Below are 56,222 nucleotides of genomic sequence, written 5' to 3' on the forward strand. Positions count from 1 at the left end.
GGCCATATCATCAAAGGTGCAAACATAGCGGCCATCTTTGAAGACGGTGATCGCGTCGCTCAGGGCGAAAATCTCCTCCATGCGGTGCGACACATAGATAATGACGCGCCCTTCCTGGCGCAGTTCGCGGATGACGCGGAACAGATTGTCGATCTCACGGGCCGAAAGCGAACTGGTCGGTTCATCAAAGGCGATCACTTTGGCGTTGCGGGTGAGCGCTTTGGCAATTTCCACCATCTGCCACTGGCCGATGGAGAGATATTTCAGCGGCGTTTCCGGGTCGATATCTAACCCCAGATGCTCAAGCTGCAGACGGGCTTCGTAGTTCAGCAGCGAACGGTTCACCAGGCCGTATTTATGCGGGATCTGGCCGAGGTAGATATTCTCCGCGACGGTCATTTCCGGGATCAGGTGCAGCTCCTGATAGATGATCGCCACGCCGGCGTTAAGCGCTTCGGTGGTGTTGGTAAAGACCCGTGGCTGCCCGCCAATCTGCAGATCGCCCGAGGTCGGAATATAGTTGCCGCTGAGGATCTTCAGCAGCGTGGATTTCCCGGCGCCGTTTTCTCCCATCAATGCGTGTATCTGTCCGCTATAGCAGTCAAAGCTAATATCAGACAGCGCTTTAACGCCGGGAAAAGTCATGGTGATACCGCGAAATGAGAGATAAGGGGTAGACTGTTGCATAACGACTCCGCTCTTCTGGACTCAGCCTCCCGCGCGAGCAGGAGGCGTGGTAAGCCAGGCCTTACAGCCCTTTCTTCGCCAGCTCTTCTTTGAAATTGTCGCGAGTGATCAGCACCACATCGGTAACCGCGGTGAATTTTGGCGGCTCTGCGCCTTTGGTCACCCAGTTGTAGAGCATTTCACTGGTTTTATAACCGTGGATATCCGGGCTTGGCAGCAGAGAGCCGTAGAAGCCGGTCGCCTGGGCTTTCGACAGTTCGTTCACTGCATCGACACCATTAATACCGATGCCAATCACGTCTGGAGCTTTAAAGCCCTGCCCTTCGGTTGCGCGCACGCCGCCAAGGACGGTGTTGTCATTCATGCCCACGATCAGCCAGTGTTTCACCTGCGGATGCTGAACCAGCATTGAGTTACCGGCATCGAAAGCGCCGGGGATATCGTTAGATTTGGTTGGCACGCGGTAGATCTGTTTCTCCGGGAAGCCGGCCGCTTTCAGCGCATCCATCGAACCAGTTGTACGACGGCGGGCGGTATCGAGTTCATCCGCGGTAATGGCCATCACGCCGGTATCCTTGACGTCCCAGCCGCGTTTTTGCATCTCTTTATACAGTTCCTGGCCCTGACGCGCGCCGATTTCACTGGCGGCCATCATCACCAGCGGTACGCTGTCCATCGGCTTGCCTTTGGCATTGACGAACTGGTCATCGACGGTGATGACTTTCATATCGTAGCCGCGGGCTTTCGCCACAATGGCGGCACCCAGTTTCGGGTCTGGCGTACAGATAACAAAGCCTTTGGCACCGCTAGCCGCCAGGCTATCGATGGCGTTAAGGGTTTTCTCACCATCCGGCACCGCAATTTTAATGACTTCAAACCCTAAATCTTTGCCGGCCTTATCGGCAAATTTCCATTCGGTTTGAAACCAGGGTTCTTCCGGTTGTTTAACCAGAAAACCGAGCTTAAGGGATTCAGCCATAGCTGATTGTGACATAACCGCAGCGAGACCGATCGCCGCCAGCGCTTTAGTAAATTTGTGCATGGTAAACTCCAGCTTTATTTCGCTTTTCTGTAGGGAAGTATCGGACTTAATTATTTTATCGGACGTAAAACAAGGCATTAGACGAAACCGCAACCCATACTGCCGTTGTTCATTAAGTAATAACCGGAAATCAATTCTCCATACGAGAGCATTATCACATCGCGGAATTACAGTAATTGCGTGCATAGATACAGCGAAAAAAGACATAAAAAAAACGCCAATTGTCAGACAATTGACGTCATTAATAGCAATTTTGTCCATGCCGACAGCAGAGTTATCCTTGTGACGCTCATGTCCCTGCCAGGTCACTGCTGGCAGGCCTCGCGGGGCCAGAAGCCGCCTTCAGCCGTGAAAAAGTTGCCAGCCAGCTGTCCTGGAGCGCAACAACGCATCCGCGCCATTTATTTTGACATTTTTTTCGCAATATTGATTCGTTATGACCGAATTATTAACGTCAGGTTAAACTCTTATTTAAGATAATTATCGTAGCACTCATCCTTTTTCCTAAAAAATTAAAATGGCAATAAAATCAATAAAATGAAAACATAAAAAATGAGATTAAATCATATAATAATACACTTAGCAGGGATGTTGTAACGAAACGTAAATACCGATGTTTGAGAGTTTTCTTAACGCATTCTTGCGCGTATTCTATATTTGTCGGTAGTCGGAAATAAATTATCGACGGCACAGGGAAATACACATTAATTATTTTGCTAATAATGTGGCACGCAATGAGTCTTGCATGCGGATGCTTACGGATGAGGGCTCTCGACGTGCGAATGATACCTCCAGCTTAAATAAGGATATTTTTATGGTTGTTCCTGGAATGGCTCAAAAACTCAATCATCAGATGAACCTTGAGTTCCACGCGTCAAATCTATACCTGCATCTCAGCGAATGGTGTGAACAGCAGCGTCTGAGCGGCACCGCCACCTTTTTACGCTCCCGGGCGCAGTCCCGGGTGACGCAGATGATGCGGGTATTCGATTTTATGAAAACCGGCGGCAGCTGGCCGATTGTCAAAAGCAAAAACTGCTATCGTCACGACTGCGCTTCTCTCGAAGAGCTTTTTACCGCAACGCTTGCCGATCACCAACAGCGTAGCAGCACGCTCTCCGGGCTGGCCGAAGAGGCCAAAGCCCACAGCGACGACACCACCTGGCGTTTCCTGACCCAGTTAGAGAAAGAACAGCGCCAGGATGGCATCCTGCTGCAAAGCGTGCTGGAAAAGGTGCGTCACGCCGATAAAGCCGGCCTGTGTATGCAACAGACCGACCGACAGCTGCTGAGCCTGGTCACCCCTCGCCCGAACTAAGGCCGTAGCGGCGGGCACCACATTAACCGTTCCCTCAGCGAAAGGGATTCCTGCGGGAACGGTTTCGCTGGTCACGCCACCGCGCTGCGGCCACCTGCCGAGCACTCAACGCTTCCTGTCTCTGTTTCTCTGAAACATCATTTTCGGCGCTTCGGCGCCGTTTTTATTCCTGAAAAGCATTAAAAACTTTTAAGTAGATCTCATTACCGCCCAGCCGAAGATCGCAGACGGGAATTAGTGACGGCGATCACTTTTTAACATTTGCCATAAGAATATAAAAACAGCGTTTCAAAAATTTAAAACACGGAGTTTATATTAATGGCAAGAGATACGGCTTCAACCTCACAAGCGTTGCAGGGAAGACCGATTTTGTTACGCCATCAGCTAGCCTACGGCGGCGGTAACTTACTGGGAAGTGGCGCGCTGGCAATCAGCGGCGCCTGGCTATTGTATTTCTATACGACGTTCTGCGGCCTGACGCTGATCGAGGCGGCATTTATCTTTTCCGTCGCCAGCATTATTGACGCGATTAGTAACCCGCTGATGGGTTATCTTACCGATAATTTCGGTAAAACACGGCTTGGCAAACGCTTCGGACGGCGGCGTTTCTTCTTGTTGATTGGTATTCCACTGATGATGTTCTACCCGCTGCTGTGGGTTGAAGGCCTCAGCTTCTGGTACTACCTGTGTACTTACGTCATCTTCGAAATCATTTATACATCAGTTATGGTGCCTTACGAAACATTAGCCACAGAAATGACTGATGATTTCGCATTGCGCTCAAAACTTACCGGTTATAAGGCGATTTTCGGTAAGCTGGCCAACTTCCTGGCGGCCTTTATTCCGGGCCAGTTTATCCTTCTGTACGGCAAAGATTCAGCCACTCCATTCTTCCTTACCGGAGTGACCTATGGCCTGATTCTGATTATCGCCATCTCCTGCCTGTGGTTCTGCAGCTGGGAACGTCCGCGTGAAGAAGACCATGCGGTTAACAAGAAAAAAAGCCTGCTGGCGACGCTGTCGACGCTGGCGAAAGATATGATCTCGACCTTTTATTTGCGGGTTTTCCGTAAACACCTCGGCATGTATCTCTGTGGTTTCGGCGCAGAATGGCTGTTTGCCTCGATCTTTACCTACTTCGTGATCTTTGTGCTGCAGCACGATCCGGCGATGGTTGCCGGGCTGAACAGCCTGAACTCCATCCTGCAGCTGGTCTCCACCGCGTTGTTTATCGGCCTGTGTGTGAAAAAGGGGTTCAGCAAGCCCTACATCCTGGCGCTGAGCATCGTTATTTTCTCCGTGTTGCTCTACACCTCGCTGTGGTTCTTCCACCTGCCGTCCCACCTGGCAACCATCTTGATGTTCGGGATCACCGTGCTGTTTGGCCTGGGTACCGGCGGCGTGTACTACATTCCGTGGACCGTCTATACCTTCCTCGCCGATGTCGATGAGATCTATACCGGCCGTCGTCGCGAAGGGATTTATGCCGGTGCGATGACCTTCTCCGGTAAAATTTTGCGTTCGATTATCGTCTTCACCATGGGCGCGATTCTCAGCTACTACGGCTTCCAGTCAAAAGCGCATACGCAGCCTGAAAGCGCGGTGACCGCGATTGCGGTGGTCTTCTGTAGCGGCGTGATCCTGCTGGCGCTGGCGGCGATTGTCTTCAGTAAGCAGATGAAGCTGGATCGCAAAGCGCACTTGATAGTGCTGCAGGAAGTGGCGCGAATTAAGGCTGGCGGCAAGATTAGCGATATCCCGTCCGATGTGCGCATCGTAGTGGAAGGCTTAGTCGGCCATCGTTATGAAGAGTGCTGGGGTAACAGTAAGCTATTCAGGGATGAGCAAGCGACCCAGATCAGTCCCGTTGCTTCTCATTAATCGGTGTTCACGCCCCGCCAGGATTCTGGCGGGGCGTCTGCTTTTAGTGCGCTTCGCCCTGCGGCGTAAATTTCAGTTCTATCAGGGCAATGGCTTTTTGCACCGCACGCAGCGTTACCGGATCGGCGGAGGCTGGATGGCTGGCGAAATCGATGGCTTTCAGTTGCGTGGTCATCTTCTCGCGCACTTCAACAGGGGCGATAACATCAATGACGTCGAGGATCTGTTTGATAACTAGCTGGCAGGCGACAACGTCAGAGACCAGTTCGTCTTGTTCAGTGAGGTGTTGAGACATTTATTACTCCTATTTCGAGGAGCGTAATAGTAACCTAAATTCCGAGAGATAAAAAAACCTGCCGCAGCAGGTTTTTTTATCAGAACATACCGGCAGGCGGTACATCTTTGAAGGTTTTGCAATATTGTTCGAACATGCTCTTCAGGATTTTGCGCAACTTCATGGAGTGACTCCGTTATTTTGTTATGCAGGTGTTACTATCGATGGGGCTATAATATGACTTGCGTCACATAAATCAATAGAAATTTGCTACAAATCACATTTTTATTACAAGTATAATTTAAAAAATAAACAAAATGAGGAAGGTACGCGTAACGCGTCTGGGGCGTACTTCGCGGCTAACCTCACCTTGCTATGGCAGACACAATGAGTACAGATATCTCTTCCCGGGAAGACCGCGCCTTCTCGGCTCCGGCGTTGCTGGTCGCCGGGGCCTTTTTCATGGAGTTTCTCGACGGTACGGTGATCGCCACCGCGTTACCGGATATGGCGAAGGATTTTGGCGTCGCGGCGGTTGACCTCAATATCGGTATCAGCGCCTACCTGATTACGCTGGCGGTACTGATCCCGGCCAGCGGCTGGATTGCCGATCGCTTTGGCGCCCGAAAAATCTTCACCCTCGCGCTGGCAATATTTACGCTGGCCTCGGTCTTTTGCGGCTTCTCTACCAACGTCGACAGCTTTGTCGCCATGCGCGTTCTTCAGGGCATGGGCGGCGCGCTGATGGTTCCGGTTGGCCGACTGGCGGTGCTGCGCACCACGCCCAAGGATCAGCTGATCAAAGCGATTGCCACCCTGACCTGGCCCGCGCTGGTTGCCCCGATCATCGGCCCGCCGCTGGGCGGCTTTATCACCAGCTATGCCAGCTGGCACTGGATATTCTTTATCAATGTTCCCCTCGGATTGATCGCTATCGCGCTGTCGCTGCGCATTATCCCGAACATCCGGGAAGAGGAACGGCGTCCCTTCGACCTTCCCGGTTTCCTGGCGACCTCGGTAGCGATGGTCAGCCTGGTGAGCGCGATGGAGCTGCTCGGCGATACTCAGCCTCAAGGCTGGGCCACCCTCGCCCTGCTGGGATTGGGGATCGCCTGTATGCTGTTTTCACTGCGCCATTTTCGCCGCGCGGCCTGGCCGATGGTGCGCCTGGACGCGCTGCAGATCCCTACCTTCCGGGTTACGATGTATGGCGGGTCGCTGTTCCGCGCCTCAATCAGCGCCGTCCCCTTCCTGCTGCCGTTGCTGTTTCAGGTTGGTTTTGGCATGGATCCCTTCCACTCCGGGCTGCTGGTGCTGGCGGTGTTTGTCGGCAACTTCACGATTAAACCAGCCACTACGCCGCTGATTCGCTGGCTGGGCTTTCGTCGTTTGCTGCTGATCAACGGCGCGTTAAACGTGCTGTCGTTGCTGGCCTGCGCGTTCTTAACTCCAGAAACGCCGGTATGGTTGATTTGCCTGATTCTGTACCTCGGCGGCGTATTTCGTTCGATCCAGTTCACCGGCGTCAGTACGCTGGCCTTCGCCGATGTGCCGTCGCCACAGATGAGCTACGCCAACACCCTGTTCAGTACCGCTTCGCAGCTGGCCGTCGGTCTAGGGATCACCCTTGGCGCCATCGGGATCCGCATCGGGGAAAAAGCCAGCGAGTGGTTGAACCTGACCAGCGTGCCGGGAGTGAGCTTCCGCCTCTCTTTCGTGTTTATTGCGCTGATTTGTCTGGTGGGAATGGTGGATAGCCTGCGCCTGACCAAAGATGCCGGCAGCAGCGTGTCGAAGAAACAGAAGAGATAAAACAGAAAGGGCCAGCAGCAGCTGGCCCTCTTTATACTCGAGTAAACGCGATTAGCCGACGATCTGACGCACGAAGGCTTCGATCTCTTTGTCCTGGCAGTTTTCAAAGAAGCACTGCTGGAAGCGTGGGCCGGAAACCGCCGTTTTGACCAGTTCCGGGTCGATAGCGCGCAGGGTGTCCAGATAGTTCTCTTTAACCACGGCCGCTTTAACGGTGTTCAGAATGCCGGCGTTGCGAACCTGCGGCTCTTTACGCTCCGGCGGGTAGCCTTCGCCTTTACGGCCAGTGAAGGCTTTTTCAAAGATAAAGCGTACGTTCAGCTCCGCGCCCCAGCCAAAACCTTTGGCGAAAGGCAGAGACAGCGCATTACCGTTATTGATCTGAGCAAACAGGAAGGCATCAGCAGGATCAATACAGTAGCCGCAGACAACACCCGGGTGGATGTTCAGAGACATCAGCGCGCCCTGTCCGGTACCACAACCGGTGACAACGAAGTCCACCGCTTTCGAGTTCAACAGAATGCTGGCCATGATGCCCAGGTGGATATAGGTCAGATGATGGTCCTGCTCATCGCTCATCCCGACGTTGTATACCGGGAAACCTTTTTCATCAGCAACGGCGTTTAACTCGTTGAGGATGGTAGCGTTTTTGCTGGCCTGGCTGTTTTCCATCATCAATGCGATTTTCATGCTTTACTCTCCTGAATGCTGCGCGGGTACTCCCGCAGTAGTTCGTTAGCGTTGTGAAAGACTCTACTACTTAACAAACGCACTTTCAAATTTTATGAAAAGTTGTTTTATAAATTACGTAGTGCTTCACATTTTTGCCTTCTTGTTGCCGCTAACGCCCCGCGCTTCTACGAGGGCTCTCGCAGGATACAGAAGCGAATACACCCACACACTCTGGCGGTGAATGGCGTATCACTTGCACTTTATTATTGCTAATAGCAGGTAATTAAAATATTAAACCAAAACCATTCTCATTTATTATTAAATTGCCAATGCGTTTTATTCCCATTATCATTTTTAATAAATACATTTTTTAATTTACTTTTTGCAAATAAATTAATAACAAATTATAGTAACCCCACAATAATCTTTAGCCTTTATTTTCGGAGCACACGCTATGCTGAAAACAGAAATGATCGATAAACTGAATGAGCAGATGAACCTCGAGCTTTATTCTTCTCTGCTGTATCAGCAAATGAGCGCATGGTGCAGCTACCACAGCTTTGAAGGTGCGGCCGCCTTCCTACGTCGTCATGCCCAGGAAGAGATGACCCACATGCAGCGCCTGTTTGATTACCTGACCGACACCGGCAGCCTGCCTTGCATCAACACCATTGCTTCACCGTTTGCCGAGTACGCGTCGCTGGACGATCTGTTCCGTGTCACCTACGAACACGAGCAGCTGATTACGCAGAAAATTAATGAGCTGGCCCACGCGGCGATGACCAATCAGGATTATCCGACCTTTAATTTCCTGCAGTGGTATGTTGCTGAGCAGCACGAAGAAGAGAAATTATTTAAATCCGTTATTGATAAGCTTACCCTCGCCGGCAAAAGCGGCGAAGGTCTGTACTTTATTGATAAAGAACTGGCTACGCTCGACACCCAGAATTAATTATTACGGCGGCGAGGCAGTGCTTCGCCGCCCTGTTAATGACGGCAGATTTTACTTTCCCGGGTATTAAATCCCGACTCTTCAGCAATAAATTTCCCTTTTTTCTGCAGAAAAGCCACCAGCTCCGCCGCGCTTAAATTTTGTGCCGAACAGGTATGAAAACGGGCATCGGCGCCAAAACGCGCGCTAATTGCCGCTTCAAGACTGTCGGTAGTGTAATGCTCCCCTGAAGCAAGCATCATCTGCAGCACTTCATGACCATGAATCGATGACATAACGCCTCCTGTAAAACGCACAGCATAGCCGGGCCAACCGGTGAACATGTTGCGCCAGCGCAGTCTTCGGGCAATCAGCCGGTCGTGTAAACCTATAATTACAGGCACTGTAACCCTCATTTGACGAACGTGCCAATTTCACATACTCTGCGCGACATATTTTATTGCTTATTCCTTCATGGATAGAGAAAAACGTGAAGAACCGCACTCTTGGTAGTATTTTAATCGTCGCCGGAACCACCATCGGCGCAGGGATGTTGGCAATGCCGCTGGCTTCAGCGGGCGTGGGTTTTGGGGTCACATTCTGCCTGCTGATCGCGCTGTGGGCGTTGATGTGTTACACCGCGTTGCTGCTGCTGGAAGTCTATCAGCACGTACCGGCAGATATGGGGCTCGGGTCGCTGGCCGCGCGTTATCTCGGTCGTTACGGTCAGTGGGTGACCGGTCTGTGCATGTTGTTCCTGATGTATGCGCTCACCGCTGCCTATATTAGCGGCGCGGGCGAGCTGCTGGCATCCAGCCTCAACCAATGGCTGGGCTGGACGCTTCCTCCGGCGGGTGGCGTACTGCTGTTTACCGCCGTGGGTGGCGCGATTGTCTGCCTTGGCACCTCGTTGGTCGATCTGTTTAACCGCTTTCTGTTCAGCGCCAAGATTATTTTCCTCGCCATTATGCTGGCGCTGCTGTTACCGCATATTCACCAGATCAATCTGCTGACCTTACCGCTCCAGCAGGGCCTTGCGCTGTCAGCGATACCGGTGATTTTCACCTCTTTTGGTTTTCACGGCAGCGTGCCGAGCATCGTCAGCTATCTCAACGGCGATATTCGTAAGCTGCGCCGGGTCTTTATCATCGGTAGTTTTATCCCGCTGGTGGCCTATATTTTCTGGCAGCTGGCGACGCTCGGCAGCATTGATTCCCCTGCCTTTACGGCGCTGCTGGCGAAGAATGCCGGCCTGAACGGGCTGTTAGAAGCGGTGCGTGAAGTGGTTGCTTCGCCGCACGTCGAGCTGGCGGTACATCTGTTTGCTGATCTGGCCCTGGCGACGTCATTCCTCGGCGTGGCGCTCGGTCTGTTTGATTACCTGGCGGATCTGTTCCAGCGTAAAAACACCCCCGCCGGTCGTCTGCAAAGCGGCGCATTGACCTTCCTGCCGCCGTTGGCCTTTGCCTTGTTCTATCCGCGTGGGTTTGTGATGGCGTTAGGCTATGCCGGCGTCGCGCTGGCGGTGCTGGCGCTGATACTGCCGTCGCTGCTGGTGATGAAGAGCCGTCAGCAGCATCCGCAGGCCGCCTGGCGGGTCGCCGGAGGCGGGCTGGCGCTGTGGTTAGTGCTGTTTTGTGGTGTCGCGGTGATCGCGATTCAGTTCAGCATCGTCGCGGGGTTGCTCCCGGCGGTGGGATAAAAAAAGGGGCCAGATGGCCCCTTTTTTATTTAGCTAAGCAGCACTGCTTATATTTTTTACCGCTGCCGCACGGGCACGGGTCATTCCGCCCGATTTTTGCCTCATTTCTGATAGGCTGCGCCACCACTTCTGGCTCGGCATGTTCTGTCCAGTAGTGATACAGAGAGAGCGCTGCCGGGGTAATATTGTCAACGCTGGCAATAAACTCATCGACAGAGAGCCCTTCAACCGCCGTAAACTGCGCTTCTGTGCCGTGCAGGGCAATGCTGTCCAGCGCCGCCTGCTGCTCTTCTGGCAATGCAGACCAGTCACCAAGTCCCACGCCGCGCATATAACCGAAGCACCACTCCTCAACGATGGTCAGCTCCTGCCCTTCCTCTTCACGAGTACCGAACAGCGGTTCGAACTGGTCAGGATACTCTTCAAGGCGCTCGGCAATATCGCTCATATGCTGCAGAGTGAGGTTTACAAAATGGTCACGCTCGCGGTCGTTTGCCCAGCGCGGCACGTTGTCTGCGCCGCCCCAGATAGCCAGCAGCCACTGCGCCGGTTCAATCTCTTTCGGGCCGGAGAGAATGGCCGTCAGCAGGCCGTCAAGCTCTGAGACATCAAGGATGGCGCCATCGGTGGCGTATTTCGACAGGATATCGTCCAGCCATTCAAGTTCGCTTTCGTTCAGGGGTCCGGTTTTCATCAACAGGCTCGTCATGGTAGAAAATGGCGCATACAGTAGCGGAAATGCCGGGAGAAAACTACCCGGCAGCGGGTTCAGTCAGGGTGATTAAATGCCTTTCATGCTGCTGGCGCTATTTTAACGTCGTTTGCTAACGCGGGGCCGCAGATAATGGAGCATCACTCGCATGTTTTGTGGGGCAGCCGCGAGAAAAGGACAAAAACAAAAAAACCACCCGTAGGTGGTTTCACGACACTGCTTATCATTGATTTTATTCGTTTTATCCCAATGGTACCCGGAACGAGACTTGAACTCGTACAGCCTATGGCCGAGGGATTTTAAATCCCTTGTGTCTACCGATTCCACCATCCGGGCTCGGGATGTAAATTGGAGGCGCGTTCCGGAGTCGAACCGGACTAGACGGATTTGCAATCCGCTACATAACCGCTTTGCTAACGCGCCTTTAAATCTGAACACCCGCAATTGCCGATGTTTTAAACCTGGAGCGGGAAACGAGACTCGAACTCGCGACCCCGACCTTGGCAAGGTCGTGCTCTACCAACTGAGCTATTCCCGCAATATCAAGCTAATTTGCTAATCACTTGATTTTGTTATCGTCTGGCAAGCTGTGCTGCCGTTCGATGCGATGCATTCTACTTACCTGGCGAAATGAGTCAACGATATTTTTTAAATCATTGTGTCGTTTGCTGAAAATTACGCCGAAACGATCACTGATCAAGCAAATCTCCGCGCGCAGCGTTTAAATACTGCAGCATAGACCACAGCGTCAGCACCGCCGCCACCAGAAACAGCCCAATACCGGCCCACTCTACCCACATATTTGGCCGCCACAGCATCCACACCAATGCCGTCATCTGCGCGGTGGTTTTCACTTTGCCGATCCAGGAAACGGCCACGCTGCTGCGTTTGCCCAGTTCCGCCATCCACTCACGCAGTGCAGAAATAATAATTTCCCGCGCGATCATCGTGGCCGCCGGCAAGGTCACCCACCAGGTGTGGTAATGCTCAACCACCAGCACCATCGCAATCGCCACCATCACTTTGTCAGCAACCGGATCGAGGAAAGCGCCGAAACGCGTACTCTGATTCCAACGACGCGCCAGGAAACCGTCAAACCAGTCGGTCACTGCCGCCACGAAAAAGATCAGTGCGCAGGCAAACGGCGCCCAGGCAAAGGGGAGATAAAACGCCAGCACGAAGAACGGAATCAGGACGACGCGAAACAGAGTCAGCAATGTAGGGATATTAAATTGCATAGTAACGGGTAACTATTTGTTAGAAGTAAAAATTAGCCCTATGTTGCTACAGAGCCCCTAATGTTTCAACGAGTAGAAGATCTTTTCTGCCAGACCGTGAGATATACCCGGTACTTTAGCAATTTCCTCAACGCTTGCTTGCTGCAACCCCTGCAGACCCCCCATGTACTTCAGTAGCATCTGGCGGCGTTTTGGTCCCACGCCTTCGATCGTCTCCAGCGAACTGGTGCTTTTCACTTTTGCCCGTTTTTTACGGTGTCCGGCAATAGCGTGGTCGTGCGATTCATCGCGAATATGTTGAATGACGTGCAACGCCGGTGAATCAGGCGGCAGGTTAAAGCCCTCCCCCTCTGGTTCGAAGAATAGCGTTTCCAGCCCGGCTTTACGATCGCTACCTTTTGCTACACCTAATAATAGAGGATGATGCTTGTCCCACGGCACCTCCAGCTCAGCAAACACGCTCTTCGCCTGTCCAAGCTGACCTTTACCGCCATCGATCAGGATAACATCCGGGATCTTGCCCTCTTCTATCGCTTTGCCATAGCGCCGGCGTAGTACCTGGTTCATCGCGGCATAATCATCGCCCGGGGTGATCCCGGTGATATTGTAGCGCCGATACTCCGCACGCAGCGGCCCGTTGCTATCGAACACCACGCAAGAGGCCACCGTCTGCTCTCCCATGGTATGGCTGATATCAAAACATTCCATGCGCTTCACCTCCGGAAGCTTGAGCACGCTGGCTAGCGCCTGCAGACGTTGATGGATCGTCGACTGTTGTGACAGTTTGGTGGTCAGCGCCGTGGCGGCGTTCGTGCGTGCCAGCTTCAGATAGCGGGCCCGATCGCCGCGCGGTTTGGTCTGAACGTTGACCCGACGCCCTGCCAGTTCGGAGAGAGAATCTGCCAGCAGCGTTTTATCGCCCAGCGCAAAGTCGAGCAGAATCTCCCCTGGCAAGGTCCGCATCTGGCTGCCTTGCAGGTAAAACTGCCCGACAAACGTTTCCACGACTTCGCCAAGCTCGGTCCCGCCGGGCACCTTAGGAAAATAGCTCCGGCTGCCCAGCACTTTGCCCTGGCGAATAAACAGCACGTGGACGCAGGCCATGCCGGCTTCAAAGGCGACGCCGATAACGTCGAGGTCGTCACCGGTGTTAGAGACAAACTGTTTCTCGGTGACCCGTCGCACGGCCTGAATCTGATCGCGAATGCGCGCGGCTTCTTCAAAAGCCAGCGACTGGCTGGCTTTTTCCATCCGGGCAATCAGTTGCGTGAGTACCTGATCGTCTTTCCCCGCAAGGAACAGCCGCACATAGTCAACCTGCTGGGCGTACTCCTCTTCACTGACCAGTCCTGCGACGCAGGGGCCGAGGCAGCGGCCAATCTGATACTGCAGACAGGGACGCGACCGGTTGCGGTAGACGCTGTTCTCACACTGGCGGACAGGGAAAATTTTTTGCAGCAGCGCAAGGGTTTCACGCACCGCGTAGCCATTCGGGAAAGGACCGAAATATTCACCCCGGGCGTGTTTCGCGCCACGGTGCATCGCCAGACGAGGATGGGTATCGCCACTGAGGAATATAAAAGGATAGGATTTATCATCGCGCAGCAGCACGTTATAGCGCGGCTGATAGAGCTTAATGTAGTTGTGCTCTAGCAGCAGGGCTTCCGTTTCCGTATGGGTTACGGTGACGTCGATTTGCGCGATCAGCGCGACCAATGCCTCGGTTTTACGCGAAGCCAGGTTGCTCCGAAAATAGCTGCTCAGCCGTTTTTTCAGATCTTTTGCTTTGCCAACATAAATGACGGTGCCGCCAGCATCATACATGCGGTAGACACCCGGCTGGCTGGTGACCGTCTTCAGGAAAGCTTTTGCGTCAAAAACATCACTCACTGACTTGCTAACGACTCCGCATTGCACAGGCCATGGCGAATTGCCAGGTGGGTCAGCTCGACGTCGCCATGGATGTTTAATTTACTGAACATCCGATAACGATAGCTGTTGACGGTTTTAGGACTCAGATTTAGCTGCTCTGAAATCTCATTCACCTTCTGACCTTTAGTGATCATCAGCATAATCTGCAATTCACGTTCAGACAAACTGGCAAACGGTGATTCCGTTTTTTCCGGCTCAATCTGACTAAGTGCCATTTGCTGTGCGATATCAGATGCGATATAGCGCTGACCGGAGGCGACACAACGAATGGCATTCACCACTTCCTGTGGCGCAGCACCTTTGCTGAGGTAGCCTGCAGCACCAGCCTGCATCACTTTCGCTGGCAGCGGATTTTCAGTATGCACGGTGAGCATAATGACTTTGGTATCCACGATGGAACGCGCAATTTTACGCGTGGCTTCGAGACCACCAATCCCCGGCATGTTCATGTCCATCAGGACAACATCCACGGAGTTGGCGCGGCACCATTTTACGGCATCCTCGCCGCAACTCGCTTCACCGACAACCTTAATCCCTTTTATATCTTCCAGAATGCGTCGTATCCCTGCGCGCACTAGCTCGTGGTCATCAACAAGAAGGACGTTGATCAAAGGAATAATCTCCAGAATTAGGGACAACGCGACAGAAAACTTATCGCATACATATTACCGGGTTTTATCGCCACTTTAAAAGCCAAAAGAATGCCCGACAGAAAGTTTCTTAACCTGGTCTGTCAATTTGTTTGCACAGCGACTGGAAACTTATACATAACAGTAAGTTGTATTACGCTTCAATTTTAACATTTGCCCTACAAAAACGACGGTCAGGTCACGTCTGAGGCATCTGAAAAATAGGATGTAAAATATGTAACAATAATTAACGGTGAAAAAGCCTTACGTAGTAATTAAGGCTTTTTTTGCGAAAGAATACGTATTATTCAGTCAATTAAATGCGCTAACAGCTCTGATGAGAGAACAGATATTACCCACTCCTTTTTTTTCCGCCGCTTGTGGTATACTGCGCCGCCTTAACAGTAAGTATTGCGCAAATGCGCCGATAGCAAACGAGGATATCGATGAGCACTCCAGATTTTTCCACTGCAGAAAATAATCAAGAACTGGCACAGGAAGTGACCTGCCTGAAAACGCTGCTGACGCTGATGCTCCAGGCAATGGGCCAGGCCGATGCTGGTCGTGTGATTATTAAAATGGAAAAACAGATCACGCAGATGGAAGACGAGGCTCAGGCTGCCGTATTCTCCAGCACCGTTAAGCAAATTAAACAAGCTTACCGCCAGTAAAAACAAACCGGCTGTGAGTCTCACTGACAGCCGGTCCCCCACGTCTGACACGCAGAACATCCTACGGGCTCAAATTAAACCAGTCGCCACTGCATAGCAGGCGATTTGTGTTTTATTTGGTGCGTTGAATTTGCGCTGCATATTCTTTTGATGAAAATTAACGGTGTTTTCCGAGATCGAGAGAATAATCGCCACTTCTGCGGATGTTTTCCCTTCCGCGGTCCATTTCAATATTTCCAGTTCACGCCGACTAAACTTCATTTCCGGCGGCATCACCATCGCATCTTCCAGACGTAATAGCGTCAGCAGACTGAGTTCGATCAGCATCCTCAGGCGCATCTCTTGTTCATCGTCAGGATACGGTCCTGCACCACGCTGCTGGCCTGAAACAGACAGGAATCCCTGGGCGTGATTCGGCAAAGTCAGACACTGCGTAACCCCTTTCAACAAACCGTGATCGCGCGCGCCGTTCCACAACTCCGGCGTTTCCCGAAAGAGGCTGTCGTTCCACGGCAGGTGACCACGCAGGAAATTCTCAGCGCGCAGAACCGGGTCAATCGCGAAGAAATTCTCAGCCTGGTAGTGCGACATCCACGCCTGTGGGTAGGTTGATTGCAGCGTAATTCTCGGCCGTGTAAAAGGCACGGGATGACGTACGCATAGCGCAAAATAGTCATATTCCAGGCCTTCAGTTTGTTGCTGCAGGAGATTATAAACCTCTTCTCCACACGAGAATGACTGGAATTGTTGCAGCATTTCCCGCCGCCAGCTGAAAAAATCATTGTCCCTCATAACCGAGCAAATAACCCCTAAGTAATAATCATTATTAGAAATACAGAAAACTAACACATAAATCTTATTTCTATGTATAAAATATCGTATACATCGCACTTATTAGATCGTTAGCGAGATAATCCAGCAGTTACAGGAGAAGAGTATGTCGCCTCCGCCTTCACAATCGACGATATATTCCCGACGCCGGCACGCCTTTAGTCGCCGCACCGTCCCTGAAACCTCCGGCGCGTCGCCCTCCTGCTTTACCGTCACCGATGTTGCCGCAGCCTCGCGGGCCAGGTTCGGTGCGGACGTCTTGCGGATCGGTTCGCCAGTGCGGAGGTAAAATCGCCAATTGGTAAGCGGTGCTTAATTGATTTGCTGGATGCCCTGAGGATTAGCCAGGCAGGTGCGGGCAACAGAGAGTCGGATACAGAGATGGCCAGCGGCATTGCCGCCGCCGGTCAAGGCTGATTCCAGGCTGGTGATGATTACTGCATCAGGAATTTTTCAAGGAACTGACGGGTACGCGGCTGCTGAGGATTGGCAAACAGCGCTTTTGCCGGGCCCTGCTCGATGATGCGCCCCTGGTCCATAAAGATGGCGCGGTCGGCCACATCACGGGCGAAGCTCATTTCATGGGTCACGATGACCATCGTGCGCTTCTCCTGTGCCAGCTGGCGGATAGTGTTCAACACCTCACCCACCAGCTCCGGATCCAGCGCGGAGGTCGGTTCATCGAAGAGGATCACGTCCGGGCGCATCGCCAGCGCACGGGCAATCGCTACGCGCTGCTGCTGTCCGCCGGAGAGACGACGCGGGTAGCTGTTTTCTTTACCCGTCAGCCCGACTTTGGCCAGCAGGTCCCGGGCACGTTCAATCGATTCGTTTTTATCCTCACCTTTGACGATAACCGGCCCTTCGATGATGTTCTCCAGCACCGTGCGGTGTGGAAACAGATTGAAGTTCTGGAACACAAAACCGACATGCTGACGTAAGCGGCGAATCAGCCCTTTCTGCTGGCTGAGGCTGCGCGCGGTATCAATTGTGACATCCCCCACGCGAATGGTTCCGCTTTCCGGCTGTTCCAGCAGGTTAATGCTGCGCAGCAACGTCGTTTTACCGGAACCGCTGGGGCCAATAATGGCCACCACTTCCCCTTCCTGCACATTGAGGTCAATACCGTGCAGCACCGTCTGGCCATGGAATTTTTTCACCAGGTTTTTGACGTCAATGGCACTCATTTTGGATCACGCTCCTGGCGGTTGAGCTGGTTTTCAAAGTAGTTTTGCAGCGAAGACAATACCGTCGCCATCACCCAGTAAATCAGCGATGCGGCAAGATACATGGTGAACACTTCCAGCGTACGCGAGGTAATCAGCTGCGCCTGACGGAACAGCTCAGGTACCTGAATGGTCGCCGCCAGCGAAGTATCCTTCACCAGGCTGATAAAACTGTTGGAGAGCGGCGGCAGGGCCACCCGCGCGGCCTGCGGCAAAATGGCCCGACGCAGCGTTTGCCACGGAGTCATGCCGATACTGGCCGCGGCTTCCCACTGCCCTTTGTCGATAGAGGCGATCGCCGCACGCAGCGTTTCTGCCGCGTAGGCCGCGGTATTCAGCGACAGGCCAATCATCGCGGCCGGGATCGGATCCAGCTCAATACCAAACTGCGGCAGACCGTAGTAGATCATAAACAGCTGCGCGATCAGCGGGGTGCCGCGAAAAATAGAGATATACATCCTCGCCAGCCATTTCACCGGCCACAGCGTCGACATGCGCATTAACGCGAGGATAAAGCCGAGTATCAGGCCAAAAATCATGCCGCCGATACTGAGCTGTAAAGTAAATACCGCGCCCTTTAACAGAAACGGCGCGGAATCGATAACCAGTTGGATACTCTCTTGCATTCTGTATGTTCTGCTTTAGATATGGGGATGATAGGCGAACAACGCCGGCGCTCCGCCAGTGTGAATAAATAAGATGGGTCCTTCATCCTTAAAGCGTTTCTGATTAATCCCATCAATCAGGCCTGCCATCGCTTTGCCGGTATAAACAGGATCCAACAGAATACCTTCCAGCTGCGCCAGCAGCCGCACGGCTTCCATACCTTCATCATTCGGCGTGCCGTAACCAGGGGCGAAATAGTCGTCCCAGAGCTGAATGCCCGCTTTGGCCTGTAGCTCAAGGCTGTTGGCCACCGCCTGCTGCAGCGCGACCACTTTCGGCAACTGGTCCGCGACCTTGCGGGACACCGTTACCCCAATCAGCTCGGCGTCGGGCATCAGTTGTTCGAGGCCTACCGCAAGACCGGCATGAGTCCCCGCGCTGCCGGAGGCAACGACCACGGATGAGATCTCGACGGCCCCTTCGCACTGCTGAGCAATTTCCAGCGCGCTTTCCACATACCCCAACGCCCCAAGCGCATTAGAGCCCCCCACCGGGATCACATACGGGCGATAGCCCTGTGCTTCGATGCGGGTCGCTAACTCTTCCAGTTGCGCATTCGGATCGGTTAGCGCATCGCACATCTCGACCTGGGTGTTAAACAGATCCAGCAGCAGACGGTTGCCGTTGGTCAGATAGTTCTCCGCGCGGGTGCCGATTGGGTTTTCCAGCAACGCCACACAGTGCAGGCCCAGCTTCGCTGCCACCGCGGCGGTTTGACGCACGTGGTTCGACTGAATCGCACCAGCGGTGATTAGCGTATCGGCGCCTTCACGCAGCGCATCTGCCGCCAGAAACTCCAGCTTACGCAGTTTGTTACCCCCCATGGCGAGCGGGGTTACGTCGTCACGTTTGATAAAAATTTCGCGCCCCAGATGGTCTGACAAGCGCGGCAGATATTCCAGCGGCGTCGGTGCGCCGATCAGTTCCAGGCGCGGGAAGCGCGTTAAATTTTGCAGTGACATGGTACCTCCAGACTCAGTTATCTTTATTATGCACGTACTGGCGGACGAAATAAAAAAAGGCGCTATCAGAAGCGCCTTTTTTCACCACTGACCGTTATTGTGTCACGTCAGCGCCAAACCATTTTTCCGACAGCGCTTTCAGGCTGCCATCTTTCTGCATCTCTGCAATCGCGCCATCAACCGCTTTCAGCAGGTCTTCATTGCCTTTACGCAGCGCCACGCCAGATTCCTGACGGGAGAACGCCTCGCCGGTGACCGCGAGGGTGTTGCCGGTTTTCTTCACCAGATCCAGCGCCGCCAGGCGGTCAACCAGAATCGCATCGATACGTCCTACGCGCAGATCCTGGTATTTCGTCGGGTCATCATCATAAGTACGAATATCTACGCCCTGCACGTTCTGGCGCAGCCACTCTTCATAGTTAGTGCCCAGACCAACGCCGACTTTTTTACCTTTCAGGTCAGCCGCGGTTTTGATAATGCCTTCGTTGCCCTTTTTCACCAGCGCCTGAATACCGGAGACGGTATACGGGGTAGAGAAGTCATACTTTTTCTTACGCTGGTCGGAAATCGTCACCTGGTTAATGACCACATCGATACGTTTAGAATCGAGGGAAGCCAGCATACCGTCCCATTTGGTCGGTTTCAGGTCAGCCTTCACCCCGAGATGTTTTGCCAGCTCATTGGCAAATTCAACTTCGAACCCGGTCAGTTTACCGTCGTCGCCCTGATAGCTGAATGGCGGATAGGTCCCTTCCAGGCCAACACGCAGCGTACCGCGATCTTTTATCTGCCCCAGCAGATTTTCTGCCGCGAAAGTTTTGCTGCTGACGCCTGCCATCAAGACTACGGCCATGGCGCCCATCAGCGCCTGACGACCCAGAAGTGCTAATTTCATAGATACCCCTAACAGTGATATTTTCCTGTAGTGTAAGGCGTTTAGCAGCACGCACCAACACCTATACGCTACATCTTATTCCGAATTATTATAACCGTTGCCATTTAGGACATAGCGAAAACTCGCGAAAATTCATCGGATTTGCTGGAGATATCTCATACTGCAAAGGTCAGCTTGATGACGTCTGGAGCACGGAAGATGAAAAACCCCACGTTGTTGCAGTGCTTTCACTGGTATTACCCCACCGGCGGTGAGCTGTGGCGCGAGGTCGAAGCCCTGGCACCGAACCTCAACGAGATTGGTATTAACATGATTTGGCTGCCGCCGGCCTATAAAGGCGCCTCTGGCGGCTACTCCGTCGGCTATGACAGTTACGATCTGTTCGATCTGGGTGAGTTCGACCAAAAAGGATCCGTGGCGACCAAATATGGCGATAAAGCCCAGCTGCTGGCCGCCATCGCGGCGCTGCGACAGCATGATATCGCCGTACTGCTTGATGTGGTGCTCAACCACAAAATGGGGGCGGATGAGAAACAGCAGATCCGGGTACAGCGCGTGGACGAACAGGATCGTACCCAGATTGCTGATGACGTTGTCGAATGTGAGGCCTGGACGCGCTACACCTTCCCTGTCCGGGGCGGGAAATATTCGCAGTTCATCTGGGATTACACCTGTTTTAGCGGTGTCGATCACATTGAAAATCCCGATGAGGACGGCGTTTTTAAAATCGTCAACGACTATACCGCCGAAGGCTGGAGCGACCAGGTCGATGACGAAATGGGTAATTTTGATTACCTGATGGGCGAGAATATCGACTTTCGTAACCATGCGGTCGCCGAAGAGCTGAAATACTGGGCCCGCTGGGTGATGGCAGAAACCGGCTGCGATGGTTTTCGTCTCGATGCGGTGAAGCACATTCCCGCGTGGTTTTACAAAGCGTGGATCGAACACATCCAGGAGGTGGCCACCACCCCGCTGTTTATCGTCGCCGAATACTGGTCGCACGAAGTCGATAAGCTCCAGCAGTACATCGCGATGGTGGACGGCAAAACAATGCTGTTTGACGCCCCGCTACAGATGAAGTTTCACGAAGCTTCCCGCCAGGGGCGCGACTACGATATGAGCCAGATTTTCAGCGGCACGCTGGTCGAAGCCGACCCGTTTCATGCCATCACTCTGGTGACCAATCATGATACCCAGCCGCTGCAGGCGCTTGAGGCACCGGTAGAGCCGTGGTTTAAGCCGCTGGCCTATGCGTTGATCCTGCTGCGTGAGAACGGCGTGCCCTCAGTGTTTTACGCCGACCTGTTCGGCGCCATCTATGAAGATACCGGCGGAGACGGGCAAACGTATCGCATCGAGATGCCGGTTATCGAACAGCTGCACGAGCTGATTGATGCCCGTCAACGCTTTGCCCACGGAGTCCAGACCCTGTGGTTCGATCATCCGAACTGCATTGCATTTAGCCGCAGCGGTACCGAAGACGATCCGGGTTGCGTGGTGGTGCTATCGAACGGCGATGACGGTGAAAAGTTGCTGGAGCTGGGCGAAAATTATGGCAACAAACGCTGGAAAGATTTCCTCGGTAACCGCCAGGAGGTGATTGAAACCGACGAAAACGGCTGCGGCACGTTTATCTGCAACGGCGGTAGCGTCAGCGTCTGGGTGATGGAAGAGGTGTTATAGACGTGAATAACGTGCGGGCTGAAGACCGTACCAGCCCGCCGGTTTTTTAGTGCCCGCTCGGGGTCGCTGTTTGCGCCGCAGTGCGTGCCGCCGTGGCTTTTTTCCACGCCTGCTCACACTCAGTCGTTAAGCGATCGACGCGCACCAGGGTCATGCGGTCGTATTGCAGCGTATTCCCCGAACGTTCGATCGGGTAGATATCCAGCCCGGAGGTGACGTTATAGGTCTGGGCATCACGCTGCATCAATTTACCCGGCGTCGCAATTACTCGCTGCCATTGACGGCAATCGAGGGTATCGCCATTTTTGGTCACAATCAGGCTGGCGATGGCATCCGGGCTCATCATTTCACTCTGCGGGCCTTTTGATTGCCAGTAACCTTCCAGCCCGGCAGGCGCTGGCGCTTTGACCACGTCGTTGTAATTATCAACCTGGACACATCCCGCCAGAGTCAACAGCGCACCAGCAATCACTAACTTTTTCATCATTCATCCCAAAAACCGATAAAAAAGTATTGTGGCATTAAAGCGTTAAGCCCGCCACCCCTGTAGCGGGCCGACATTGACCAGGTAGAGAGCATCACCTGGCCGAAATAGCGGCAATATAACGATCATTATTTGCGCAATTAACATAAGGAAATTCTCAAAATACAACATTCGGCGTATGACAGATATACCTGGAATTGAGAGTATTGCCGTTAATTCCCTCACATAACCGCGGGCTGACTTTACTTTGAGAATATTCCAGGCAAATTATGAGAGATATTGAGAAATAGTTTAGACTATCTGATGGTTCCAACGCTGAACCGGATTTATTACCAGGTAAATGGATTTCATCGCGCTTGTCGGCGAGGGATAAATTATCGTTACGTGTTGAATGAGGATGGGTCATGTCAACGATTATCATGGATTTGTGTAGCTTTACCCGGCTGGGATTATTCGGGTATCTGACAAGCAGGGGGATAAAACGACGCGACATCGCTGAAGAACATAGCGTAACTGGACTGGCAAAACTCTGTGATCAAACCTCTCCAGCGGTGGCATTCCTCAATGAGGATTGCTTTATTCATAAAGCGGAGAGCAACCAGCTTATCCGTCAGGTCATTACCGAGCACCCCGGGACGCTATTTGTTATCTTCATGTCACTGGCAAATATTCACTTTGATCGCTATCTGCTGGTGCGCAAAAATTTACTGGTGTGCTCCAAATCAATCACCCCAAAAGACCTTGATGAAATTCTGGGTAATCGTTTGAAATACGATAATTACAACGCCGCGCGGATAAATATACCCACACTATCGTTAAGTCCTACTGAATCGAATATGCTGCAAATGTGGATGGCCGGTTATGGCACAGAGCAAATATCGACACAGATGAACATTAAGGCCAAGACGGTCTCCTCACATAAGGGAAATATTAAGAGGAAAATCCAGACGCATAATAAACAGGTGATTTATCACATCGTCCGGTTGGCAGAAAACATTACCACGGGACTGTATACCCCCTCTCGTGGAGACCGACATTAAGGCCAGGATAGTGAAATAACTGTGAAATAGCTGGCGGCAGTCACCGCCAGTTTTTGGTTTCCCGGGCTAGTCATCCATCTCAACAAAGATGCCGTCGGCATGCCCTATCTCGTTGAAAAACCAAATCCCTAACGGATAGTCTTCCAGCGATACCAGATACATGGTCCCTTCATTAAACGACTCTATTGCCAGAACAACGCCCGATCGACGTGGGCCACCGTCGGTCTTCACCGTGACACGATCGTTCACCTGCATAGCATATCTCCTCTATTTTTGAGCCAGTGTAGAACAAAATGGCCCACTACGCAGCGCCTCACACGGCGACTGGCGTTTTTATCTGCACCTCCGTAGTCACAGGCTTTCGCGCCTCTCCCTGCACAGCAGGATTTTATGCCTATACTTAAAGAGGCAAGATCACAGCCATGCGAGGTAACCATGATGAAAACCGCCAAAGATGATGAGTATGCAGGGAGTAGTGGGGTAAATGTTGATGCCCTGCTGGCGGCGATTAATGAGATCAGCGAGAGTGAAGTACAGCGCACGCGGGACGACCCCTATCATGTCAGCATTAATGGTCGCAGCGATCACACCTGGCGTGAGTTAGCGGAAGCATTTGAGCTCGATATTCATGACTTTAGCGCCACTGAGGTCAACCGCTAAGCACAGGTGAAAAAAATCCCGACTCGCAGGAGTCGGGATGAAACTTGCTAATGCAAGAAGCACTTGAAATTCGTTACACCGGGATATCCGTTGCGTGGGAAACATTATCCTCAATTATTTTGCATGACAAGCCCTATTCATGAGGAAAATTATTGAGCACTGACATCACCTTGTCATCTTTTTACGCAAGGGCTGATGGCATAAGGCTTCGGCGGCATCGTCTTTTCTTACCCACCTTTTCCCTGCGAAATCTTTTTAAGAAAATCCTTATTTCAATTCAGCTACGCCACCAAACCCGGCACGACGCAATGCGCATTTTCAGAGCGTTTCGGCAAAACAGACCTGATTTCGGCCGTTTTGCTTTGCCAGATACAACCGGTTGTCAGCCACTGACTGCAGGGTTTCAAAATTGTACACTCCCGTTTCGTCGCTGCTACTGACGCCCAGTGAGGCGCTGATCCTCAGGCTGGTATCGTTGCACAGAAGAATTTCACGGCTGTATATGCGCAGACGAATGCGTTCAGCGACGGCCCTTGCGACCTGTGACGTGGTCCCCGGCATCACGATACAAAACTCTTCGCCACCGACGCGCCCGGCCAGGTCACCTTCACGGATGTTGCCCGCAATGGTACTGGCCACCAGCGACAGGACGCGGTCACCGGCCTGATGCCCGTGGAGATCATTCACCTTCTTGAAGAAATCGAGATCGAGCTGGATGACCGAGATCGCCAGTTTCGACTGCTCGCACGTTTTCGCCGCGGCGATGGCCCGGTCGAACAAGGCGCCACGGTTTAACAGCCGGGTTAACGCGTCATGCCAGGCCTGCCACTCCAGTGACTTCTGCAGTACGCTCATATTGCGTACCATCCGCAGGATCACCAGCCAGGAGATGATCAGCATCAACGTGAAAAGCAGCCACATCAGGGTCAGCGCGATGGTAATGGTACCGAAATCGCCGCGTACCCCTTCCTGCAGGGTATGAATACGCAGCAGCACGCCATCAAAGTTGTTGAGTTTTTGCCAACTGATATAGCGCGTTAATAACCGGATACCGCCCCGGTTATCATGCAAAAAAGCGTAGCTCAGCATCGCCTGCTCACGCGGTGAGAGCTGCGCCAGCACATTTCCTTCGTCCGAGGAGACAATCAGGTTCATCTTGCCGTCATACAACTGATACTCCCCTTCCTGCCCGCCTTTGATTGCTCTGACGAGGAACGCTTTCATTTCGCGTACTGAAAAATCCATCGACAGCACGCCGAGCCAGTCGTGCTCGAAATCAAGGGGAATCGAGGCGGTCACCACCGGATTGTCGGTTTGCGTATCCTCATCCAGCACGGTTTGCCAGACGACACCGCGGCCTGGGTTATTGCGCAGCGATTGCCGGGTGAACCACGGGGCGACGATGGCCTTGCTGTACCACTCTTGCGCCAGCGCCAGGCTTTTAGGCGTTTCAGTGGTGGTGAAAAAGCCGCTGCGTGAGATGTAGAGCATACGATCTTTAAAGCCGCGGTTGGTGTTGGCCAGCCGCAGGAGATACCCCAGCTCCAGCGCGGCCATCATCTCATTGCCGGTCTGAGTATCGTTGCGGGATAAGGTACTTTCACTTTCGACAAAGGCGTCGGAAACACCATAGATGGGCAACGTACGGCGGTTATGCAACGCCACAGACCAGATAGGCAGATGCCGTTTGGCCATATACTCTTGCTCAGCATTGCGCAAAATTTCGAAATCTAACGGCGTTTCCAGTGCTGATTGCATGCCGTTGCGAAAGAAAACGATCCGATCGATATTGAACTGCAGCAGGCTGTCCATTTCGTGGCTGACGTTTTCGAGGTTGTTGCGCTGATTAGTGACGTAGGCCCCTTCCAGAACCATCACTTCGCGCCAGATCAACAGCGTAGAGAAGAACAACACGATGACAAAACAATAGTTGACCACATGTCCCGGGTTCGAAACGCGGAGAAGTTTGCTTACCCACAGCGGTTTATCCATCGTTCTCTCGCAGTACAATCAGGGACAGCAACGTCATCAACGCTCCTTGTCGGTCGCTTCAGGAATAAAACAGTAAAACGCCCGACGTATGCCGGGCGCTATGTGCGGTTCAGGTCACGTGATGCTGCCTGCCTTCCCCGCGCACTAACTCATCTTCACGGAATGCCTCGCGCTTTACGCCATAGCCGTCATACCAACGACACTCGACCATTCCATTGGCGAAGCCCGTCACCACCATCCGTGGCCCTCCGTTCTTTCGCCGCACTTCATCACTGACCAATAATACCATTTTTTAGTCCGTCATCTGGGAGAAACAGTTTCACCATAGACGATGCCGGGCATTTTTGCATAATCGCCAGACGATATTACTGCGATCTGTTTTGTAACGCTGTTTTACGCTTACTGCGACGCGGTACGCAGCCCGGAAATCATCTTCACGCCCGCCAGCACCACTCCACCGACGATAAAGCCAAGTACCAGGTTGACCCCCGTAGGCAGCAGCGACGCGATAATCCCGGACTGGCCATGCGCCAGTTGCTCAATCGCATGATGTAACGGCGCAATACCATGCACAATAATCCCGCCGCCGACCAAAAACATCGCCAGTGTACCGACGACAGAGAGCAGCTTCATCAGTCGCGGAGCAACCGCCAGCAGGCCTTTGCCGACCCACTGCGCCGCCGCGCTGCTTTTTTCCACCAGCCAGTAGCCCATATCGTCCAGCTTCACGATAACGCCCACCAGGCCATATACACCCACGGTCACCAGAATGGCAATCCCTGACAGAATCAAAATCTGGTTTAACAGCGGCGCGTCAGCCACAATCCCAAGCGTAATCGCTACAATTTCCGCGGACAGGATAAAGTCGGTGCGTATTGCCCCTTTTACTTTATCGCGTTCAAACGCCAGCGGATCCTGTTCGGCCAATGCTTCCAGACGCTGCTGGCGGGCCTGCGGGTCTTCTTTGTGTTTACGTGACTGCAGGCTGTGCAGCACTTTCTCGACCCCTTCGTAGCACAGGAATGCGCCGCCCAACATCAGTAACGGCGTGATCGCCCACGGAATAAAGGCGCTGATCAATAATGCCAGCGGCACCAGGATGATTTTGTTCAGGAACGAACCTTTTGCCACTCCCCAGACAACGGGTAATTCGCGGTTGGCTCGCACACCGCTCACCTGCTGAGCATTGAGGGAGAGATCGTCGCCCAGCACCCCGGCGGTTTTCTTCGCCGCGAGTTTTCCCATCACCGAGATATCGTCAAGCAAGGTGGCAATATCATCCAACAGCGTTAAAAGACTACTTCCTGCCAAAATTACATTCCTTCATTTATTGATAGTGAACAACGTCATCCCTTTGGCTGTCATTCAATCTGCAGCCGCCACGATGAGATGCCTTGTCAGCATAGAGTATGAGTGAAAAGTGCTTTTTCGCCCAGAGGGTAAAATAGTCAATATAAATTTAACAACTTACCTACAATTAAACTTCTCGCCAGCACGATAGTTTTCACGTTTACTATATGCCTCCTTTCTTTCTCAGTACCGCCGTGAGGACGTATGTCTACCCGCCAGCTTTTGCCGCTCATCGGGGCGCTGTTTGCGCTTTATATTATTTGGGGATCTACCTACTTTGCCATTGCCATTGGCGTCGCCAGTTGGCCTCCGCTGATGATGGCCAGCATCCGTTTCCTCTCTGCCGGTGCGGTGCTGCTCGCCTACCTGCTGGCAACGGGCCACAAGCTTCCCCCGCTCAAACCGCTACTCAATGCCGCCGCGATCGGCATTCTGCTGCTGGCAGTGGGCAATGGTTTTGTGACCCTGGCCGAACACCAGCATGTACCTTCAGGTATCGCGGCGGTGATGGTCGCGACCGTGCCGCTTTTCACCCTCTGCTTTAGCCATTTCTTTGGTATCGCCACCCGCAAGATTGAGTGGCTGGGGATCGCGATCGGTCTGGCGGGCATCATTCTGCTTAATAGCGGCGGCAATCTGAGCGGCAACCCGTGGGGCGCCCTGCTGATCCTGATTGGCTCGATGAGCTGGGCGTTCGGCTCCGTTTACGGATCACGCATTGAGCTGCCGACGGGCATGATGGCTGGCGCCATTGAAATGCTTGCCGCCGGGCTGGTGCTGGCAATCGCCTCATGGCTGTCAGGTGAAACCCTGACTCAAATGCCATCGTGGTCCGGAATTTTAGCCGTGGCCTATCTGGCGATTTTTGGCTCGCTTATCGCCATCAATGCCTATATGTACTTAATTCGCAACGTCACCCCTGCCGTGGCGACCAGTTACGCCTACGTTAACCCGGTGGTGGCGGTCCTGCTGGGAACCGGTTTTGCCGGGGAAAATCTGTCGCCGGTGGAGTGGCTGGCGCTGGGGATCATTATTTTTGCCGTGGTGCTGGTCACGCTGGGGAAATACCTGTTACCCGCCAAACGTGAAGTCACGCCTTGTGAGGCGCCGAAGTAGGCCCCTGGCCGGTAATGCCGTGAGTATCGATCTGCGCGTGGCACCCGCCACCGCAGATCCACTCCTCGAGGCGTTCAATCAACGCCTCACCGCTCAACTTACGCCGCCCGCGCAATGCGCACTCCCAGACGATCAGCACCCGCCATCCTTGCGCCTGCAACAGCGCCATATCACGGTGATCCCGCGCGACGTTCTTGCCAATTTTATCCAGCCAGAATTCCGTACGCGTTGCCGGTACTTTAAACAGATAGCAGTCATGGTGATGCCAGAAACAGCCGTGGGTAAATATCACGCAGCGATACGCTTCGACTACAAAATCCGGGCGACCGGGCAACGCGGCATCCTGCACGGTAAAGGTAAACCCGGCCTGCGCGAGTAGCGCCGCAAGCCGCTTTTCAATCGCCGTATCGCGCTGGCCGATGGCGCGCATATTTTTGCTACGCGTGGCTTTATCGTGAACGTCCAGCGTCATCTTCCTCAGCGTTGCGCAGCGCCACAGCGCGGGCAATGCGCGGCGCCAGCAGTTTCGCCACCGCGGCAAACACCGGCACCACTACCGAGTTACCAAACTGGCGATAGGCCTGGGTATCGGAAACAGGAATGCGGAAGCGATACCCCTGAGGCATTTCAAACCCCATCAAGCGTGCACACTCCCGCGGGGTTAAGCGACGGGGGCGACGCTGCTGGTTTTGCGGATCGTCGAAATGCTTTTCACCCAACGCGCGGTCCCAGCCACGATCGACCAGAATCTCGGCGCCATCTTTGTAGTAACGGGCAGACAGCGTCCGCGCCACGCTGTGCGGGTTTTGCGGGTCGACTAAGCCGTAGCCAAACCCGTTGCCCAGCGCCTGATGCTTACGCGCATAGTTATAGAGATACTTCCAGAGCACCGGCGTCAGGATAAATTTGGCATCGACCGTGGGCTCCAGCAGCTCGCCAAAGGTCGGGCGCGCCGAAGGATACTGAGTGGCGATATCGCGAAGGGTGAATCCATCGTGCAGCTGCAGATCACGGCGAAAACCAACCAGCACAATTCGTTCGCGATGCTGAGGCAAGAAATGGCGACCATCGATCACCTTCGGATCGTCCGGGCCGCTGTGCCCGGCATCGGAGACGGCATAGCCCAGCTCATCCAGCGTCTGCATGATGATACGGAAGGTCCGCCCTTGATCGTGGCTTTTCAGGTTTTTGACGTTCTCGAGGACAAAAATCGGCGGCTTGCGGGCGGCAATGATTCTGACGACATCAAAAAACAGCGTCCCCTGGGTTTCACAGGCGAATCCGTGGGCTCGACCGAGGGCGTTTTTTTTCGAGACGCCGGCCAGTGAGAAGGGCTGGCAGGGAAACCCCGCCAGCAAGACGTCGTGTTGCGGAATAACGTCGCGAATATGCTGCGCGGCGTCATCGTCACTGACGTCCAGCCGATGGCTCTGCGTGATATCGCGAATATCGTCATTGAAACGATGCTGCTGCGGATCGCAATACCAGTTGGCTTTGTAGGTCCGTACCGCATGTTTGTTCCACTCGCTGGTGAAAACACACTGCCCGCGGATGGACTCAAAGCCGCTACGGATACCGCCAATCCCGGCAAAGAGATCGACGAAACGAAAGGCATAGTCAGGATGGTGGGCCGGCGGCGACGGCAGCATCGTCGACAGATGTGCGTACTCTTTCGCGGTTATCCGACCGGCCGCTCGCTCAACCGTCGCAACGCGTTTTAAGATTGCCGGGCTCCAGTGCCTGTCGCCGACGGCCAGCAGATGCGCCACCAGCGTTTTGACATCATAGACAGCCATCAGTCGGCGTAACAGCGCCTGCGCGGCCTCCCCGGAATGTTCGAGAGGCACGGCGAGGCTCTCTTCCTTAGATAAATTTTGCGGCATAACCTCAACCAACCCGGACATTTTTGCAGAGATTACCACAAATAGCGCGGCCAGTTTCAGGCCTGTGGGTCAAAGCGTCTTAAAACCGCGTCATCCACCGACAGCGGGTCCCCCTGAAGCTCGGCGCTGAGTTTAGCCATAAACTGCACGAGAAAACGCGCGTTGTGCCGCGCCATCTCTTTGCCCTTCTCTGTTTGCATGGTTTCAGGCAGACGCAGCAGCTTGCACTGAAAATGGTCCAGCGCATATTTTTTGTCATTCAGCTCACGTCTGTCCGCGAAGGGATCGTCGGCATCAAACAAGATGTTATTTAATGCGCCGGAAACGGCGAAGACGCGGGCCAGCCCAATGGCGCCTAAGGCCTCCAGCCGGTCGGCATCCTGGACAATTTTGGCCTCTTCACTACGTGTAGGAATTGCGGCACTGAAACTGTGCGCTTCAATGGCATGGTACACGGCAGCGTAGCGTTCCTTCGGAAAGTCAGGAAACGACGTCTGGAGGATCTCCAGCGTTTTCTCTGCCGCCATCACCGAAGAACGGCTACGTTCGGGGTGGTTTTTCGCCAGACTGATAATGTCATGGAAATAACAGGCGGTCAGAATAACAAGAGGGTCAACCTGGCGTGCTTCGGCCAGTCGTTGCGCGGTTCCCCAGACACGTCGGAAGTGCGAAATATCGTGGGCGGAGTCGCCCTGCGAATGGTGCCCGGTTAGCCAGTTTTCAAATCGTTGCTGCCAGTCAAGCAATGCCATGCGGAATCCTCAGAAAAAGGTCTGCGCTGAGCATAGCAACTTTATTCACGATATTCATAGGTCCTGGCGCCAGGTCGGGTATACCAGGCGATAGCTCCCAGGACGGCCCCTACGAGGCTGAGCACGAGGAATCCCAGCAAAGCACCGATCCACTTACCGGTGGTTGATCCCAGGTCACCATCGATCGCCGTGCCGGGTGAACTTTGAATCCTGCCGACAACCCACCAGTAACGCAGCATTGCCCAGATAAAGTAACCGCAAAAGGCATAAAAAACCCACAGTGCAAGCTTCCCACCTGGGCCCCGTTTCGCTTTCCCTTCCATTACCCGTTCTCCTTTTACTGAATGTGAAGACGAAACATCAGCGCACGCCAAAAAGGTGACGCGCGTCACATTATACTGTGAAAAAGGTGATGCAACAGCATCTTCTGCGACCAGAAAGCGCCTTTTCTCAAGGGATGAGCGGCAATACGTCACCTCTTTCTGAAGGGATGCAAACAGCATCGCAATATCAGGGGCTGTAAAAAACAGGCTGCAGGAAGTGAACATATTATTTCCGCGCCGCGTTTAACGCTGACGCAGGAAATATTTCACATATGAATTCACATCCTTCGCATCAAATAAACAACAGTAATACCTCACCTTAAAACAATAAATAAAGCGCATTTAATCACCACAACGCACATCCGAGCAATGCAATCATAAGCCATTGCTATAAAACCAATAAATATCAAAAATAATCAAACCAAGACTCATACACACAAAATATAAACATTCAAAATGAAACATTTTGTAATATTTGAAATAAATTACTTACATTTTAGACTTAAATAAAATTGAACCTTATCGATAGTATTAAATTGTTTTCTGCATGACATTGTTTTATTCACGTTAATGATAATACAAAGGGAATTTATAATGAAAAGAAAAGCTCTGGCAATTCTGGTACCCGCTTTATTAATCGCTGGCAGCGTTAATGCAGCGGAAATATATAATAAAGACGGAAACAAACTGGATTTTTACGGAAAAATGGTAGGTGAACACATTATCACCAATACCGATGATGATGATAGTAATCATAACTCTGAGGACACCTCTTACGCGCGTTTTGGCGTAAAAGGTGAAACGCAGATCAACAACGAACTGACCGGCTATGGTCAGTTTGAATACAACCTCAAAGCCAATAAACAAGAAGGCGAACAGGGAACCGCAACCCGTCTGGCCTTCGCGGGTCTGAAATACGCCGACTTTGGTTCATTTGATTATGGTCGCAACTATGGCCTGATTTACGATGCCTTAGGCTATACCGACATGTTCGTTGAATGGGGTGGCGATGGTCTGGTTCATACCGACAACTTTATGACCAGCCGTACTGTCGGTGTCGCGACCTACCGTAACAGCGACTTTTTCGGCCAGGTTGATGGCCTGAATTTCGGCCTGCAGTATCAAGGCAAAAATAACAGCACCTCAAAGTCTAACGGTGACGGCTATAGCCTGTCTGTTGACTACAGCATCGACGGGTTTGGTTTTGCTGCCGCTTACGGCAACTCAGACCGTACCCACGAGCAAGTAAGGGATCGTAAAGGCGAATCGGCAGAAATCTGGAGCGTTGCGGCGAAATATGACGCCAACAGCCTCTATACCGCGGTAATGTATGCTGAATCCCATAATATGACCCCGATGGCAAATGGCATCGTCGCCAATGAAGCGCAGGGCATTGAAGCCGTTGTTCAGTATCAGTTCGATTTCGGTCTGCGCCCTTCCCTTGGCTATGTTTACACCAGAGGTAAGGACCTCGGGAACAACAATGGCAGGAATGCCGATATGAAGAACTATGTTGAACTGGGTACCTGGTACTACTTCAACAAAAACTTCAACGTCTATACCGCTTACAAATTTAACCTGCTTGACGAAAGAGACCACGACTACACTGGCGCCGCCACTGACGATCAGTTTGCTGTCGGTATCGTCTATCAGTTCTGATGCTGCGATAACCCCTACTTTAAGCCCGCGAATGTGCGGGCTTTTTCGTTGTGCAGCCTCTCCCCTTTCGCCACCTCATAAGCGCCTTTGGCTCAAGGCTCCCATTCGACCACAAGATGTTTCAGAAGAGACCTACGGCGAAATCGTCGCCAATGGCACATTTTTAAATGAATGCGACACGAATGGGATCACACGACTAAGTTCACAAAATGAAGGAGATACTGGCAAACCGCTACCTTGGAGGATAGCGAAGTGATAACTTATACAGGCGTGAGATATGCCCGTTCCTGTCCAGTAAGCGCCAACATTCATTGGCATACAGAATGGTATGCAGGACAAAAGCGTGGAGTTAAATGATTTTTAAATCAGGAAGGTAAAGAAAGAAGTGGCGGAGAGAGGGGGATTTGAACCCCCGGTAGAGTTGCCCCTACTCTAGTTTTCGAGACTAGTCCGTTCAGCCGCTCCGGCATCTCTCCGCTGAGGTGGCTATAATGCCAGGTTCTTTGGCATTTTAATAGTTCCTGTCTCTTTAAATCCGTTCAAGTGACGACTTTGCGAGCAATATGATGTTTAAATGGCCCTGGAAAGTAGATGAAGAGTCCGGCAACGCAAAAATACCATGGGAACAAGCGCTTGCCATTCCTGTTTTAGCCAATCTTTCCGCGCAAGAGCAGCGGGAACTGGTGCAGCTGGCAGCACGTTTTCTGCAACAAAAACGCCTGGTCCCCCTGCAAGGTCTTGAGCTTGAGCCGATCCACAGCGCCCGTATCGCGATGCTGTTCTGCCTGCCGGTACTTCAGTTGGGTATTGAGTGGCTGGATGGTTTCCACGAGGTGCTGATCTACCCTGCCCCATTCGTTGTTGATGATGAATGGGAAGATGACATTGGTCTGGTCCATAACCAGCGGGTCGTTCAGTCCGGGCAGAGCTGGCAACAAGGGCCGATTATTCTCAACTGGCTCGATATTCAGGATTCTTTCGACGCCTCCGGGTTTAATCTGATCGTGCATGAAGTCGCGCACAAGCTGGATACACGCAATGGCGATCGCGCCAGCGGGGTACCGTTAATTCCTCTGCGCGAAGTTGCCGGGTGGGAGCATGACCTCCACGCGGCGATGAATAACATTCAGGATGAGATCGATCTGGTAGGAGAAAGCGCCGCCAGTATTGACGCCTATGCAGCAACGGACCCGGCCGAATGCTTTGCCGTACTGTCAGAATATTTCTTTAGCGCACCGGAACTGTTTGCTCCGCGCTTCCCGGCGCTGTGGCAGCGTTTTTGCCATTTCTATCGTCAGGATCCGTTGCAACGATTACGTGAAAATGGCCTGTTGGATGGCGAAGACAGCCAGGTTGTGCACTAAAACAACGGTTTGTCTTAAATTTAGCCATTTGAATCAGTGGCTTAATTTTAGTGTTGACACAAAAATGCGGGGCCAGTAGTATGCGCCTCGTTCACACGATTCCTCTGTAGTTCAGTCGGTAGAACGGCGGACTGTTAATCCGTATGTCACTGGTTCGAGTCCAGTCAGAGGAGCCAAATTTAGAGAAGCCCGCTTAAGGAAACTTAAGCGGGCTTTTTGCATTCTGCGTAGCTGGCAGACAGTAACCACCTGTACCTGCCTGAAACGAATGTCCATCAGATATTGATGGTCAATTCAAAAGCCATCAAGAGTATGATTTTAGCCCCAAATACCAGGCGTCACGCCGTCGCGCTCACTGCCACAACGCGGCCTGACCCGAATGAAACCTCGACATCACTCCCCGGCCTTGAGTTCACTTCAGCACTGGTAAAATCAGGAATCGCAAATCTGGCACCACACGCAATCAGCTCAGCGCGACCGATTCCAACGCAAAAAGTACCGGCTGATACCGCAGAGGTTACACCACTCCTGGAGTCCTCAAAAACAAGCGCTCTTTCAGGTGTGAGCGCCAGCCGCTCGGCAGCAAGAAGATAGGGATCGGGAAATGGCTTTCCCCGAGTCACGTCATCCCGTTCGACAATAACTGAAATGCAATGCTGAATATGGAGCATCGCCGTCACACGGTCGATTTTCTCCCTCCAGCCGCTAGTGACAATTCCAATACATACTCCGGCTGCATCCAGGGAGGTAATCAACTCGGTAACACCAGCAATGGGTTCATAAGCTGCAGTATTTTCAACACGAATAATATGAGCCTGAACTTTTTTCCTGTCGTTAAGTGACAGGTCGCTAAAAAGTGCCTGGATGGTATGTGGTCCGGGTTGCCCGTGGATATGCCTGACTATATCCTCTTCAGAAATTGTCTTACCATACATTTCAGCCGCTTCGCGCCAGGCTCCTTCAATAACCGCATTTGAATCAATAAGTACGCCATCCATATCAAACAATACCGCTGAAATTTTATTTTTGAGGTTATACATGTACCATATCCTTGTTATTAAAACGGCGGATTTCAGACAGATTCGAAATAACGACCATTTGCCCTGATATCGTGCCCAGAAAACCGGTGATGACAGTCAACATCAAACTCACGGGGATACATCTGTCGCCTGTACTACCGAGAAAATATTCTACGGTGGCCAAAAGAACCGTGAATTCATACAGGCAATAAAAACATAGCCATGGTATCTTTATTGCTGTAGGTTTTTATGATGCCCGCGTTATTATCACTTGTATAATTCCATTATTTTCTGGGTCCTATAAATGAAAGGCATAGATGTAAAATTACTACGTGCTTTTGTGACACTGGCCGAAAAAGGAAGCTATGTTAGCGCTGCAAAAACACTGTTCCTGACACAACCGGCCTTGTCCCGACAAATACAGACGCTCGAAAGGTTAACTGGCGGACAACTTTTTCTACGTGGTCGCCATGGTGCAACATTAACAACATTCGGATCGCAACTTTTCCCAAAGGCAAATGAGATTTTGCAATCTCACGCTGATTTTTTAACGTATGCGAAAGAGCTAAAGCATGGTCGCCATGACAGGTTATTTTTAGGATTTGGTGTCTCGTCATTTCATCATGTACCTCGCTGGATAAACCAATTTCATCAACAGTTTCCTGAGTGCGAAGTGGTTATCAATCAAATGCCGTCAAGCGTGCAAATAAAAATGCTACAGGAAGGTGGCCTGCACATGGGATTTATCAGAATGCCGGCCACCAACGCTCTCTCCTCTCAGGTTATTTTTAGCGAAGTTCTCGCTCTCGCCGTACCGTCAGTGAATCATGTTGAATCCACAAATCTTCAGAATGCGTTGTCAACCTACCCGCTTTTTCAGTTAGACTCGCTAGCCAACCCGTGCCTGGCTGAACAAACAGCGTTGTTTTTGAAAAATAACCAACTACATGCCAACCTGGTTTCTGTTACAGGGGACATGATGACACTACTGGCATTGGTTGCCGGTGGAAATGGGGTCGCCTTTCTACCTGAAAGTGCGAAATATTTCTTACCTACAGGAGTAAAAATGATACTTCCGACTCAAAATCCTGTTCGATGGGATATTGCTGTTGTATGGAATCCGGAAATAATAAGCCACTGGCGAGATGATTTTCTGAAGATGGCGATAGTGTGCGATAACTACTTGACAGATAATAGCGCTGAACAGGTGGTCTGATATTCGATCATTATCTTGTCGGAACCGAATGACCACCTATCCCTTTCGACAATCAATAAATATCCTACGCCTTCGGCAACGCGTCAAAGGCATCAAGCGCATGCGCGGTGTACGTTAGCGCGGCTCCGGCATTCAGGGAAATCGCAACCGCTAACGCTTCGGCGATTTCTTCACGTGTCGCGCCCTGTTTTGCCGCCGCTTTTACATGAACCGACAGGCACCCGTCACAGCGAGTCGTGATGGCCACCGCCAGTGCAATCAGTTCATGGGTTTTAGCATCAAGGTGACCCATCGCTGAAGCGCCGGCATCCATTTTCATCAGGCCTTTCATAAATTCAGGCTGTAGCCTGGCGTAGTCGCCCACCACGCCCAGCAGTTCGTCACGATGTTCATTCCAGTTCAACAACATAAAAGTCTCCAGCGACAAGGTGAAGGAAGAATGAGGGTCAAACCGCCACTCTTCCGGGTAAACGTTATGCAACCTGATAGATACGTACATCCGGTGCCGCGTTGAGATAAGGTTTCAGAGCTTCAACCACATCATGATTAAACAGCTCAGAACGCAGATAATCCTCTGCCTGCGCTACCGTTTTAAAACCATGTAACACCTGCACATCTTCGGGACGAATCAGTAGCGCTTTTGATTGCGCTCCCGCAATCGTCTCCAGGAACGGCGCTTTATATTTCAGGTAAACAGCACCAGCCGCCGCACGGTTTTCTTCACTGATATTCAGCGTGATCTGCAAATAAGCCATTTCTCACTCCTTGTTTAAACCAATGTCGAAACGTGCACCGTCAGACGCATGCACCGCTCCGCAGTCAGTGAAGAGACAAGCCAGGCGTTCTGCTGCGGGCCGTTACTCAACAAGAATATCTTTGTCGATATAGTGAGTACGCTAGCCGGCAGATGCCTCAGAGTCGAACCTACCCCTGCGCTCTCCACGGTTCACGCATTATGCTGAGGTGCCGGCGTTTGAACAAATGAGATAATCTTGATAAACAGGAAAGAAAAACTATCTGGTATGGTGCAGAGTGAAGTTTCAACCCGTAATGAAAATGATGACGTTACCGCCCGCGATGACGGTTACACGCGGGCGGCGGCAGTACGTCATGTCAACTGCGAAGATGGGGAACGGCAACGGTCACAGCTCTGGTTTCACATCATGGATCAGCCAGTCGTGGAGGATTTTCACTTCAGGTCGCATCTGCGAATGTTCCGACATCACCAGATAATAGGACCAGGTGAGCGGCCAGCTAACATCGCTAAACAGAACGCGCAACTGATGGTTATCGATCGCCTGCTGAACCAGCGCCCGCCGGACCAGCGCCACTCCTCGCCCACTCAGGGCAGACAATATAACGGCGGAGGTCGAGTTAATATGCAGGCCGCTCATGCTGGCTGGCGGCGCACCGACCTTTGCCAGCACGGTGTCCCAGGAGGGGAAATGGGCACCCGGATGTGGCGTATCATCATGGATCAGCTTTTGCTCTGACAACCATGCCGGCGTGCCGTCTTTGATATCGGGCAACAGCAGCGGGCTGCAGACCATCACCACATCTTCATCCATGAGCCACGTTTTGCTTAACCCGGTCCAGTCTCCGGGGCCGCAGCGGATGCCCATATCGGCTTCCCCGTGCACCACATCCATGAGTTTCTCGGTGACATCGAGCCGGATATCAATGTTCTCATGCTGTACCGAAAAGCGATTCAGACGCTCCATCAGCCAGTTCATCATCAGTACCTGGGAAGCGGTAAGCACGATAACTGAACGAGATTTTCTTCCTCTCAGTTTATTCAGACCGCGCTCCAGGCTGTCCAGCCCCTCGCTGATATCCTTTAAGGCCTCCTGCGCTTCACTGACTAATGTCAGCCTCTCCTTGCCGCTGCGCACCCGATGAAGCAGCGGATAACCCACCCACTCCTCTAGCGATCTGACGAGTTGCCCAACCGCGGCAGGGGTGACGCCCAGCTCTTCTGCTGCTCCGGTAAAACTGCCGTGACGTGCCGTTGCCTCGAAGGCGTGTAGCCATTTAAGCCGGTTGAGCGATCGCATGATGATTATCCATAAAGGGGTTTCGTTTATTCTGGCACAGAACCAGCAACATAAAATAGATTTTCTATCTCGCTATTAAATATCTTCTGATTCGCCAGCCGAATACGAAAGTGTGAATATGCCGCCACAGAAAGGTGAGCCATCGGCCATCTTCACATCACAGAGCAACCAGTACAGAGGTTATGATGACAACATCATTTGCAGGTAAAAAATTGTTAGTGGTCGGCGGCACCAGCGGCATGGGCTTTGAAACGGCAAAATACGTTCTGAAAAACGGCGGCAGCGCGGTGCTGGTAGGCAACCGCCAGGATAAAGCAGAAGAAGCGCGCCGGGTATTATCTGCCCATGGTCAGGTGGACATCATTGTTGCCGACCTGATGACCGCGCAAGGCATGCAGCATGTCTGCGATATCATCAATGCCGAACACCAGGATATCAGCCTGCTGGTAAACGCCGCGGGTGTCTTCTTCCCGAAACCATTTACCGAACACGAGACGGCTGACTATGATATGTACAAGAATATCAACCGTGCCACGTTCTTCATCACCCGTGACGTGGTGCGCAATATGGTCGCGGCGGGGATCAAAGGATCGATTGTTAATATCGGCTCAATGTGGGCGCATCAGGCGATCGGCGCCACCCCGTCCTCTGCTTATTCGATGGCAAAAGCCGGTCTGCATGCGCTGACTAAAAACCTGGCTATCGAGCTGGGTGCGCAAGGGATCCGCGTCAATGCCGTCGCCCCTGCGGTGGTTCACACGCCGATTTACGAAGGCTTTATCCCGAAAGATGAGGTAAAAGAGGTCATGAATAGTTTTGACAGCTTCCATCCGATCGGCCGCGTTGGCTCGCCGGTCGACATTGCCGAAACCGTGGCGTTCCTGCTGTCCGACAATACCGGCTGGGTCACAGGCGCCATCTGGGATATTGACGGCGGCGTTATGGCCGGGCGTCACGCCTGATTGACGGCCAAGGGGAGCGATGGCTCCCCTTTTCTGTTTTGTCGACGATGATAATCCGTCACAATGGTTGAATGGCTATCCCCATCACGTTACACGTCGTCAGAAACCAGGCCCCGGAGGCCGTGCTATGTTATTAAAAATCCTGCTGACGATGATCGCCTTTGCCGCAAATTCGGTGCTCTGCAGGGTGGCAATAACAGGCGGCTATATCGACGAGGTCTCGTTTGGCAGCATCCGCTTGATCAGCGGCGCATTGGCCCTGTACCTGTTTATTCTCCTTCGTCGCGGGAGCCACAAAATTGAGTACCACCCGCTCAACGCGCTGTTATTGTCCGGCTACGTGTTTGCCTTTTCTCTCGCCTATGTGTCGTTAAACGCGGCGACCGGTGCGCTGCTGTTATTTGGCACGGTCCAGTTGGTCATGACCGGTTGGGGCATGTGGCATGGTGAGAAAATCACCCGCTGGAAAGTCATCGGTATCCTTGCCGCCCTGTCAGGCATCGGCATTTTACTCCTGCCAGGCGCCACACCGCCGCCCGCGTTTGCGGCCGTCATGATGATCCTGTCCGGTGTTGCCTGGGCGGCATACTGCATTACCGGAAGAGCGGCAACCAGTGCCGCCTCGGCCACCGCAGGAAACTTTATCCTCTCCGTTCCCATTGCCGTGCTGGCCGCCGCCGTGCATTTTCACACGCTGCAGGTGGATGCAATGGGGCTGCTGCTGGGGATCGTCGCCGGTGCTATTACTTCTGCGGGCGCCTATCTGCTCTGGTATACCTTACTGCCGAAGCTATCGTCATCCACCGCCAGCACCATTCAGTTAAGCGTCCCCTGCCTGGCCGCGCTTGGGGGCGTTCTGTTTATGAATGAGGCGCTGGATCTCCAGATAGTCATTTCGACATTGATTATTTTATCGGGGATTGGCTTAGTTATCTGGTCGGACAAAATATAACAGGCCGCGCCATGCCCCGGCTTCCGGCATGACGCGGTGTTGGCACGTTGCATTCTCGACTGTCAGCTACCGAACTGATTGACCGATCCCGCCCCGCTGATATTGACGGGCATACCCGAGCGTCGCTCAAGCGCCTGGGTGGCCAGGCTGGCATTCACGCCCTCTCCTTTGACAAATGACTGGATCCCCGTGGTCATCGGCAGCGGGACTTTGCGGTCTGATTCATATTCTGCGCGGTTGCGCGAGAGTGGTTCATGGACTTCAACCCAACGGCTGCCGTCCGGTTCGAGGGTATATTTCACCGGCCGATCGATAATCTGGACGCGGGTCCCCACCGGTACGTTGTCGAACAGATATTTGATATCGTCGTTGCGCAGACGAATGCACCCCTGGCTGACGCGCAAGCCGATCCCGAAGTTGGCATTGGTGCCATGAATGGCATACAGCCTTCCGATATAAATAGCATACAACCCCATCGGGTTATCCGGCCCGGCAGGAACAAACGCCGGTAAGGTTTCACCCCGGCTGGCGTATTCACGGCGGGTATTGGCAGTTGGCGTCCAGGTCGGCGCTTCCTGCTTGCGCTCTACCGTGGTAACCCAGTTACGCGGCGTTTCACGCCCCGCCTGGCCGATGCCAATCGGCAACACCTCAACCGTGGCGCCCTCAGGCGGGTAGTAATAGAGGCGCATTTCGGCAACGTTTACCACAATACCCTCGCGCACCGTGTCCGGTAAGATCAGCTGCTGCGGCACCACCAGGGTCGTACCTGATTTCGGTAAATAGACATCGACACCGGGGTTGGCCTCCAGCATATTGCTGAGCCCTTGCCCATATTGCGCGGCAAAGGCTTCCAGCGGCTGGGTATTTTGGTCCGGAACGGTAATCGTCAGCGGCATGCCTACCAGACGGCTTCCTTCCGGCGGTAACGGATAACTCACGGCCAGGACACTCTGGCTTGAGAGGAACACTAAAAGAGAGCAAAACCAATTCACACGCCGCATCATTTCCCTTTCCTCAATAGCGACAACTGTGCGTGAATTATAGCTTTTATATGCCCTCCGCGTGGATGGATACGCTCCCTATTATTTACATCGATGATGAATTAATCATATCTGGTAATCAATCGCCGCTTCTTCCGGCTCCATCGCCTGACGCTTAATTTCATCCAGCGACAAGCCGGCGTTGCACAACTCGATAAAGCGCCAGACATAATTGCGCTGTAACTGCCCGCGCTTTAAACCTAACCAGACGGTATTGGCATCAAACAGGTGCCGGGTTTCAAGGCGAGTCAAGGTGTCCGATTCCCGGGCATCCCCGGATTGCTCCGCCACCAGCCCGACGCCCAGCCCCAGCTCGACGTAGGTTTTAATGACGTCAGAGTCCTGGGCGCTCAGGACGATATCCGGCATCAACCCTTTACGGTTGAAGGCTTCATCGATGCGTGAACGCCCGGTGATGCCCTGCCGGTAGGTAATCAGCGGCCAGCGGGAAATGGCCTCCAGCGTTAAGGGCGAGACCTGAATCAGCGGGTGTTCTTTGGGGACCAGCAGGCTGTGGTGCCAGCGGAACCACGGAAAAGCCACCAGCGTGGGATCGTTACTTAAACGCTCACTGGCAATGCCGATATCGGCGCCGCCGTTATGCAACAGCGCTTCGATTTCCTGAGGCGTCCCCTGGATGAGCTCCAGTCGGACATCGGAAAACAGTTCGCGGAACGCTTTAATGACCGGAGGCAGGCTGTAGCGTGCCTGAGTGTGGGTGGTGGCAATGGTTAAGACACCGGAAGCGTCATTGGTGAACAGGTCGGCGAGCCGACGGACGTTACCGGCTTCATTGAGGATACGCTCCGCAATGGTTAATAAAGCTTTACCCGGCTCGGTCATTCCCAACAGACGCTTACCGCGCCGGATGAAAATCTCAATCCCGAGCTCTTCTTCCAGTTCGCGAATATGGCGGCTGACGCCCGACTGCGAGGTATATAACATATTTGCGACTTCCGTCAGGTTGTAATCCTGACGGGCCGCCTCACGAATGATTTTAAGCTGCTGGAAATTCACCCTTTCCTCCGGGCTATCAGACATAACGTATACGCTATTGTTAAAGTCTGTTGTCCTTGCTAACAAATAATAAAAACCAGCAACTTATTCCATTCCGGAATATAGATTAACTCACCAGCAGTAATTCACGGTTCTCCAGCGAAGGTCGGCTGACCAGAGAGAGTAAGATTTCTTTTACCGCTTGCGCCTGCGGCGACAGGCTTCCCTTAGCGGACATGTTCAGTGACAGCGACAGGCTCATCGACGGAGTGCTGATCCGTGCCATCCAGCCATTTGCTGCCTGGCATAATGAGCGAGCGGCGGATTCTGGCAGAACGGTGACGCCCATCCCGCTGGCAATCGCCGCCGTTAAGGTGGTGATGGATTCAATTTCGCCAATGATCTTCGCCGACAGTCGGCGCAAGGTAAATGCTTCAGTCACGCGTGCGCGCACCGCGCTGTAATCACGCGGCAGGAACAGATTCATCTCTGCCACTGCGGTCAGGTCGACGCTTTGCCCAGGGCAATCGCGGGTTCCGACCAGGTAGAGATCTTCTTTCAGCAAAGGCTGGCTGATGATCCCGGCGACCGGTGAGCGCTCATACAGCACCGCCATATCCAGCTGCCCGCCGAGCAATTTATCGTTGAGAATGGTGCCGCTGCTCTCCTGCAGATAGACCATCACTTCAGGGAGTTCGTTACGCACCGTCTGCAGCAGAGGCATGGTAATGGCGGAAGCCGCAGTGCCCGGCGCCAGGCCAATAGAAACCTGCCCGCTCAGCGTATGGCCAACGTTGTTGACCGCCAGCTGGGCCTGCTCACACTGACGCAGGATGGTCCGGGCATGGGTATAAAGAATCTTCCCGGCTTCGGTCGGCGTCACGCCACGTTTTGTGCGAATCAGCAGTTGCTGGTCCAGTTCGCCTTCCAGGGTCGCCACTTGCTGGCTCAACGCCGGTTGTGCGATATGCAAGACTTCAGCGGCCTGGGTCAGGCTACCGATATCGACGATTTTCACAAAATACTTCAGTCGTCTTAAGTTCATTTTGCCTCCTGTAAGGAAAGCCAGTACCAACGCTGGCAATTTAGATACAGAAGGTTTTGCAATTTGCTTGCCAGTTTTTACAGATCGATGCAAAGGCCGCCATTCGCGGCGTAATAAGGGATTCTGATAGCAACGGACGATTTATTTGCCCGGTAAGCAGTTTAGGCTATGCCCCATTCGGGGTATATGTGCACTACCGTGGTGCACGGTGTCGAAAAAAAGCGCAAAAGCGGCCGGTCGCTGAAATTGTCAGCAATCAAACACATTTTGATGAATCAGACTTTGACAAGGCCATCCGTCGCCGTTAATATGCGCCCCGTTCACACGATTCCTCTGTAGTTCAGTCGGTAGAACGGCGGACTGTTAATCCGTATGTCACTGGTTCGAGTCCAGTCAGAGGAGCCAAATACTTGTTTTCATGCCGCCCTGCGAATCCTTATATGATTCGGATTCAACAGGTTAGCGTGAAAAGTCTTCCCGATGCATTTTCAGTTTTCCCTCTGCATCGGAAGAATTTGGTGGTCAAATCTGGGGTCAAGTTGGTTCGATGACGGAGTGACCCCCAAATGTCTATTAACGACTCAAAAATCCGCAGCTTAAAACCATCCGCAAAACCCTTCAAAGTTTCCGATTCTCATGGTCTGTATCTGCTGGTTAATCCAGGCGGTTCACGTCTCTGGTATCTCAAATATCGTATCAATAGAAAAGAATCCCGCCTCGGCTTAGGCGCCTATCCTGATGTGTCTCTGGCCGCTGCTCGTCAACAGCGTGACGGCATCCGTAAATTGCTGGCGCAGAATATCAATCCGGCTCAACAGCGCTCTGCTGAAAGAACCACTTCCTCACCAGAGGAAACCTTCAAATCAGTGGCACTAAGCTGGCATAAAAGCAATAGAGCATGGTCAGAGAATCATGCCGCCCGTCTGCTTGCCAGCATGAATAATCATATCTTCCCGATAATTGGACACCTGCCAGTCACAGAACTGAAAACCCGCCATTTCATCGACCTTCTGAAAGGGATTGAGAAAAAAGGTCTGCTGGAAGTGGCAGCACGCACTCGGCAGCATATGTGCAACATTATGCGTCATGCTGTGCATCAGGAGTTGATAGAGCATAATCCAGCAGCCAATCTGGACGGTATAATCGCGCCGCCCGTCAAACGCCACTACCCTGCCCTTCCGCTGGAGAAACTACCGGAACTGTTGACTCGCATTGAAGACTACAAGCAAGGGCGAGAATTAACCCGTTTGGCAGTATCACTTACTCTGCACCTTTTCATCCGTTCCAGCGAATTGCGTTTCGCCCGTTGGTCTGAGATCGATTTCACAAACAAAATCTGGACCATTCCGGCTACCCGTGAAGCCATCCCCGGTGTGCGTTATTCCGGGCGTGGTGCCAAAATGCGCACGCCGCATATCGTTCCCCTCTCCCGTCAGTCCATCACTATTCTGAAACAGATACGGGAAATCTCTGGGCATCAGGAACTCATATTTCCCGGTGATCATAATCCGTATAAACCCATGTGCGAAAACACGGTCAACAAAGCGCTGCGCTTGATGGGTTATGACACGAAAGATGAAATTTGCGGTCACGGATTCCGGGCAATGGCCTGTAGTGCGCTGATGGAGTCTGGACTGTGGGCACAGGATGCGGTTGAACGGCAGATGAGCCATCAAGAACGCAATAGCGTTCGAGCGGCTTACATCCATAAAGCAGAGTATCTTGATGCCCGTAAAGCGATGATGCAATGGTGGTCGGATTATCTTGATACTTGCCATAAATCTTATGTACCACCGTATATTTTAGGTAGGAAATAGAGTAATTCTACGACCTGATTATTGAACCGACAGTCTCAACATAGCAAAGCCATACTAGGAGCGACTACTGGCTTGCATGAAGTGGAATGGATTGTTATGCAGAGAACCCAGTCCAGGAAATAGACGTATAGACGTAAAGCTATGTCGATGTTTGCCGGAGATACGTTCCACCGGCTTTAGTCCAGGCACAACGCACTGAAAAGAATTGTGGCAAAGGTTTTCATGGCTGTTGTAAGGAAGAAAGTGGCATTTCTTCGGTGCTCTATCGTATATCTCAAAAAGATTGTACATCTCAGAAATTCTAAGATGGGAAATGCATAATTGAATGGAACACTAGTCCAGTTGTGAATATAAGAATATCAAAAAATCAGCCATTATGGATGTGATGAGTCGGCGAAAGCGGCGCCTTGGCACCGCTTTTTTTCAAGGTATAAGTAAAACCTTCGCAGCTGAAACCTGCTGTGATTCCAGATCGGAAAAGGCTTGTTCACCTTCGCTAAGTGGCCGCGATTCCACCCAGCCAAGCTCCCCAAGTGCCCCCTCTTCCAGCATCGACAGAGCGAGGCAGAAATCGTCCATGGTGTAGGTATAGGTGCCCAGCAGCGTGATCTCGCCAAGCGTGATTTTGCGCATATCTATCTCGCTGGCCCACGCTTGCAAGCCAATATGCATGATCACCCCTCCTGGTCTTACTGCCTGAATAGCCATCTGACGTGTTGCAGCCGCACCCACAGCATCAACCACCAACTGATGACTCGACTCGCTGATGCTGGTTTCCATTGGGTTGATACTGATGCAACCGGTATAGCGCTCAGCCGCCTCAGCACGCAGCGCATTGGTTTCAGCCAGCGTGATGTGACGACAACCCCATGCCCGCAGCACTAATACCGTTAACAAACCTATCGCACCGCCACCAATCACCAGCGTTCGCGTTTCCGCCAACGGTTGCGTTAACGTCCGCTGGGTTAAACGCATGGCATGAACTACCGTGGACGCCGGTTCAGTCAGCGCCGCATGCTGGATAGAAATACCAGTTGGCAGTGGCACCACAGAACGAGCAGGAATGGCCATAAACTCAGCAAACGCGCCTGGCCAATCCATTCCCACCATATGACGGTCGCTGCATAAATTGTCGCGTCCCTGGCGGCAGTATTCACACACCCCACAGGTAATCAGCGGATTGGCGGTGACACGATCGCCAGGTAGAAAACGCGGCGACTGACTCTCCACAATTTCTCCTGCCAGTTCATGGCCGAGAACCAACCCTGGCTGTCGGCGTGGGTCCTGGCCATGAAAGGCATGCATGTCGGAACCACAAATGCCCGCCGCGCCAATGCGGATCACCACCTGCTCTTGCCCCGCTGCCAGTTGCGGGTAAGGGCGTTCTTCAATGGCCATCTGATAAGGACGGCTGTAAATCAACGTTTTCATAAGCTCTCACTTAATCAATACAGAATTTGTCACCGTCACCCGACCGGCACCGTGGGTTTGTCGCCACAGATAGAGCGCACATGCAGCGCTGGTCAGGCCGATAACCAATACATACGCGCAGATGAGCCAAGGACGACCACCGAGCATGTTAGAGAAGATCGTAGCCAGCACAGGTGTCAGGCCACCCGCAAATACTCCGGAAATTTGATAGGCAAATGAGATACCGGTATAGCGCACCGAGGCATCAAAGCACTCTGAATAGACCGATGACAGTGTGCCAAACACGGCGGCATGGAAAATGCCAAACGGGATCACGATGGCGGCCCATACCAGCCAGATGTTGTCGGGATGGTTATGCATCAGTGCGAACGAAGGAAACGCCGACAGTGCTGAAAGCGTTGCCCCCATGGCAAAGATGCGCGCACGCCCCCAGCGATCCGCCATGTAGCCCCAGAACGGGATAAAGAAGCTCATGACAAAGGCGCTGGCGAGGATCGCGACAATGGCTTGATCGCGCGGAATATTCAGGTTTTGCGTCAGATAAGTCAGGGAAAAAACGCCAAAAATATTGAAGAACACACCGTCAATCAGCCGCATCCCCATACAGGTAAACACCAGTTTGGTGTTATTGCGGAACAGCTCCACCAGCGGGATGCGTTTCGGTGCATGCTTACGCGCCTCCTGCGCTTTGAGAAAATCTTCGGTTTCTGCGACGTTTTTACGGATGTAGGTGCCGATGATGACAAAGACACCGCTAAGTATAAACGGCACGCGCCAACCCCACGACATAAAGGCCTCATCGGGCAGCAAATACGAAGCCAGACCAATCGCACCTGACGCCAGCAGCAGGCCAAGGGACATTCCAATTTGTGGAATACTGGCAAAGAAAGCGCGATGTTTTTCCGGTGCAGATTCAAATGTCATGAGCACCGCCCCCCCCCACTCACCGCCTAATCCGATACCCTGAATTAATCGACACAGAATCAGTAAGCACGGTGCCCACAGACCAATTTGGTGATAGCCAGGAATAAGCCCGATCACCACGGTAGCACCACCCATGATCACCAACGTCAGGATCAGCATCTTTTTTCGGCCCAGCGTATCGCCGAAATGCCCAAAAATGATGGCACCTAATGGCCGGGTTAAAAAGCCAATGGCAAATACGCCGTAAGAGAGCAGCGTGGTGATAAAGGGGTCGCCTTCCGGAAAATAGAGTTTGTTGAACACCATTCCCGCGACTGTGCCGTAAAGGAAAAAGTCATACCATTCTATAGTCGAACCAAACAGGCTCGACAACGTGACGCGTCGCAGATTGCCGGCAGCAGGTGTTTGCATGATGTATTTCTCTCCACATAAGTGTTGATTCAGATAGCGCTGTAACCGCCATCCACCATCAATATTTGCCCGGTGATATAGGCACTGGCGTCACTGGCAAGCAGCAGCGTCGCGCCCTGTAAATCGTTCATTTCGCCATTGCGCCCCAGACAGGTTCGCGCGGCATGTCGCTCACGAATGGTGGGGTCGGCAAAAACGGGGCCGGTCAGTGCGGTAGGAAAGAAGCCCGGACCGATAGCATTACAGGTGATACCGTCACGTCCCCATCGCTGTGCGATCGCGCGGGTAAGCTGAACAATGCCCCCTTTGCCCGCGCCGTAGGGTGCGCTGTTATCAAAAGCGCGGTGTGATTGCAGTGACGCGATATTGATGATGCGCCCCCAACCGCGCTGTGCCATACGGGGCGCCAGCGCCTGAGTAAGAAAAAACGGGGCTTTAAGGTGGAGCGACAGCTGCTGATCCCAATCTGCTTCTGTTACCTCTTCGAATGGCTGGCGCAGATTAACGCCTGCAGCATTCACCAGAATATCGGCATCAGCACTTTCACGCGCCAGAGCCTGTAATGCCGCCATCTGCGTCACATCGGCACAGCAATAACGCGCCTGCGCCCCCTGCTGAATCAAGTGCTGTGTGGCTTCAGCCAACTGCCCCTCGCGTCGCGCCGCAAGAACGATCTGCGCGCCTGCTGCAGCCAGCGTTTGCGAGATAGCAAAACCGATGCCGCTGCCACCGCCGGTTATCAGCGCGGTTTTGCCCGTTAAGTTGAATAATGTTGCCGCTTGCATCGCAACCTCCTTAGCGCGTAACAGGTGAACCGAGCTGGAATGATTGACCCGCGAAGTATTTCGCGAGACGCACCTCGGCCGTGCGCGCATGTGCCTCCATGCCCTCCATGCGTGAAATACGCGCGGTGGTTTCGGCAATCTGCGGTATGGCATCACGGGGCATCTGCTGCCATGTCAGGGTTTTGAGGAATTTGTGAACGGAGAGTCCACCGGAGTAGCGTGCTGCGCCCTTAGTAGGCAGGACATGATTCGGTCCGCTGCACTTATCCCCAAATGCCACCGTGGTTTCTTCGCCGAGGAACAGCGAGCCGTAACAGCTGAGCGCATCGCGCCACCAGTTCAAATCGCGGGTATGCACCTCAAGATGTTCGGAAGCGTAACGATCGGAAACTTCCACCACCTCTTCGCGACTGTCGCAAACAATCACTTCGCCATAATCGCGCCAGGCGCAGCTCGCTGCATCGCGAGCTACCGGCGGCAGTTCGGCAATCAGCAGTGGGACTTTGAGCATCACCGCGTCAGCCAGTTCGCGTGATGTGGTAAACAGCCACGCAGGGGATTCATGACCATGCTCCGCCTGCCCAACAAGATCGCTGGCAACGATGTCGGCATCAGCGCTTTCATCGGCAATCACCGCCACTTCTGAAGGTCCGGCAAAGACATCAATGCCCACCTGACCAAACAGCGTACGTTTCGCCTCAGCAACGAATTTATTGCCCGGTCCCACCACAACATCCGCCGCCTTACCGCTAAACAACCCCCACGCCATACTGGCAATGGCTTGTACACCACCCAGCGTCATAATGGTATCCGCGCCAGCACGGTGAAAAGCGTAGAGCACGCAAGGATGAATACTTTGGCTCAGATAGGGGCCTGAACAGGCTATAATATTCTTTACCCCAGCAGCTTTCGCAGTGGCCACCCCCATGTAAGCGGAAGCTATGTGCGCATAGCGACCAGCCGGTGCGTAACAGCCGACAGTGGTCACCGGCAGCACCTTTTGTCCGGCCACAAGACCTGATGGCAGTGTCACCTCAAAATCCTGGATGGATTCACGCTGCGCACAGGCGAAGGTGTAAACCTGTTCAATGGCGTAGTCGATATCCTTTCTGACTTCCGCTGGCACATCGCGGACCTGCATCGCAATCTGTTCCGGTGTCAGGATGATGTCGCCTTTCCAGTTATCAAGTTTCCTGGCGTATTGCCGCACTGCATCTTCACCCTGCGACTTAATCGTGGCGAGCATCTCTTCCACCACCTGCCGCGCTTCAGCCGTGTTGGATTCCGGTGATTTAGTTGCTTTCTTTAACCAGGTAACTGACATACGCATCTCCAGACAAAATTAAAGGTGAAATCATGTGTCATATATATGACTGCATTTATCTATAGTGAGCATGCGTAAATAGTGCAAAATCGAATTGAACAAAAAGTGATCGCGATCGACTTCAATCCGCAAAACTCATAAGGCGATCACATTTTAACCTCCTGGCTTTAAGCCTTATAAATTAAACTATTATAAATCACCGTTTTAACTGGTTAGAGATTTGTCCTCTCATCTCCTGTTTCCATCTATTCCTGCATTCGTGAAGCCGCTCGCAAAAAAGTCGGCAAAATCGAAATAAATTTTGCCATCTCAACTCATCTATAATATGTCATATATATGAGTTCATTTGTTGTTCGACAATCGGAGGCTGTAATGAGTATTGATTTCGTGGTTCACGATGATGGCGACTCGGTAGGAGTCGTGGTGGTGGAAGGGATCGAGGCAGGTCAAACCCTGACAGGCTGGATAATGGATCAAAACAAAACCATTGAATTTGCAGTGAAAGATGCCATTCCAATCGGCCATAAGCTGGCAATTCGCGATCTGGCGATAAATGACACCGTGATCAAATACGGTGAAGACATTGGCCGCGTCGTGGCGGCAATCCAGCAGGGCGAACATCTACACGTACACAACGTTAAAACTAAAAGGTGGTAATGATGGAAATCAAAGGACGTCAGTTCTCAGGCTATCGCCGTGAAAATGGTCGTGTCGGTATTCGTAATCACGTGATTGTACTGCCGGTAGATGATATCTCAAATGCAGCAGCAGAAGCGGTGGCAAACAATATCAAAGGGACCATAGCGCTGCCCCATCCTTATGGTCGCCTGCAGTTCGGTGAAGACCTGGAGCTCCATTTCCGCACCCTGATTGGTACGGGTTGCAACCCGAACGTGGCGGCAGTAATTGTGATTGGCATTGAGCCTGGCTGGACTCAACGCGTGGTTGACGGCATTAAAGCCACGGGTAAACCGGTAGCCGGTTTCTGGATCGAGCAGAACGGAGATCACAACACCATTTGTGCCGCCTCACGCAAAGCGAGAGAGTTTTCACAATATGCATCTGAACTGCAGCGGGAAACTTGCGACATCAGCGAGCTTTGGGTATCGACCAAATGCGGCGAGTCTGATACGACCTCGGGATGCGGTGCTAATCCTTCTGTGGGCAACCTGTTTGACCGCCTGTATGAGAACGGTAACACCCTTGTCTTTGGCGAAACCTCCGAGCTGACTGGCGGCGAACATCTGGTGGCTGCACGCTGCGCCAATGACGATGTGCGCCAGAAGTTCCAGTTCATGTTTGATCGCTACAGCGCAATGATCGACCGCTGGAAAACCAGCGATCTTTCGGAATCGCAGCCCACCAAAGGCAACATTGAGGGCGGGCTCACGACCATCGAAGAGAAAGCGCTGGGCAATATTCAGAAGATCGGTAAGAAATGTCGGGTCGATGGCGTACTGGATAAAGCAGAAACCCCCACCGGACCCGGGTTGTGGTTCATGGACTCCTCATCTGCAGCAGCCGAAATGGTCACGCTATGCGCGGCAGCCGGTTATGTAGCGCACTTCTTCCCGACCGGCCAGGGGAACGTCATTGGCAACCCGATTTTGCCGGTCATCAAAGTGTGTGCGAATCCACGCACGGTGCGCACCATGTCAGAACATATTGATGTGGATGTCTCAGCCGTGCTGCGCCGCGAAATGAATATGGATGGGGCCGGGGATGCGCTGCTTGAGTCACTGTTGCGTACCGCTAACGGGCGACTCACCGCCGCTGAAGCGCTCGGCCATCGTGAGTTTGTCCTGACCCGTATTTTTGAAAGTGCGTAACATACCTGCCCGCCATCAGTGGCGGGCGTCATCTCTTTACTCGCCTGCGGCGGCTTCCCGAGCGCCGGTTCGCAGCCGCCAGGCTTCGCGAGGACAACCCAATGCGAATGCTCAAGCACCTTTACGTCCAGGTTTTGATCGGCCTGGTCGCCGGAGTTGCTGTGGGGTACGCCTTTCCTGATTTTGCCGTTCAGATGAAACCCCTCGGCGATACCTTTATCCGTCTGATAAAGATGATCGTGACCTTAGTGATTTTCTGTACCGTGGCGATTGGTATTGCAAGGATGGAGAGCCTGAAGCAGGTCGGCAAAGTCGGCGGCAAGACGCTGATCTACTTTGAAGTGGTCACCACGCTGGCGCTGATTATCGGCATGGTGGTGGCCGATGTGATCAAACCTAGCGGGCATGAATATTGATGCCAGTAAGCTCGACGGCAGCACCGTAAATCATTACGTTAGCATCAGTGAGCACAGTAAAGGCTTCCTGGAGCAGATAATTCCAGACTCGGTGATTGGCGCCTTTGCCCAAGGGAACTTACTACAGGTACTGTTGTTTTCGGTGCTGTTTGGGGTTGCGCTCTCGCTGGTTTCGCAGCGCAGCGCCTTCATCACCAAAACGATCGAGCAGTGCGGCGAAGTCTTGATGCGGATTGTCGAGCTCATCATGCGCCTGGCACCGTTGGGTGCCTTCGGTGCCATCGCCTTCACCGTGGGTAAATATGGTCTCACCTCCCTGCAACACCTTGGCATGTTGATTGTCTGTCTCTATATCACCAGTTTTCTCTTTATTGGCGGCGTACTGGGTCTGATTTGTAAACTGGTCGGCGTCAACCTGTGGCGGCTCATCCTCTATTTCCGGGAAGAGTTATTGATTGTGCTGGGCACGTCAACCACCGAATCGGTACTGCCGCGCCTAATGGTAAAAATGGAGACGTTGGGATGCAACCGCGCCATTGTCGGGCTGGTGTTGCCGACGGGATACTCATTTAACCTTGATGGTGCAGCGATTTACCTCACTATGACTTCGCTATTTATTGCTCAGGCCACCAATACTGACCTGACACTGTGGCAACAAATTGGTCTGCTATTAATTCTGTTGCTCACGTCAAAAGGTGGCGCAGGCGTAGCGGGGGCGGCGCTGATAGCGTTAACCGCCACACTGGCAACCCATAACATTATTCCGCTGGCAGGAATCACGCTGGTGCTGGGCATTGATCGCATCCTCAATGAGATGCGCGCCGTCACCAACATGATCGGTAATGTGGTGGCGACGCTGGTGATCGCCCGTTGGGAAAAGAAACTCGATCTGGCACAGCTACATGAACAACTACGACAGGGGCCGGGGGTGATCACTCTGCCAGAAAAGCAAAATGTCGACACGCCAATGCCGGCCACACGAGAAGAGAGGAGTACATTGCAATGAGTCACATGACGCTGGCGGTAGAAGAACTCAGCATTATTGCTCAACAGGCACTACGAAAATCCGGCGTCAGCTCTGTATCAGCGGCGGATACCTGCGCCGCATTGATGGCAGCCGAGCAAGCTGGCATCGCCTCTCACGGCTTTGCCAGACTGCCATTCTATCTCGATCAACTGGATAGCGGTAAACTGAAGCCAGATGCGCAGTCCGTGCTGGCAGAGTATGGCAGCGTGGTGAATGTTAATGCCGATTCCGGCCTGGCGTTTCCTGCCGTGCAGCGAGGTTTGGATCACGGGATCGCCCTGGCGCAGCATTGTGGAATTGTGGCGGTGGCTATTAGCCGCTCGCACCATTTCGGCATGGCCGGATATTACGCTGAACAGGCCGCGCGTCAGGGATTGGTCTGTCTCGCATTCAGCAACGGCCCGGCTGCAATGGCGCCATGGGGAGGCAACACCCCGCTGTTTGGCACCAACCCCATCGCTTTTGCTTCGCCGCGTGAGAATCAGCATCCGCTGGTCATTGACCTTTCGCTCTCAGAAGTGGCGCGCGGTAAAATTATGCTGGCCAGCCAGAAGCAAGAGGCTATTCCGCTGGGCTGGGCGCTGGACAGAGATGGGCATCCCACGCAAGATGCTGACGCCGCACTAGCGGGCAGCATGGCACCGGCGGGCGGCACAAAAGGGGCGGCTCTGGCACTGATGGTTGAACTGCTCACCGCTGGTCTGACTGGCAGCAATTATGGTTTTCAGGCCAGTTCATTTTTCAATACCGAGGGAGGACCGCCACATATTGCACAGTTGCTGTTATTGCTGAGCCCCGCATTTTTCTCCGCAGGATATTTGCAACACAGCGAGCAGTTGTTTGCAGCCATGCAGCAGCAACCAGGCGTGCGCTTGCCTGGAGAACGTCGTCAGGCAGTAGCGCAGCAAAACAGCACGCAGATTTCATTGCCGGCTGCTTTGCTGGAGCAGCTGCGAATCAGAGCTGGTTAAAGTAGGCGTGGTGCCGCGTCATCACAGTGGATACACGATACTCCACAGCTTTATCCTGGAAATCCCGCGCAATGCGGTAAATGCGCAGCAGTGCCTCCCCCTCTTCCGCCTCCAGATGCAGGACTTCATCCGGTCCTGCATTTATCGCTTTAATTTGCTCATGCGCATTGGCAACGGTACAGGCATATTTCTGCTGGTACAGTTGGTAAAGCGTGTTCGGCAGGATGTCAGGTTCACGATCCATCCCTGGGAAGCGTGCTGCATCAATATAGACGTGTTCAAGAATGGCGGGAGCACCATCCAGGTCACGCACGCGCCAGATATGGATGACCTTACTGCCAGGCTCAATATCCAGCGCCAGCGCTTCTTCTTCTGATGCGGTGCGCAGATGACGCGCCAGCACTCGCGACAGCGGCAGTGAACGCTCGCCATTTTCACGCAGGATATTAAAAAACCGAAATAATGCGCTATCGGAATCATGTGCAGCAACCACCGTGCCTTTACCCTGGTAGCGGATAACCACGTTGTTACTCACCAGCTCATTTAAGGCCTTACGCAAGGTACCAATGCTGACATTATAGGAATCTGCCAGACTCGCCTCGCTGGGGATATAAGTGCCTGCTGGCCATTCGCCGGAGGCTATTCTTTCCAGCAATAACTGGCTGATTTGCAGATAAAGCGGTTGAAAGACGGCCGATTTCATTTCAGCCGATAAAGGAATGTCCTGACTCATGATGTCTTCCTCACTAAGAACGACATAGGGCAATGCTGACTATTCACACTATGACATATATAGGAGTTCCGAGCATCCTGATCGCGTTGAATCACGCTATTCAGCTGGTTTTTTATTGTTACTATTCAGCGCGGCTCACGTTTTTCCTCTGAGAAGAGTGATTTTTATCTTGCTACACTGGCCGGAAACTCAATTAATTATCTGATAATATTGCAGTATTAACTTAATCCTGAGTGGCATTGACACAGAAGCCTTGTTCCTGATGAGTCTATATCTGATATTCAGATTAGCGATAACGTTATAATAAATTATTCTTTTGGCCGATTTACTCTCATGCTCAGTCCTATACATGAGGAGAAAGTTATGGCCGAATTGTCCCTGACGAAACATTCACAAAGCTTCAAGCGTTTCATCCCTGGTCTATTGCTAACGGCGATTATCGCTTTTACTACCGCGTGGCTGGGCAATCAATCTATTATGTCTGGCCTCGGTTTGGGTGCATTGACACTGGCCATCATCGTCGGCATTGTGGTGGGCAATACTGTGTATCCGTCGATTCATCCGTATTGTGATGAGGGAATGCAGTTTGCCAAGCAGAAATTACTGCGTCTTGGCATCATTCTGTACGGATTCCGCCTGACTTTTCAGCAGGTGATGGATGTGGGCGTCAGTGGTGTCATGATCGATGTGATAATGCTGTGCAGCACTTTTATTATTGCCAGCACTCTGGGCTATCGCTTGTTAGGAATCGATAGAAAAACCGCCTGGTTAATCGGCGCTGGCAGCAGCATTTGTGGTGCTGCAGCAGTCCTGGCAGCCGCGCCCGTAGTAAAAGCAGAAGCGTCAAAAGTCGCGGTGGCTGTGGCAACGGTGGTAA

56 protein-coding genes, 6 tRNA genes and 2 pseudogenes (2 of these 64 running past the window's edge) are annotated in these 56,222 nt (G+C 52.7%); 24 read left to right on the forward strand and 40 right to left on the reverse strand.

All coding sequences use genetic code 11. The features are described from left to right. A protein-coding gene (araG, locus tag EDF82_RS07620; protein ID WP_123754932.1) for an L-arabinose ABC transporter ATP-binding protein AraG crosses the window boundary here: on the reverse strand, positions 1-687 show its start. Its footprint begins 828 nt before the window's first position; only the first 687 of its 1,515 coding nucleotides appear in the window; its start codon is at positions 685-687; its stop codon lies beyond the left edge, outside the window. 61 nt (positions 688-748) lie between these two features. Beyond that, positions 749-1,729: an arabinose ABC transporter substrate-binding protein gene (locus EDF82_RS07625; RefSeq protein WP_123754933.1), complete on the reverse strand. Its 981-nt coding sequence runs from the start codon at positions 1,727-1,729 to the stop codon at positions 749-751. An 814-nt stretch (positions 1,730-2,543) separates the two neighbouring features. On the opposite strand from EDF82_RS07625, the gene EDF82_RS07630 reads away from it, so the two are divergent. Further along, positions 2,544-3,047 (forward strand): non-heme ferritin-like protein, encoded by a 504-nt coding sequence (locus EDF82_RS07630; protein ID WP_123755507.1) that lies wholly within the window; start codon positions 2,544-2,546, stop codon positions 3,045-3,047. A 369-nt stretch (positions 3,048-3,416) separates the two neighbouring features. Beyond that, complete coding sequence (locus EDF82_RS07635; protein WP_174508142.1) at positions 3,417-4,928, forward strand: MFS transporter; 1,512 nt, start codon at positions 3,417-3,419, stop codon at positions 4,926-4,928. Positions 4,929-4,971: 43 nt separating this feature from the next. Here EDF82_RS07635 and EDF82_RS07640 read toward each other — a convergent pair whose 3' ends face one another. Beyond that, complete coding sequence (locus EDF82_RS07640; RefSeq protein ID WP_004864113.1) at positions 4,972-5,223, reverse strand: DUF2766 family protein; 252 nt, start codon at positions 5,221-5,223, stop codon at positions 4,972-4,974. Between the two features lie 79 nt (positions 5,224-5,302). Then, positions 5,303-5,386, reverse strand: a complete 84-nt coding sequence (azuC, locus tag EDF82_RS07645) for a stress response protein AzuC (protein ID WP_015583995.1) — start codon at positions 5,384-5,386, stop codon at positions 5,303-5,305. 203 nt (positions 5,387-5,589) lie between these two features. Between azuC and EDF82_RS07650 the strand changes: the two genes are divergently transcribed. After that, the gene (locus EDF82_RS07650) at positions 5,590-7,014 is read left to right on the forward strand and encodes an MFS transporter (protein WP_123754935.1); all 1,425 of its coding nucleotides are present in this window, start codon (positions 5,590-5,592) and stop codon (positions 7,012-7,014) included. Between the two features lie 51 nt (positions 7,015-7,065). Here EDF82_RS07650 and EDF82_RS07655 read toward each other — a convergent pair whose 3' ends face one another. Beyond that, a complete protein-coding gene (locus tag EDF82_RS07655) occupies positions 7,066-7,704 on the reverse strand; it encodes an RpiB/LacA/LacB family sugar-phosphate isomerase (RefSeq protein ID WP_123754936.1) in 639 nt (212 codons plus the stop codon). A gap of 269 nt (positions 7,705-7,973) precedes the next feature. On the opposite strand from EDF82_RS07655, the pseudogene EDF82_RS25415 reads away from it, so the two are divergent. Then, positions 7,974-8,076 (forward strand): annotated as a pseudogene (locus EDF82_RS25415) (hypothetical protein); the annotation flags it as partial. Between the two features lie 64 nt (positions 8,077-8,140). Continuing rightward, on the forward strand, positions 8,141-8,638 hold the full coding sequence (gene ftnA / locus EDF82_RS07660) for a non-heme ferritin (RefSeq protein WP_123754937.1): 498 nt from the start codon (positions 8,141-8,143) through the stop codon (positions 8,636-8,638). A gap of 35 nt (positions 8,639-8,673) precedes the next feature. On the opposite strand, the gene EDF82_RS07665 is transcribed toward ftnA, so the two are convergent. After that, positions 8,674-8,913, reverse strand: coding sequence for a YecH family metal-binding protein (locus EDF82_RS07665; RefSeq protein ID WP_123754938.1), 240 nt, complete (start codon positions 8,911-8,913; stop codon positions 8,674-8,676). A 194-nt stretch (positions 8,914-9,107) separates the two neighbouring features. Between EDF82_RS07665 and tyrP the strand changes: the two genes are divergently transcribed. After that, positions 9,108-10,319 (forward strand): tyrosine transporter TyrP, encoded by a 1,212-nt coding sequence (tyrP, locus tag EDF82_RS07670; protein ID WP_123754939.1) that lies wholly within the window; start codon positions 9,108-9,110, stop codon positions 10,317-10,319. A 25-nt stretch (positions 10,320-10,344) separates the two neighbouring features. On the opposite strand, the gene EDF82_RS07675 is transcribed toward tyrP, so the two are convergent. The 7 genes from EDF82_RS07675 to uvrY all read right to left on the reverse strand — a co-directional run bounded on the left by EDF82_RS07675 (position 10,345) and on the right by uvrY (position 14,812). Next, positions 10,345-11,013, reverse strand: a complete 669-nt coding sequence (locus tag EDF82_RS07675) for a YecA family protein (RefSeq protein WP_123755508.1) — start codon at positions 11,011-11,013, stop codon at positions 10,345-10,347. Between the two features lie 268 nt (positions 11,014-11,281). Beyond that, positions 11,282-11,367 (reverse strand) — tRNA-Leu (locus EDF82_RS07680). A 13-nt stretch (positions 11,368-11,380) separates the two neighbouring features. After that, positions 11,381-11,454, reverse strand: a tRNA-Cys gene (locus EDF82_RS07685). Positions 11,455-11,493: 39 nt separating this feature from the next. Further along, a tRNA-Gly gene (locus tag EDF82_RS07690) sits at positions 11,494-11,569 on the reverse strand. A 151-nt stretch (positions 11,570-11,720) separates the two neighbouring features. Next, positions 11,721-12,269 (reverse strand): CDP-diacylglycerol--glycerol-3-phosphate 3-phosphatidyltransferase, encoded by a 549-nt coding sequence (pgsA, locus tag EDF82_RS07695; protein WP_123754940.1) that lies wholly within the window; start codon positions 12,267-12,269, stop codon positions 11,721-11,723. Positions 12,270-12,326: 57 nt separating this feature from the next. Then, positions 12,327-14,159: an excinuclease ABC subunit UvrC gene (uvrC, locus tag EDF82_RS07700; protein ID WP_123754941.1), complete on the reverse strand. Its 1,833-nt coding sequence runs from the start codon at positions 14,157-14,159 to the stop codon at positions 12,327-12,329. Then, positions 14,156-14,812: a UvrY/SirA/GacA family response regulator transcription factor gene (gene uvrY / locus EDF82_RS07705; protein ID WP_123754942.1), complete on the reverse strand. Its 657-nt coding sequence runs from the start codon at positions 14,810-14,812 to the stop codon at positions 14,156-14,158. The genes uvrC and uvrY overlap by 4 nt, the downstream gene beginning before the upstream one ends. A gap of 464 nt (positions 14,813-15,276) precedes the next feature. Between uvrY and EDF82_RS07710 the strand changes: the two genes are divergently transcribed. Beyond that, positions 15,277-15,501, forward strand: coding sequence for a DUF2594 family protein (locus EDF82_RS07710; protein WP_004864152.1), 225 nt, complete (start codon positions 15,277-15,279; stop codon positions 15,499-15,501). A 69-nt stretch (positions 15,502-15,570) separates the two neighbouring features. Here EDF82_RS07710 and sdiA read toward each other — a convergent pair whose 3' ends face one another. The 5 genes from sdiA to tcyJ form a co-directional block, all read right to left on the reverse strand. Continuing rightward, positions 15,571-16,293 (reverse strand): transcriptional regulator SdiA, encoded by a 723-nt coding sequence (sdiA, locus tag EDF82_RS07715; RefSeq protein ID WP_123754943.1) that lies wholly within the window; start codon positions 16,291-16,293, stop codon positions 15,571-15,573. 473 nt (positions 16,294-16,766) lie between these two features. After that, positions 16,767-17,519, reverse strand: a complete 753-nt coding sequence (tcyN, locus tag EDF82_RS07720; RefSeq protein WP_123754944.1) for an L-cystine ABC transporter ATP-binding protein TcyN — start codon at positions 17,517-17,519, stop codon at positions 16,767-16,769. Continuing rightward, positions 17,516-18,184 carry a cystine ABC transporter permease gene (gene tcyL, locus EDF82_RS07725; protein ID WP_123754945.1) on the reverse strand — a complete coding sequence of 223 codons (669 nt, stop codon included), beginning with the start codon at positions 18,182-18,184 and terminating at the stop codon, positions 17,516-17,518. Before tcyL ends, tcyN begins: the two co-directional genes overlap by 4 nt. 15 nt (positions 18,185-18,199) lie before the next feature. Then, the gene (dcyD, locus tag EDF82_RS07730; RefSeq protein WP_123754946.1) at positions 18,200-19,186 is read right to left on the reverse strand and encodes a D-cysteine desulfhydrase; all 987 of its coding nucleotides are present in this window, start codon (positions 19,184-19,186) and stop codon (positions 18,200-18,202) included. A 94-nt stretch (positions 19,187-19,280) separates the two neighbouring features. Beyond that, the gene (gene tcyJ / locus EDF82_RS07735; RefSeq protein WP_123754947.1) at positions 19,281-20,081 is read right to left on the reverse strand and encodes a cystine ABC transporter substrate-binding protein; all 801 of its coding nucleotides are present in this window, start codon (positions 20,079-20,081) and stop codon (positions 19,281-19,283) included. Positions 20,082-20,279: 198 nt separating this feature from the next. On the opposite strand from tcyJ, the gene amyA reads away from it, so the two are divergent. Next, positions 20,280-21,767 carry an alpha-amylase gene (gene amyA / locus EDF82_RS07740; RefSeq protein ID WP_123754948.1) on the forward strand — a complete coding sequence of 496 codons (1,488 nt, stop codon included), beginning with the start codon at positions 20,280-20,282 and terminating at the stop codon, positions 21,765-21,767. A 46-nt stretch (positions 21,768-21,813) separates the two neighbouring features. On the opposite strand, the gene yedD is transcribed toward amyA, so the two are convergent. Then, entirely contained in the window at positions 21,814-22,254 is a 441-nt protein-coding gene (gene yedD / locus EDF82_RS07745; protein ID WP_174508003.1) for a lipoprotein YedD, read from the reverse strand. 401 nt (positions 22,255-22,655) lie between these two features. Here yedD and rcsA point away from each other — a divergent pair, with 401 nt between their 5' ends. Next, positions 22,656-23,291 carry a transcriptional regulator RcsA gene (gene rcsA, locus EDF82_RS07750; protein WP_123754950.1) on the forward strand — a complete coding sequence of 212 codons (636 nt, stop codon included), beginning with the start codon at positions 22,656-22,658 and terminating at the stop codon, positions 23,289-23,291. A 66-nt stretch (positions 23,292-23,357) separates the two neighbouring features. Here the strand turns inward: rcsA and dsrB are convergent, their stop codons facing one another. After that, positions 23,358-23,546 carry a protein DsrB gene (gene dsrB / locus EDF82_RS07755; protein WP_123754951.1) on the reverse strand — a complete coding sequence of 63 codons (189 nt, stop codon included), beginning with the start codon at positions 23,544-23,546 and terminating at the stop codon, positions 23,358-23,360. 183 nt (positions 23,547-23,729) lie between these two features. On the opposite strand from dsrB, the gene yodD reads away from it, so the two are divergent. Continuing rightward, on the forward strand, positions 23,730-23,951 hold the full coding sequence (yodD, locus tag EDF82_RS07760) for a YodD family peroxide/acid resistance protein (protein ID WP_148060391.1): 222 nt from the start codon (positions 23,730-23,732) through the stop codon (positions 23,949-23,951). A gap of 318 nt (positions 23,952-24,269) precedes the next feature. On the opposite strand, the gene dgcQ is transcribed toward yodD, so the two are convergent. The 3 genes from dgcQ to EDF82_RS07775 form a co-directional block, all read right to left on the reverse strand. Further along, positions 24,270-25,943: a cellulose biosynthesis regulator diguanylate cyclase DgcQ gene (gene dgcQ / locus EDF82_RS07765; RefSeq protein ID WP_123754953.1), complete on the reverse strand. Its 1,674-nt coding sequence runs from the start codon at positions 25,941-25,943 to the stop codon at positions 24,270-24,272. Positions 25,944-26,052: 109 nt separating this feature from the next. Continuing rightward, entirely contained in the window at positions 26,053-26,232 is a 180-nt protein-coding gene (locus tag EDF82_RS07770) for a YodC family protein (RefSeq protein WP_123754954.1), read from the reverse strand. A 110-nt stretch (positions 26,233-26,342) separates the two neighbouring features. Further along, positions 26,343-27,254, reverse strand: coding sequence for a DUF808 domain-containing protein (locus EDF82_RS07775; protein WP_123754955.1), 912 nt, complete (start codon positions 27,252-27,254; stop codon positions 26,343-26,345). A gap of 243 nt (positions 27,255-27,497) precedes the next feature. Between EDF82_RS07775 and yedA the strand changes: the two genes are divergently transcribed. Continuing rightward, positions 27,498-28,409 (forward strand): drug/metabolite exporter YedA, encoded by a 912-nt coding sequence (gene yedA / locus EDF82_RS07780; protein ID WP_123754956.1) that lies wholly within the window; start codon positions 27,498-27,500, stop codon positions 28,407-28,409. Here yedA and EDF82_RS07785 read toward each other — a convergent pair. The 4 genes from EDF82_RS07785 to drpB are packed head-to-tail and all read right to left on the reverse strand — an operon-like array spanning position 28,384 to position 31,367. Continuing rightward, complete coding sequence (locus EDF82_RS07785) at positions 28,384-28,881, reverse strand: very short patch repair endonuclease (protein WP_123754957.1); 498 nt, start codon at positions 28,879-28,881, stop codon at positions 28,384-28,386. The two genes, yedA and EDF82_RS07785, sit on opposite strands and share 26 nt — an antisense overlap. After that, the gene (locus tag EDF82_RS07790; protein ID WP_123755509.1) at positions 28,859-30,292 is read right to left on the reverse strand and encodes a DNA cytosine methyltransferase; all 1,434 of its coding nucleotides are present in this window, start codon (positions 30,290-30,292) and stop codon (positions 28,859-28,861) included. The genes EDF82_RS07785 and EDF82_RS07790 overlap by 23 nt, the downstream gene beginning before the upstream one ends. A gap of 56 nt (positions 30,293-30,348) precedes the next feature. After that, positions 30,349-31,044 carry a phosphohydrolase gene (locus EDF82_RS07795; RefSeq protein ID WP_123754958.1) on the reverse strand — a complete coding sequence of 232 codons (696 nt, stop codon included), beginning with the start codon at positions 31,042-31,044 and terminating at the stop codon, positions 30,349-30,351. A 41-nt stretch (positions 31,045-31,085) separates the two neighbouring features. Then, positions 31,086-31,367, reverse strand: a complete 282-nt coding sequence (gene drpB / locus EDF82_RS07800; RefSeq protein ID WP_123754959.1) for a cell division protein DrpB — start codon at positions 31,365-31,367, stop codon at positions 31,086-31,088. 594 nt (positions 31,368-31,961) lie between these two features. On the opposite strand from drpB, the gene EDF82_RS07805 reads away from it, so the two are divergent. Then, positions 31,962-33,026 carry a porin gene (locus EDF82_RS07805; RefSeq protein WP_123754960.1) on the forward strand — a complete coding sequence of 355 codons (1,065 nt, stop codon included), beginning with the start codon at positions 31,962-31,964 and terminating at the stop codon, positions 33,024-33,026. Between the two features lie 386 nt (positions 33,027-33,412). Here EDF82_RS07805 and EDF82_RS07810 read toward each other — a convergent pair. Beyond that, positions 33,413-33,502 (reverse strand) — tRNA-Ser (locus EDF82_RS07810). A gap of 87 nt (positions 33,503-33,589) precedes the next feature. Here EDF82_RS07810 and mtfA point away from each other — a divergent pair. Continuing rightward, positions 33,590-34,390, forward strand: coding sequence for a DgsA anti-repressor MtfA (gene mtfA / locus EDF82_RS07815; RefSeq protein WP_174507992.1), 801 nt, complete (start codon positions 33,590-33,592; stop codon positions 34,388-34,390). 100 nt (positions 34,391-34,490) lie between these two features. Next, positions 34,491-34,566 (forward strand) — tRNA-Asn (locus tag EDF82_RS07820). A gap of 162 nt (positions 34,567-34,728) precedes the next feature. On the opposite strand, the gene EDF82_RS07825 is transcribed toward EDF82_RS07820, so the two are convergent. Continuing rightward, positions 34,729-35,430 (reverse strand): HAD family phosphatase, encoded by a 702-nt coding sequence (locus EDF82_RS07825; protein ID WP_123754962.1) that lies wholly within the window; start codon positions 35,428-35,430, stop codon positions 34,729-34,731. Between the two features lie 283 nt (positions 35,431-35,713). On the opposite strand from EDF82_RS07825, the gene EDF82_RS07830 reads away from it, so the two are divergent. Next, entirely contained in the window at positions 35,714-36,625 is a 912-nt protein-coding gene (locus tag EDF82_RS07830) for a LysR family transcriptional regulator (RefSeq protein ID WP_123754963.1), read from the forward strand. Between the two features lie 64 nt (positions 36,626-36,689). Here the strand turns inward: EDF82_RS07830 and EDF82_RS07835 are convergent, their stop codons facing one another. The 3 genes from EDF82_RS07835 to EDF82_RS07845 form a co-directional block, all read right to left on the reverse strand. Beyond that, the gene (locus tag EDF82_RS07835; protein WP_123754964.1) at positions 36,690-37,034 is read right to left on the reverse strand and encodes a carboxymuconolactone decarboxylase family protein; all 345 of its coding nucleotides are present in this window, start codon (positions 37,032-37,034) and stop codon (positions 36,690-36,692) included. Positions 37,035-37,098: 64 nt separating this feature from the next. After that, positions 37,099-37,380, reverse strand: coding sequence for a hypothetical protein (locus EDF82_RS07840; RefSeq protein WP_123754965.1), 282 nt, complete (start codon positions 37,378-37,380; stop codon positions 37,099-37,101). A gap of 387 nt (positions 37,381-37,767) precedes the next feature. Then, the gene (locus EDF82_RS07845) at positions 37,768-38,679 is read right to left on the reverse strand and encodes a LysR substrate-binding domain-containing protein (protein ID WP_123754966.1); all 912 of its coding nucleotides are present in this window, start codon (positions 38,677-38,679) and stop codon (positions 37,768-37,770) included. Between the two features lie 185 nt (positions 38,680-38,864). Here EDF82_RS07845 and EDF82_RS07850 point away from each other — a divergent pair, with 185 nt between their 5' ends. Together EDF82_RS07850 and EDF82_RS07855 are read left to right on the forward strand one after the other, a co-directional pair. Beyond that, a complete protein-coding gene (locus EDF82_RS07850) occupies positions 38,865-39,641 on the forward strand; it encodes an SDR family NAD(P)-dependent oxidoreductase (protein WP_123754967.1) in 777 nt (258 codons plus the stop codon). Positions 39,642-39,768: 127 nt separating this feature from the next. Further along, positions 39,769-40,593 carry a DMT family transporter gene (locus EDF82_RS07855; RefSeq protein WP_123754968.1) on the forward strand — a complete coding sequence of 275 codons (825 nt, stop codon included), beginning with the start codon at positions 39,769-39,771 and terminating at the stop codon, positions 40,591-40,593. Between the two features lie 62 nt (positions 40,594-40,655). Here the strand turns inward: EDF82_RS07855 and ldtA are convergent, their stop codons facing one another. The 3 genes from ldtA to nac form a co-directional block, all read right to left on the reverse strand. Beyond that, the gene (ldtA, locus tag EDF82_RS07860; protein WP_123755510.1) at positions 40,656-41,597 is read right to left on the reverse strand and encodes a L,D-transpeptidase; all 942 of its coding nucleotides are present in this window, start codon (positions 41,595-41,597) and stop codon (positions 40,656-40,658) included. 105 nt (positions 41,598-41,702) lie between these two features. Further along, on the reverse strand, positions 41,703-42,653 hold the full coding sequence (cbl, locus tag EDF82_RS07865) for an HTH-type transcriptional regulator Cbl (protein ID WP_123754969.1): 951 nt from the start codon (positions 42,651-42,653) through the stop codon (positions 41,703-41,705). Positions 42,654-42,759: 106 nt separating this feature from the next. Then, on the reverse strand, positions 42,760-43,677 hold the full coding sequence (gene nac / locus EDF82_RS07870) for a nitrogen assimilation transcriptional regulator NAC (protein ID WP_123754970.1): 918 nt from the start codon (positions 43,675-43,677) through the stop codon (positions 42,760-42,762). A 329-nt stretch (positions 43,678-44,006) separates the two neighbouring features. Here nac and EDF82_RS07875 point away from each other — a divergent pair. Further along, positions 44,007-44,082: transfer RNA gene (locus tag EDF82_RS07875), tRNA-Asn, on the forward strand. 161 nt (positions 44,083-44,243) lie between these two features. Next, complete coding sequence (locus EDF82_RS07880) at positions 44,244-45,494, forward strand: integrase arm-type DNA-binding domain-containing protein (protein WP_123754971.1); 1,251 nt, start codon at positions 44,244-44,246, stop codon at positions 45,492-45,494. Positions 45,495-45,917: 423 nt separating this feature from the next. Here the strand turns inward: EDF82_RS07880 and EDF82_RS07885 are convergent, their stop codons facing one another. Genes EDF82_RS07885 through hisD form a run of 4 tightly spaced genes read right to left on the reverse strand, consistent with a single transcriptional unit; the run spans position 45,918 to position 50,369 of the window. Then, on the reverse strand, positions 45,918-46,925 hold the full coding sequence (locus EDF82_RS07885) for an alcohol dehydrogenase catalytic domain-containing protein (protein ID WP_123754972.1): 1,008 nt from the start codon (positions 46,923-46,925) through the stop codon (positions 45,918-45,920). Positions 46,926-46,931: 6 nt separating this feature from the next. Next, complete coding sequence (locus tag EDF82_RS07890) at positions 46,932-48,260, reverse strand: MFS transporter (RefSeq protein ID WP_123754973.1); 1,329 nt, start codon at positions 48,258-48,260, stop codon at positions 46,932-46,934. Between the two features lie 29 nt (positions 48,261-48,289). Beyond that, positions 48,290-49,045: an SDR family NAD(P)-dependent oxidoreductase gene (locus tag EDF82_RS07895; protein WP_123754974.1), complete on the reverse strand. Its 756-nt coding sequence runs from the start codon at positions 49,043-49,045 to the stop codon at positions 48,290-48,292. 10 nt (positions 49,046-49,055) lie between these two features. Next, positions 49,056-50,369, reverse strand: a complete 1,314-nt coding sequence (gene hisD / locus EDF82_RS07900) for a histidinol dehydrogenase (protein ID WP_095101120.1) — start codon at positions 50,367-50,369, stop codon at positions 49,056-49,058. 372 nt (positions 50,370-50,741) lie between these two features. Between hisD and EDF82_RS07905 the strand changes: the two genes are divergently transcribed. The 4 genes and pseudogenes from EDF82_RS07905 (at position 50,742) to EDF82_RS07920 (ending at position 54,612) form a co-directional block, all read left to right on the forward strand. Next, positions 50,742-51,026: a UxaA family hydrolase gene (locus tag EDF82_RS07905; RefSeq protein ID WP_095101118.1), complete on the forward strand. Its 285-nt coding sequence runs from the start codon at positions 50,742-50,744 to the stop codon at positions 51,024-51,026. A gap of 2 nt (positions 51,027-51,028) precedes the next feature. Then, positions 51,029-52,198, forward strand: coding sequence for a UxaA family hydrolase (locus tag EDF82_RS07910; protein WP_095101116.1), 1,170 nt, complete (start codon positions 51,029-51,031; stop codon positions 52,196-52,198). Positions 52,199-52,299: 101 nt separating this feature from the next. Further along, positions 52,300-53,620 (forward strand): annotated as a pseudogene (dctA, locus tag EDF82_RS07915) (C4-dicarboxylate transporter DctA). Continuing rightward, positions 53,617-54,612 (forward strand): Ldh family oxidoreductase, encoded by a 996-nt coding sequence (locus EDF82_RS07920; protein WP_198389046.1) that lies wholly within the window; start codon positions 53,617-53,619, stop codon positions 54,610-54,612. Before dctA ends, EDF82_RS07920 begins: the two are co-directional and overlap by 4 nt. Here EDF82_RS07920 and EDF82_RS07925 read toward each other — a convergent pair. Next, positions 54,599-55,345 carry a GntR family transcriptional regulator gene (locus EDF82_RS07925; RefSeq protein ID WP_123754975.1) on the reverse strand — a complete coding sequence of 249 codons (747 nt, stop codon included), beginning with the start codon at positions 55,343-55,345 and terminating at the stop codon, positions 54,599-54,601. The genes EDF82_RS07920 and EDF82_RS07925 overlap by 14 nt on opposite strands. Positions 55,346-55,708: 363 nt before the next feature. On the opposite strand from EDF82_RS07925, the gene EDF82_RS07930 reads away from it, so the two are divergent. Further along, positions 55,709-56,222, forward strand: partial view of a YeiH family putative sulfate export transporter gene (locus tag EDF82_RS07930; RefSeq protein WP_095101110.1) — the 5' end (the start) only. It continues 545 nt past the right edge of the window; the window shows 514 of its 1,059 coding nt (coding positions 1-514); the start codon lies at positions 55,709-55,711; its stop codon lies beyond the right edge, outside the window.

It is taken from the genome of Klebsiella sp. BIGb0399 (assembly GCF_003752615.1).
GTDB lineage: Bacteria > Pseudomonadota > Gammaproteobacteria > Enterobacterales > Enterobacteriaceae > Klebsiella > Klebsiella lignicola.

Excerpts from the sequence above, each read along its gene's own strand:
- EDF82_RS07835 (WP_123754964.1), bottom strand. The coding sequence starts at position 37,034 with ATGTTGTTGAACTGGAATGAACATCGTGACGAACTGCTGGGCGTGGTG.
- EDF82_RS07785 (WP_123754957.1), bottom strand. The coding sequence starts at position 28,881 with ATGACGCTGGACGTTCACGATAAAGCCACGCGTAGCAAAAATATGCGC.
- EDF82_RS07790 (WP_123755509.1), bottom strand. The coding sequence starts at position 30,292 with ATGCCGCAAAATTTATCTAAGGAAGAGAGCCTCGCCGTGCCTCTCGAA.
- pgsA (WP_123754940.1), bottom strand. The coding sequence starts at position 12,269 with ATGCAATTTAATATCCCTACATTGCTGACTCTGTTTCGCGTCGTCCTG.
- EDF82_RS07650 (WP_123754935.1), top strand. The coding sequence starts at position 5,590 with ATGAGTACAGATATCTCTTCCCGGGAAGACCGCGCCTTCTCGGCTCCG.
- yedA (WP_123754956.1), top strand. The coding sequence starts at position 27,498 with ATGTCTACCCGCCAGCTTTTGCCGCTCATCGGGGCGCTGTTTGCGCTT.
- EDF82_RS07845 (WP_123754966.1), bottom strand. The coding sequence starts at position 38,679 with ATGCGATCGCTCAACCGGCTTAAATGGCTACACGCCTTCGAGGCAACG.
- ftnA (WP_123754937.1), top strand. The coding sequence starts at position 8,141 with ATGCTGAAAACAGAAATGATCGATAAACTGAATGAGCAGATGAACCTC.
- tcyN (WP_123754944.1), bottom strand. The coding sequence starts at position 17,519 with ATGAGTGCCATTGACGTCAAAAACCTGGTGAAAAAATTCCATGGCCAG.
- EDF82_RS07890 (WP_123754973.1), bottom strand. The coding sequence starts at position 48,260 with ATGCAAACACCTGCTGCCGGCAATCTGCGACGCGTCACGTTGTCGAGC.
- EDF82_RS07770 (WP_123754954.1), bottom strand. The coding sequence starts at position 26,232 with ATGGTATTATTGGTCAGTGATGAAGTGCGGCGAAAGAACGGAGGGCCA.
- EDF82_RS07665 (WP_123754938.1), bottom strand. The coding sequence starts at position 8,913 with ATGTCATCGATTCATGGTCATGAAGTGCTGCAGATGATGCTTGCTTCA.
- hisD (WP_095101120.1), bottom strand. The coding sequence starts at position 50,369 with ATGTCAGTTACCTGGTTAAAGAAAGCAACTAAATCACCGGAATCCAAC.
- tcyL (WP_123754945.1), bottom strand. The coding sequence starts at position 18,184 with ATGCAAGAGAGTATCCAACTGGTTATCGATTCCGCGCCGTTTCTGTTA.
- drpB (WP_123754959.1), bottom strand. The coding sequence starts at position 31,367 with ATGGAAGGGAAAGCGAAACGGGGCCCAGGTGGGAAGCTTGCACTGTGG.
- dgcQ (WP_123754953.1), bottom strand. The coding sequence starts at position 25,943 with ATGGATAAACCGCTGTGGGTAAGCAAACTTCTCCGCGTTTCGAACCCG.
- EDF82_RS07885 (WP_123754972.1), bottom strand. The coding sequence starts at position 46,925 with ATGAAAACGTTGATTTACAGCCGTCCTTATCAGATGGCCATTGAAGAA.
- EDF82_RS07925 (WP_123754975.1), bottom strand. The coding sequence starts at position 55,345 with ATGAGTCAGGACATTCCTTTATCGGCTGAAATGAAATCGGCCGTCTTT.
- EDF82_RS07910 (WP_095101116.1), top strand. The coding sequence starts at position 51,029 with ATGGAAATCAAAGGACGTCAGTTCTCAGGCTATCGCCGTGAAAATGGT.
- EDF82_RS07655 (WP_123754936.1), bottom strand. The coding sequence starts at position 7,704 with ATGAAAATCGCATTGATGATGGAAAACAGCCAGGCCAGCAAAAACGCT.
- EDF82_RS07805 (WP_123754960.1), top strand. The coding sequence starts at position 31,962 with ATGAAAAGAAAAGCTCTGGCAATTCTGGTACCCGCTTTATTAATCGCT.
- tcyJ (WP_123754947.1), bottom strand. The coding sequence starts at position 20,081 with ATGAAATTAGCACTTCTGGGTCGTCAGGCGCTGATGGGCGCCATGGCC.
- EDF82_RS07640 (WP_004864113.1), bottom strand. The coding sequence starts at position 5,223 with ATGTCTCAACACCTCACTGAACAAGACGAACTGGTCTCTGACGTTGTC.
- ldtA (WP_123755510.1), bottom strand. The coding sequence starts at position 41,597 with ATGCGGCGTGTGAATTGGTTTTGCTCTCTTTTAGTGTTCCTCTCAAGC.
- EDF82_RS07710 (WP_004864152.1), top strand. The coding sequence starts at position 15,277 with ATGAGCACTCCAGATTTTTCCACTGCAGAAAATAATCAAGAACTGGCA.
- dcyD (WP_123754946.1), bottom strand. The coding sequence starts at position 19,186 with ATGTCACTGCAAAATTTAACGCGCTTCCCGCGCCTGGAACTGATCGGC.
- EDF82_RS07895 (WP_123754974.1), bottom strand. The coding sequence starts at position 49,045 with ATGCAAGCGGCAACATTATTCAACTTAACGGGCAAAACCGCGCTGATA.
- EDF82_RS07625 (WP_123754933.1), bottom strand. The coding sequence starts at position 1,729 with ATGCACAAATTTACTAAAGCGCTGGCGGCGATCGGTCTCGCTGCGGTT.
- EDF82_RS07840 (WP_123754965.1), bottom strand. The coding sequence starts at position 37,380 with ATGGCTTATTTGCAGATCACGCTGAATATCAGTGAAGAAAACCGTGCG.
- azuC (WP_015583995.1), bottom strand. The coding sequence starts at position 5,386 with ATGAAGTTGCGCAAAATCCTGAAGAGCATGTTCGAACAATATTGCAAA.
- yedD (WP_174508003.1), bottom strand. The coding sequence starts at position 22,254 with ATGATGAAAAAGTTAGTGATTGCTGGTGCGCTGTTGACTCTGGCGGGA.
- mtfA (WP_174507992.1), top strand. The coding sequence starts at position 33,590 with ATGATGTTTAAATGGCCCTGGAAAGTAGATGAAGAGTCCGGCAACGCA.
- EDF82_RS07675 (WP_123755508.1), bottom strand. The coding sequence starts at position 11,013 with ATGAAAACCGGACCCCTGAACGAAAGCGAACTTGAATGGCTGGACGAT.
- EDF82_RS07880 (WP_123754971.1), top strand. The coding sequence starts at position 44,244 with ATGTCTATTAACGACTCAAAAATCCGCAGCTTAAAACCATCCGCAAAA.
- dsrB (WP_123754951.1), bottom strand. The coding sequence starts at position 23,546 with ATGCAGGTGAACGATCGTGTCACGGTGAAGACCGACGGTGGCCCACGT.
- nac (WP_123754970.1), bottom strand. The coding sequence starts at position 43,677 with ATGAACTTAAGACGACTGAAGTATTTTGTGAAAATCGTCGATATCGGT.
- rcsA (WP_123754950.1), top strand. The coding sequence starts at position 22,656 with ATGTCAACGATTATCATGGATTTGTGTAGCTTTACCCGGCTGGGATTA.
- sdiA (WP_123754943.1), bottom strand. The coding sequence starts at position 16,293 with ATGAGGGACAATGATTTTTTCAGCTGGCGGCGGGAAATGCTGCAACAA.
- EDF82_RS07905 (WP_095101118.1), top strand. The coding sequence starts at position 50,742 with ATGAGTATTGATTTCGTGGTTCACGATGATGGCGACTCGGTAGGAGTC.
- EDF82_RS07920 (WP_198389046.1), top strand. The coding sequence starts at position 53,617 with ATGAGTCACATGACGCTGGCGGTAGAAGAACTCAGCATTATTGCTCAA.
- EDF82_RS07850 (WP_123754967.1), top strand. The coding sequence starts at position 38,865 with ATGACAACATCATTTGCAGGTAAAAAATTGTTAGTGGTCGGCGGCACC.
- EDF82_RS07630 (WP_123755507.1), top strand. The coding sequence starts at position 2,544 with ATGGTTGTTCCTGGAATGGCTCAAAAACTCAATCATCAGATGAACCTT.
- yodD (WP_148060391.1), top strand. The coding sequence starts at position 23,730 with ATGAAAACCGCCAAAGATGATGAGTATGCAGGGAGTAGTGGGGTAAAT.
- EDF82_RS07795 (WP_123754958.1), bottom strand. The coding sequence starts at position 31,044 with ATGGCATTGCTTGACTGGCAGCAACGATTTGAAAACTGGCTAACCGGG.
- amyA (WP_123754948.1), top strand. The coding sequence starts at position 20,280 with ATGAAAAACCCCACGTTGTTGCAGTGCTTTCACTGGTATTACCCCACC.
- EDF82_RS07830 (WP_123754963.1), top strand. The coding sequence starts at position 35,714 with ATGAAAGGCATAGATGTAAAATTACTACGTGCTTTTGTGACACTGGCC.
- EDF82_RS07855 (WP_123754968.1), top strand. The coding sequence starts at position 39,769 with ATGTTATTAAAAATCCTGCTGACGATGATCGCCTTTGCCGCAAATTCG.
- EDF82_RS07825 (WP_123754962.1), bottom strand. The coding sequence starts at position 35,430 with ATGTATAACCTCAAAAATAAAATTTCAGCGGTATTGTTTGATATGGAT.